This is a genomic window from Collinsella sp. AF20-14LB, assembly GCF_003459505.1.
Lineage (GTDB): Bacteria > Actinomycetota > Coriobacteriia > Coriobacteriales > Coriobacteriaceae > Collinsella.
In genome coordinates, this window is sequence record NZ_QRWD01000002.1 from 57672 (window position 1) to 115342 (window position 57671).

The following is a 57671-nucleotide window of genomic DNA, read 5'->3' on the forward strand; positions in this document are numbered from 1 at the left end:
ACATCACCGGCGTGTTCGCCCACTTTGTGCTGGGCTTCGACTGGATCGGCGGCCTGCTGCTGGGCTCGGTCGTGGCGTCGACCGACGCGGCGAGCGTCTTTAGCGTGCTGCGCGAGCACAACCTGTCGCTAAAGGGCGGCACCGACTCGCTGCTCGAGGTCGAATCGGGCTCCAACGACCCCGTCGCCTACATGCTCACCGCGGTACTCGCCACCCTCGCGGCGGGTGGCAACATCGACATTCCCGTGCTGCTGGCCAAGCAGATCATCCTGGGCGTGGGGCTGGGCCTTGCCATCGGCTGGATATCCAGCCGCCTGATTGAGCGCGCACACGCAACGGCCGAGGGCGCGCAGACTATCTTTTTGTTCGCCGTGGCGATCGTCGCCTACGCACTGCCGAGCTACCTGGGCGGCAACGGCTTTTTGGCCGTATACCTGGCAGGCATTGTGCTGGGCGCGAGCGACATCACCGGCAAGGTCGAGATGGCGCACTTCTTTGACACCCTTACCGAGATGGCCGAGATGACGATCTTCTTCTTGCTCGGCCTGCTCGTCACGCCCGCGCGCCTGCCGCAAATGCTGCTACCCGGCCTTGCGCTCATGGCGTTTATGCTCTTTGCGAGCCGCCCCATCGCCGTCGGTCTGCTGCTGGCGCCCTTTAAGACGAACCCTCGCCAGGTAGCGCTCATAAGCTGGGCGGGTCTGCGCGGCGCGGCTTCGGTCGTATTTAGCCTCTTTGCCGTGGTGGCCGGCGTTCCCGGCGGTCACGACCTGTTTGACCTGGTGTTTGTGATTGCCGTGTCGAGCATTGTGGTGCAGGGCTCGTTGCTGCCGGCGGTGGCAAAGAAGCTCGACATGATCGATGCGGCCGGCGACGTGCGCCGCACCTTTAATGACTACCGCGACGAGGACGGCATGTCGTTCGTCAAGCTCAAGGTGGGAGCGGGACACCCGTTTGCCGGTCGCTCACTCGCCGATATTGGCAGCGCAACGGACATGCTTGTGGTCCTGGTGCTGCGCAATGGCGCACGCCCCGTGCTGCCCAACGGCGATACCGTCATTGAGGAAGGCGACCTTCTGGTAATGGCCGCGCATACGTTTGAAGATCGTGCCGAGGTTACGCTACGTGCGGTCACCGTGACTCCCCACGGTCGCCTGGCCGGCCAGCGTCTGCGCGACGTGCCGCAGGGCAAGCACCCGTTCATTGTGGTGATGCTCAAGCGCGAAGGCCAAACAATCATCCCCGATGGCAACACCCTAATATACGCCGGCGACGAAGCCGTCATCGCCACACTGGCGTCGCAGCTGCCAGGGGTTAGCTAATTTGAAAGCCGTCCGATCTCATGCTAAAAATAAGTCGGCACCCTCAAGTGGAGGGACCTCCAAGAGCCGGGGGCTTACCCCCGGCATTTTTATGCATAAAGTCGCCGTAAGCCCTACTTAGTTTCTTTAGGAGCGTTTGCGATTACGTCGGCAATAGCCTCTATTCCCCCTCCTTGACCCAATATGAAGCACTTCCAGTCGATGTCCTGGGTGTGGGCAAACTCATCGGCGCGCGAGTTGTTAAACAGCATCACGCGGCTTTTCTTCCACAGCAAGGCGGGATGAAGCTTAAAGTCGGTGCTCTCGATACAGACCACCGCGTCTTTGCAAGGCATCTCTAGCTTGCTGCTCTTGACCAACTCTTTCAGCTTTTGGATGTCGGTGATCTCCTGACCCACAGAACAGCTGTTGAGCAGGTCCTTCCACACGCGGAAGTACGGCTTGCCCTCATAGGAAGCCCCTTCAGCCACGACGGATGTCGATAGACCGGTAGGCCGCTTAGCAACCGCATGTCTAACCTTGGGAGCCGCCTTGGCAGACTCGTCCACCGGCTTCTCATCGATGCCCAGAACCTGAGCAACGTAGTCGTCATTGCCCAGGAAATACTCCTCGACCACATCCCATCGCTCGGAATCACTCATCGTGGAGCAGAAGAAGCCCCTAATAACCTTGGACGAATACTCGTGGCGATCGTTAAGCTCGCGCAGCACGCCGTTGGAATATCTGCCGTCCGAAGCCAACGCTTTGACCTTCGAGGCATCGTTGAGACGAATGAAGATCTCCGGATTGTCGCCACCCTTTACCGTGTACGTGGCAATCTTGAGAATCTCCAGGATCTCGGCCAGCGCATAGCGAGCGTCGAGCGCCTTGTTGTCCAGATAACGCCTGCAATGCTTGCTACCCTCGGGAGACTGCAACCTTCCAAGCGTCTGGGTCAGATTGCTCATGGCCGCCTGAAGCTCGCGCCCGATTACGCCATAGCGAACATCCTGCACGCGGCTATAGGTATTCCTCGAAGACTTTTTGAATCGTTTGATGCACTTAAAGGACCGGTCGGATCCAAAGTGCCCGCCGCTATCGACCGGGCGGACAAACGCATTCAACAGCGCAGACGGCTTCTTAACCTCCAGAGACGTCCCCTCAAGCTGATGGGCAAGCTCTTTCGTAAACTCCTTCTCCGAAAAATCGCCCTCACGTGCCAAGCTCATAAACGTCTTGTGCAGCGCCTCGGCAAATGCAGACAGCGTCGACGTCGCCTCATCAAACGGCATGGAGTAATTGACGTCGAGCGCCAGGCGGTTCGAAAGCGCGGGCTCCCCCGTCGGCGAGCAAATCTTGCCTGTGAACAGTTGGCGCTTAAAATCGGCAAAGGTCAGCTCGCTAAACTCGTTGGCCCACATGTCGCCAACGTTGAGCTCATAGATTGCACCCATGTCCGAGATCTTGACGGCATGCTGCCCCGCGCGATTCTCGTAGCGCGTATGGGCCTCGCTGATCTTTCGCAAATACTTGCCGTAGGACGTGGTAAAGCTACGCTCGGCAGCCTGCTCAATGCAAACAAACTGCTTGGTATACGACACCTTGGGGCGCACGACGATAACCGGGAAGTTGAACTTATCCTCAAGGTCGCGAGAGATCATCATCAGGGCCGATTTAACGCGATTGGTCTTGCGGTCCTCATCCTTCTCGTTCGTAAACAGGTAGGAGAACGTATTGGGCGATACCAGGAAGTTCTGGCTGCGGTCTTTTTGCGGCGCAGAAGCATAGACCTCGTACAGCTTGGCCATGATCTCTTTAAGCTTCCACTGGCTAAACTTAGAGAGCGCATACAGCGTCTCGGAATAGCGAACATCCTGCATAAAGAAGTCGATGCAGGCCTTGGCCCCCAAGCCGCGCTTGCGACCGCCACGGCCAATTTCCTGAATATAGTCGGACAGATTGCCCGTCGGCGCATAGTGGTACACGGCATCGATGTCATCGATATCGATACCCATGCCAAACGCCTTGGTGCTCACAAGCACCCTGCAGCTACCCGACGCAAACGCGTCCTGAACGATCTTCTTGTACGCGGCATCTTTGCCGCCGTGATAGCCCAAGACCTTAGAATTAGAAACGCTACGTTGATCGATGATCGCATTGACATGACTCTGATAGGGGCAATAGGCAATGGCATGGCGGTCGCCGCGCACGGCCTTATCAATCCACTGCTCGGCGAGGTCGGTTTTTACCTCCTCGATGGGACCGGGCAGCTCGCTTTTGCTTCTCCAGACAATGTCGAAGGAGATGTCGTTACGACGAGGGTTGCCCAGGAACGTCTTGCAGTTGCCAAGCTCCAGGTCGGCAACCGTATGCGAAACAACATCATCGCGCCCGCCGTAGACAGCCGTGGCGGTAAGGCAGAAGATCGGAAAGCTCATACCGTTTTTGCGGAGCTTAGACAGATACGGTCCCAGATACCAGTAGTCTGGGCGGAAATCTTTACCCCAAGAGGTAACGGTATGGACCTCGTCAATGACGACAAGACCGAGCTCGCGGCCGTTGAGAATTGCCTGGATCGAGGACTCCAGCAAGAGTTCCGGAGACAGGTAGATGATGGAGGCCTCGCCGCTTTTAACACGGTCGAGGGATTCAAGCCGCTCACCATAGGGAATGTCCGAATTGATTGCAACGACGTTCTTAACGCCGCGCTTACGCAAGTTAGCGACCTGGTCGATCATTAGGGCCTTCAGCGGCTCAATAACCAGCGTGACCAGCTGATATTTCCGAGCAAGATACAGCGCCGGAATCTGGAACAGAATGGACTTGCCCGCACCCGTGGGCGCCGTTACAAATACATTCCTGTAATCGACGGAGCCCGCATGGGCAGCCTCAGCCTGCTTTACGACAAACTCGGAGATAGCACCCTGAGACACCGTTTCCATCTCGTTGTCAAAGTCGGGGTTCTTGTAAAAACGAAGATTCCTAAACGAGGCGTCCTTGCCCCAGTAACGCTGAAGCACCGAAAGCAGGCGGCCCGACTCCTCGACCTTTTCCTCTTGGTCTTGCTGTGCCACAAAGGAAACGGATAGACCCAGCGCATGGGCAACAGAAGTGACCGCCTCCAGAGCGGGCCTATAGCTCTCAAGTTCCCGAGCGTTCACCAAAACAGAAGCAGGACCAGCCGTACCACCTAGCAAGCCCAGACGATATTCCAAAAACGCAGCCGACGAAACAGGGACGATGCCCTCAGAAATTGACGAAGCATTACCCAGCGCAAAAGAAGCGCAATCAAACAGATCGATGACTTCCCACTCGGAAAACTCATCCGGAATAATCGGCGTTACAAGGTGCGCACTTCCAACCTTTACCGACTTGGCATAGTACTTAGAAAGTCCCGTCGTATCGGGTGTCATATCGTCAAAAGATGACTCAAAGCCATCGAGCAGATCTGGATCAACGGGAGAAGGAACGCCCTCGCCATCAAGGAACAAGTTGTTCTGCACAACAACGATCTTGCCATCGAACAGCTCGTTAATCGTCCCGCGCAGCTCTAGAAGCTGCTCAAATAACATCAAGACTGGGCCATCTGCCGAAAGAATCTGAGCCACGGCCATCCTCTTTTGCCGAGCAAATTCGGACGGAGAAAAGAACGGGGTCGATTCGCCAGCAGCAACGCCCGGGATCGAGCGCTCATTGCATGTCAGAGTTTTGGCAAGACGAGAGGTCAGTCCGCAAAAAGCAAAAATGGTTGGTTGCGAACAGCCCTCCAGAAGCTCGTCGATTTTATTACCAATGGCAAACCCATTACCGTTATAGCGCTCTGCCATTATCTCCTCCTCCAACCAAATACTGCTTCAACTTAGCCCACTGACCGCTCGCGTTTGTTGAGCAACAAATGCGAGCGGTCAGTATTAGACTGTGACCGTAAAATTGAAGGATTGTTGCCCCCGACGAGCGCCTGTTCGCCGTGATCAAACGCTTCCTGGCGCTTGGCGAGCCGGTAGACGCACCAGCGAAAAAAGAACCGCAAACGAAGGCGCCCTCGGCTGTGCCGAAGACGCCTGAAGCCGGCGCCGATGGCGACACCAGCATCTTCGGGATGGGGCGCGGTTAGCGACTAGAGGCCCAGCTCGACGATGACCCGCCTCATAGTGAGTGCCCATTCAAGTTGTTGGTCGATGAAGCTGGGCCAAGCGGCCTCGTTGCCCTTGATCTTGCAGCCGTCTTTGTAGAAGCGAAGCCCCGACGCCTTCTTGGCGTCAAAAGGCGTGGCCACAAGGCCGAGACGCTCTTCAAACAAACAGGTGTTGTCGATGGCCTTGTGGCCGATCTCCTTGTCGTCGGGCGCGTAAAACTCGATGCCGATTCTGCCGTGTTGTGTGTCTATAAGCAGCGCGATGTGGTAGGCAGACGTACCGCAGCGCAACGTGGTCCAATGGTCTTTCGAGGGCTTCTGCGGGTTGAACGCTTTCAGAAACTCAGGCGTCGCCTGGGCAACCTCGCGATACTTGGTCCAGTACGATAGCTTGACGCGCTCGGTCTCGGAGAGGCCCTCGCTGAGTCTGATGGCCTTCGTCCACTCGTTCGGCTGCTCGACCACGTTGAAACGCGGAGCGGGCAGGGAGTCTCCGATGGACCAAAGCTCTATCTCCACTAGAAAGAACCCGAAATCGTTATCGGTGTGCTGGTTGAGCCACTCAATGGCCTGACGGTGCTCGTCGCGTGCGCGTGCCACAACCCACACAACAACCTCGGCGCCCTTGCCGGCGGCGTAAGTGATTACTTTGCCTAGGTGGTCGTGGTTGGTGTCCTCGAGCTGGTTCTCGATGATCACCTTGCGTCCGGTGCCGGCTTCCTGAGCATAGATGTCGACGTTGAACGAACCCACCGACGACTCAGTCTCTATAAGCTCGAGCTCAATGCCGACTGCGGAGCTCAATATGGCAAGATTGGGCTCCTCGGAGAGCCATTTGGTGAAATCGAGAGCCTCATGGGGCCATACATCGCGCAGCTCTACTTTCTTGAGTTTATCGAGGTTGTATTTCATCGAGACCCCCATCGGATTACGATTAACCAATATTTTGCCCTAGAGTCAAAGCGACTTACGCGTTGCCGATACTCCAGCGCTTCCCCCATTGCTCAGTGCGAAGGTTCCTCTCGGATGGATCCATTTTAAGGAGAATTTCGAGGACATCGCTTGGCTCAACCCGACTCCTTTTATGTTTCAAGATGTCCTTCACTGAATCGTAGGTAAGTTGAACTGGCGTCGTCGCAGCAAAGGGTTTTGCCTTCCGCGCCAGATTGAGCGCTTCGGCGGCTCCGCAAATCGCGTTGTTGAACAACTCGAAGGGGTCCATCAGCTCGGACGTGTTTTCGACCAGATAATCAACGCTGTCGTTTCCGGCACCGAACTCAACCTCTCCTTGTCTATCCTGCTTGCCGAAAGGCGTTTCTTTTCCAAGGCCTAAATATGGTGTCTGGATAATGCCTTGTCGAGCAGCGCTCGTTTCGAACATGCCGTTGTAGCATCTGATAATCGCAGCGTCTCTTACTTCGTCGCCGTAAAGCGGGCAAAACGCAAGCAAGATCCAATCAACGTGAGCCGAGGCTTTCTTGAGAAGCTCATAGGCTTCGCAACTTATTGGAAACTGGCCTGGAGATACCCTGGTCTCCTTAAATCCATCATTAAGGAACCATTGGCGCAAATCCGTATGGATCTCGATCAGGAATCCAAGCCGGATATCGGCATTGGCGTCAATCTGCGTTATGTTCTCGCGATACGCATCGAGCTTGAACGCATGCCCGCGACCGTTCTTACCGAACAGTCCCGCGTCAAGCGAAGCTCTGATCTCGTCAACGCAGGCGCTTGATTGCTCCCGTATCGCCCGGCTGATCAAATCGCCAAACCCTCGGTAAGCCTCTCCTTCCAAAGCGCCCCTACGAGCTGCATCCTCATGGCGTCTTCGAAACCGCTCTGCATCTGAAGAGAACCTTGCGGACTTAGATTCAACCTTCTTGCCCCTCCCAATATGGTGATCAACTCGGAAGTGCTCTATGCCGACTATTCTTTTTCCGTCTTCGGCTGTGATAAGAATATCGGGCCTGTCGAATAAGCGGATGTCGCCCGACAGTCGGGCGACATTCCGTCTCGCTTCTCCGCCTTTTGCCCTCGCAACTTCCAGCGACTGCTCATAAATCGATAGTTCTGCGTTTTCCTGGTTTTCCTTATGACTCATAAGCGTGGCCTAGCTCATCCTACCCATCACCTCGAGCAGATCCTCATACGTCGCCACGTTGTGGTGGCGCACGTCGTTGGTGCTCATCTCGTTGAAGAGCTTCTTCGCGCAAGCGATCTCGGCGTTTTCCACGCCGGAGAGCTCCATCGTGTCCATGGTGCCCTTGGTCTCGGCGACGAAGAACACGTGGCGCACGCTGCCTTCCTTGAAGGCGATTGTCCAGTCGGGGGCGTGGATTCCGCCGCCTCCAGCAGCCAATGCGTCTCCGCCGAGCCAGGCCATCGCCGCATTCGTCGCGGCAGCGCCTGACAGCGTGGAGATCGTGGCGCCCGTGGAGGCGGTGTCAAAAGTTGCAGCAGCCCACATGGCGGCAGATGGAGCGATGCTTGCAACGGCCATGCCCGCCGCGACGCCGGCACCGGCGCTGGCCGCCGATTTCCGCGCCGAGTCCAGCTCTTCGCGGGCGAAGGCCTCCGACTCCCTGAAGCTTCGCTTCTTGTGGGACACCTCCTCGATACCCTCCACGAATGACTTCGGCGCGTTCGCGATTGAGTTCACCAAGTCGGTAACGAGGTCCAGCAGGTCGATGCTCCTCAACCTAGACTGGTAGAGCTCGATTCCTCCCGATTCCAGATCGGTATAGGTTTGGTTGTAGTCGATAACGGCGAGCTCGTACTCATCCGGTTCTTTTGCCCTTGCGTTCTCGACGCCCCGCTTGACTCCATCTGCGTTTTCCCCTGCTTTGTCTGCAACGGCAGCGACGGCGCCTTGAGCACAGGTGGCCTCAGCCTTCTGTGCTTCTCTAATTGGGTCGAAGCTTTTATCGAAAAAGCCCATCGCCCCTGCCTTTCTCCATTTGCAAACTAAGGACATTATTCCACCAATGGATTTGGTCTTGAACAGCGATCTAGCCACTGATCATTATCTATGCGGAACGCGTTGCCACCCCACGCGGGTTTGGAAACTTAATTCAGTTGCCAATTGAGCCCGTGGCGTTGACGACGGTGCGGGAGCTACTCGTCTGGTAGCTGCAGGTCACAAAGACCCAAGCCTGGGCAAGATTCGCCGGCTCGTCAAAGACGACCTCGCATCGGGACAATTTGTCCCCGAGGTGGGCGTCGAGCTCTGCCACATCAACGAAGTCAGTCCGCTCACCCTCGGCGCTCGCGCCCACCACGTCCACGACGAAGAGCTCAGGCTTGATCGCTTTCTCACGGGTGAAGACCAGAATGGCGCAGTGGCCCTCGGCGAAGCCGCGCAACGAATACCGTGCGAGCGGCGCGAACAAGGTGCCGTCGGACATGTGGTACCCGTAGACGATGACGGGCGGACATTATGTGCCCTACGCGTTCCCAACATCAACGTTAGAAACCCCATCCTCCGCTATAATCAACATAGAGTTATACATATGATTCTATGTAAGGACTTTCATATGCCTGTCGTAAAGCCTATTTCAGATCTGCAACGCAACTTTGGTTCCATAGCAGATAGCTGCCATCAAACCAAAGAGCCCGTCTACCTAACCAAAAACGGGTCGGCGTCGCTTGTCGTCATGGATGCCGAGGCCTATGACGAGCAGACGCGCGCGCTATCCGCCATTCAGGAGCGAGAGGATCGCATTCAGCGTGCTATCACGCGTGGCTACGACGACTTAGTGAACGGTCGTGTGCGGCCTTGGAAACAGGCCAAGGCAGATGCGGATCGCATCAGGGCAGCTCGCCATGAAATTGGATAACGCAGACGTCGAGTTCTACTCGGAGCTCGACGAACTTGATGAGCCTTTTGATGTTGTCATGACTGACGAGGCACTCTATGCCTATGCCGAGATTCCTTCGGAGCGAATCTACGCCAGAATCGGCAACCTCATCGACTTTCTAGCCGAGCATCCTTATTTTGGCGAAGAATACGACCCCTACTATCAGGCGGCCTTTCCGCCCATTGACTGCAGGGTCTTCTTTTGCGCGCACTACGGCGTGTACTACCACGTGGATGTTGAGCAGCGAAACATCAGCATCCTGGCAATCGAGGACCATCGAAAGAACCCTTTGAGCAGATTCAAACTACTCAAGTAGCCTCCCCCATGTAACCATCCTGTAAATCATAGCGGCGCACTCGGGTTTTGCTGTGATTCGGTCGCGCCTGACGCTCCACTGTGCTAAAGTATCCCGAACGTTCAAACGACTACGAGGGGAACTAGAAGATGGCACGTGTGCACAACTTCTCAGCTGGCCCGGCCGCGCTGCCTACAAGCGTGCTCGCCGAGATCGCCGACGAGATGATGGACTACCGCGGTTGCGGCATGTCCGTACTCGAGATGAGCCATCGATCTAGCATGTACCAGCAGATTATCAACGACGCCGAGGCAACCCTGCGCCGTCTGCTGAGCATCCCCGACAACTACCGCGTCCTGTTTTTGCAGGGCGGCGCCACGCTGCAGTTTGCGGGCATCCCCATGAACCTCATGCGCCGCGGCCGCGCCGGCTACGTCGTGACCGGCAACTTTGCCAACAAGGCGTACAAGGAGGCCGCCAAGTACGGCGAGGCCGTGCTGCTCGCGAGCTCCGAAGACACCAACTTCGACCGCATCCCCGACATGGCCGACATCAACGCGCGTATTGCCGCCGAGGCCACGGGCGACGGGCTCGACTACGTCTACATCTGCCAGAACAACACCATCTTCGGCACCATGTACCACGAGCTGCCCAACTGTGGCGATGTGCCGCTGGTCGCCGATGTCTCGAGCTGCTTTCTGTCGCAGCCGCTCGACGTTGAGCGCTACGGGCTCATTTACGCCGGTGCGCAGAAAAACGCCGGCGCCGCGGGCGTGACCGTGGTCATCGTGCGCGACAACCTGATCGCCGACGACCCGGCCTTTGCGCAGACGCCGCAGTACCTGAACCTTAAGACCCAAGCCGCCAAGGGCTCCATGCTCAACACGCCCAACACCTTTGGCATCTACGTGTGCGGCAAGGTGTTCCATTGGGTTGAACAGACCGGCGGACTTGCCGCCATGGCCGAGCGCAACTGGGCCAAGGCCAACCTGCTCTACGACCTGCTCGAGAACAGCAAACTATTCCACGGCACCGCACAGACAGACAGTCGCTCCATCGCCAACGTCACGTTCCGTACCGGCGATGCCGACCTCGACGCCGCCTTTGTCGCAGGCGCGGCCGAGCACCAGATTCAAAACGTCAAGGGCCATCGCCTCGTCGGCGGCATGCGCGCCAGCGTGTACAACGCCGTCACCATGGAAGACGTGCAGGCACTGGCCTCGTATGTGAAGGACTTCGAAGCGCAGCATAGTTTGAGTCCGCGATCTAACTAGCCCGCAACGAGCGGGCCGACCAGCCACTTCAAACCACCCTGCTTAGATCAAAACCTGCTAAGGAGTTTTTCCATGCGTAAGATTAAGACCATCGACGACATCACTAAAGACGGCAAAGTCGAGTTTGGCGAGGGCTACGAGTTTGTAAGCACCGCCGAGGAGGCCGACGCCATCCTGATGCGCTCGACCGACCTGCACGGCTACGAGCTGCCCGAGGGCATTCGCGCCATCGCCCGCTGCGGCGCCGGCGTCAACAACATTCCCGTCGAGGAGTACGCCAAGAAGGGCGTCGTTGTCTTTAACTCCCCCGGCGCCAACAGCAACGCCGTCAAGGAGCTCGTCCTGGGCATGCTGGTGCTTTCGAGCCGCGGCGTGGTGCAGTCGATGAACTGGGTGCGCGACAACGCCGACGACCCCGATATCCAAGTCGACGCCGAGAAGGCCAAGAAGGCCTTTGTGGGTCGCGAGCTCAAGGGCAAGCGCATTGGCGTCATCGGCCTGGGCAACGTGGGCTCCAAGGTCGCCAACGCCTGTGTCGATCTGGGCATGGACGTCTACGGCTACGACCCGTTCATTTCCGTCGAGCACGCGTGGGTGCTGAGCCGCGAGGTGCAGCGCGTGGGCACGCTCGAGGATCTGTGCCGCGGCTGCGACTACCTCACCGTGCACGTGCCCAGCAAGGCCGACACCATCGGTATGATCAGCACCGAGCAGATTAACCTGCTGGCGCCCGACGCCGTGCTCATCAACTACGCGCGCGAGACCATCATTGACGAGGACGCCGTCGACGCCGCCCTGCGCGCGGGCAAGCTCAGCTGGTTTAGCTGCGACTTTGCCACGCCCAAGACCGTCAAGATGCCCAACACGTTTATCACCACGCATTCGGGCGCCGGCACCGGCGAGGCCGAGGCCAACTGCGCCGACATGGCCATCAGCGAGCTCAAGGATTACCTGGAAAACGGCAACATCGCGCACAGCGTCAACTACCCCGCCTGCAGCATGGGCAAGGCGCGCGCCGCAAGCCGCATTGCCTGCCTGCATGCCAACGTGCCCAACATGATCGGCCAGATCACGGCCATTCTCGCCAAGGACAACGCCAACGTGCAGCGCATGACCAACGAGTCCGCTGGCGAGAACGCCTACACCATGTTCGACACCGATGAGCACCTGGACGGCAGCACGATCGAGGCACTTAAGCAAATTCCGTCGATGTATCGTGTGCGCGTGATTAAATAGCGCCGGCGCCAATCCTGCCAGACAGACCACGAAGCCCATTCGGCCCCCGTTTTCACGAAACGGGGGCCGATTTTGTTGCTCCGGACGACTTTAAAATGATACCCAGAACAAGTTTTTTCAGATAATCGATAGTGAGGCTCAAGTCGCTAAGCACACCCGCTTTGATAAACAGCTTTATCAGGGACTTTAGTAGGTAAAAATCGATCTCTATGTGCCGAATGTAAGTTGACTGTCCATTTTCCGAAACAACTTATTCTAGATAGCATTTTTAAGGCCCCTCCAAGGCGAAATATAAGTCTTTTTGTGACCAAAACTCTAGTCCGCGCGACCGTTTTCCACCCGCGCGGCTACATTCCTGCCCAATCGATAAAAATCTCCTCACGAAGCCGCCGTTCGAGCTCCTGCTGTCGCGGCGTCTTGTCTTTCAGCGGCACATCGAGATAGGACATGATGAGCTCCATCACCACGCGGAAGGCATCGGAGTCGGCCAGCTGACCATAGGTCATCAGAATGACGGGATATCCCATCGCTTGCAGCGCCGTCGTTCGATCGGAGTCCGAAATCTTGGATTCAATGGATCCGTGAATGGCTTTACCTTGGCATTCAACCAGACACTCTCGACTGCCGTCCTTATTTGCCAGCAGGATATCGGCATAGCGCCTATCAAGCCCCGAAATCAGGCGGGCGCTGCGCGTCATACGAATCTCAACGTTATTGGTAAGGCGCAGCCCTTCGCCGCCGCGCAACCTCGTAAGGCCAAACAGCATCGAAGCCTGGACCTCAAGCGGCGATGCCGCCACCCCCGTAATGCATTTCGCGGCACGTGTAAACGATTTAGCGCCGCGGAGCCCCCGGATCTTATCGGCGAACTCTGTAAGTTCAGAGAACTCGATCAAGGGCGGTCGTTTCCACAGGTCCGTTGGATTCCCCGAGACATCCTTTACATTTTCCCAACCCAACCGTGCGTCACCCCACCGGTCCCCATATGCCTGCACAAGTGCCGACTTTACCTGAGGCGCAATCTTGCACACGGCAAAGGTGCCGCACATCTCATACATGCACATGATTAAACGCTCGTTTGAGACCGAGGAAGCCAGGGTCAGCAGGGTAAAGAGCGGGGACGCGACATCGAGGCCAAACTCTGTCTGTCGCATGGAATCAAACGGCCTCTCCCCGTTCCAAACATGCCTGACAATGCGATCGCCCTTACGTCCGCAGCTGCCCTGCGCCAACACGTGTAACGGGGTGCCCAGGAAATGCGTGACGAGCGGATGCTCACATAGGTGCTCCCTGCGCGGATCGTCTACAGAATCAGGCAGGTCCGGCATTATTGCCAAGACCTGTGGGGGTATCCGGTGATACCGAAAGGCAGATATGTCGCACAGCATGTCGTCCATGAAGGGTACGTACCCGCTGCGTCGCTTGTGAACCCGCTCGGACGGCAAACGCACTGGCTCGGCCTGCGAACGGTAAATACTGCCACGCCCACGTCGCGGATCTCTCAGGAGGCTTACAATCGGTTTGGAAAGCAAACTGATTGTGAGGTTGCATATGGTTGATGAGGACTTTGCCTGGCGGCTTGCGCAGGAGCTTGTGCGGATCGAAAGCTCAGACCCGGGCGCGTATGAGGACGAGATCGAGCGCTTCATTAAGAGGCTCATTGAGCAGCAGCTGGCACAACTTGATAGTTCTGCGCTCGATGCCGTGCAGATTGAGGAGCTCGAAGTGCTGCCCGGGCGCCGCAACCTTAAAGTCACCGTGCCGGGCCAAAGCGACGAGCCGCGGCTGATCTATATCTGCCACATGGATACCGTCACCTTGGGCGATGGCTGGGACGCAGACATCGCACCGCTTGGGGCGGTTGTGCGCGACGATAAACTCTATGGCCGCGGTGCCTGCGATATGAAGGGTGGCCTGGCCTGCGCCATTGCCGCACTGGTCCATACGCTCGAACGCGTGGCGGCGGATGGCGCGCTGCCACGCCGCGGCTTTTCGCTCATCTGCTCGGTCGACGAGGAAGACTTCATGCGCGGCTCAGAGGCCGCGATCGATGCTGGCTGGGTCGGCTCGCGCGAATGGGTGCTGGACACCGAACCCACCGACGGACAGATCCAGGTGGCGCACAAGGGTCGCACGTGGTTCGAGATTGAAATGGCTGGCGTGACGGCGCATGCGAGCCAGCCTTGGAAGGGCGCGGATGCCGTCGCCGCCATGGCCGAGGTCGTGTGTTCGCTTCGTCGCGCGTTTGCGGCGCTGCCCGCGCACGATGAGCTGGGGCCTTCGACCATCACGTTTGGCCAAATCGAGGGCGGATATCGCCCCTACGTCGTACCCGACCGCGCCAAAGTTTGGGTCGACATGCGCCTGACCCCGCCGACCGATACGGCCGCCGCAATCAATATGGTCGAGCATGCCATCGCCGTCGCCGAAGCCGCGGTCCCAGGCTGCCATGGCAGCTACACCGTGACGGGCGACCGCCCCGCCATCGAGCGCGATCCGGTCTCTCCCCTTCTAGCTGCACTCAAGTGCGCAGCAGACGATGTAACGGGCACGGATACGACCGTCGGCTTCTTTACCGGCTACACCGACACTGCCGTCATTGCCGGCAAGACGGGTAACCGTAACTGCATGAGCTATGGCCCAGGCTCGCTCGCGCTCGCCCACAAGCCCAACGAATATGTGCCCCACGCCGACATCGTTCGTTGTCAGCAGGTGCTAATCGCGCTCGCCGATAACGTGCTCTGGGACGCGAGCGGCCAAGTTGGGGCATAATAAGCCGCGAACAAACCGACTCGTGCGTTAGGACCGCCCCATGAAAGCACTTCCGTTTCCCTGCATCCGCCCGGCTCAGGACCGCGTGCTCGAGGCACTGCCTGCAATGGGCAGCATCCTGAGCGGCAACGATGCTCTGCGCGGAGCCATTGCCGATGGTCTGATGCTCAAGGATCCAGGCGCGGCGTATTACGTGTACGAATGCTCGGGTGAGCCGGGACGCGTGACGGGTGTCGTGGCGATTTGCCCGGTTAACGTGCTGACGGGCGGCGACGAGGCTGCCGCCGAGAGCATCGACGCACTCGCCACCGCGCGCGCGATCGCCGAGCTCAAGGTGCAGCCGCGCCCCGTGTCGCTCGCCTACGAGGCGTCGCCCGTCATGGATATCATTTTGAGCGCTGCCAAAGAGGGCGCATCGCTCTACGCCGTCACCGATCCCGCGGGCGTCACACATCGCGTGTGGGAGGTCAAGCGCGAGGACGCCGTTGCCGCCATCCGTGCCATGCTCGATCAGGCGCCCGACCCGGTGTTCGCCGGTGACTCCGCCTATGTCGCCGCACTGGCTGGGGCATCGCAGATTCTGGCCGACGAGGCCCGCGCTGCCGGCGCCTACTCTGGCAAAGAGCCGTTCAACTTTGCTGTAGCCGTGCTGTTCCCCGCCGCGCAGGTCAGCGGCAGCGCGCCGCAGGTTCCGACGGGTCTGCTCACTCACCAGGTCTCACGGTTCTAGCGAACTCAAACGCTAAGCTGGAAAACCCAGCATCCAAACAAACAAGGGGCGGAGATGCAGCAAACGCATGCACCTCCGCCCTTTTCGCATCAAACAATTACGCCGGTAAACCGGGCCGCAACGTCAGCGTTATCCACGCTGCGGACCTGCCGCCGCCACGAGCGGCTCTAGCCCCAGCTCGCGCGCGTAGTCTTCCTGCGTAAAGACTTCGACCAGTTCAAACGTATCGGCCGCATCGTCAAACGCAAAATGCAGCACTGAGCAGTTGCCCGGCACGCGTTCGCGCTCGTCAGCCGCCGCGCCCCGCACGTGGTCCAAAAACTCCTTGATAGCTGAGCCATGACTTACCGCGAGCACGCACGTATGGTCCGGACGCTGCATAAGATCGGTCAGCGTCGCCACCATGCGCGTGCGCACCTGGATCTGGCCCTCGCCGCCAAACTGCCGATAGAAGTCGCGCCACGGGCGCTCGGGCATAAGCATCACGCGCTCGGCCTCAAAGTCGCCAAAGAACCACTCACGCAGGCCGTCCAGGCGCTCGTACGCCAAGCCCGGCCACAAGTTGGCGATAGTCTGCTCGGTGCGATGAAGCGTAGAGGTGTAGGCATGATCGGGCTCAATGCCGCGCGCACGTAAAAACATGCCGGCGCGCGCCGCCTGGTCGCAACCCAACTGCGTAAGCGGCGAGTCACTCCACCCCTGAATGATACGCTTAAGGTTGAATATCGTCTGTCCATGACGGACCAGATACAGATCTTTATTCATAGGGGTCCTTTCGTTCGTTACCAACCCAAGAGCGAAAACGCCCCGTCGCAATAGCCAAAATGAAGCACGGCACCGTTGTCGGGCAGCTCTCCCCCGCCAGTCACATACTCAAGAAACTCCTGGCAGGCTGAGCCGTGGGAAACCGCCAGCACGCAGTCGTGCTGCGGCCGGGCCATAATACGGGACAGCGCCGCGACCATGCGCGACTGAAGCTGCACTTCCGACTCGCCGCCAAAGGCCACCGGATAATCGCCCCAGGGCTGCGGCGGCATCTCGCGATTTGATGTGCCCTCCAGCGAGCCAAAATGCCACTCACGCAGGTCATCGACCAGCTCAATGGAACGGCCCTCGCCAACGATAAGCTCGGCCGTATGCCGCGCCCGGCCCAACGGCGAGGAATACACATGATCAAAGGCCACGCCACGCGCCGCAAACGCCGTACGCGCCGTCAGCGCCTGCTCGCGCCCGCGCGCCGTAAGCGGCGAATCGTGCCAGCCCTGCAAAATGCTCTGCACATTGAGCTCAGTCTGCCCATGCCGCACCAAATACAGATCTGCCACACGCCCTCCCCTCGTACCACCACAAAGGGGACAGGCACCTTTGTGGTGGTTTACCGTCTGATCACGCCGCGGTGACGCTCAGCTACACCAGCACGTCGGCGAGCGAACGCTTGGGTACGTGGTGCACCTGTGCCTCGTCGCGCCAATAATTGATGGAGCCATCGGGGTTGGAATCGATCGCATCGATCACCTGTATCTCGGCCGGAACGCCAAAGGCCATGATCAGCTTGAGCTCATACTTGTCGTTATCGAGCCCCATGGCATCGATCGCATGGGGCGTAAAGGCCTTGAACATGCAGGCTGCCACCTCGGGCGTAGCGCTGCGGGCGGCGAGCATCATCGTCTGCGCGGCAATGCCCGTGTCGACCTCGGTAATGGGAGCGGCAGGCTTGCCCGGAACGGCGCGCTCAGCCAGAATCGCGATGTAGCCGGTCGGGCGCTCGCCCTCGGCAGGACCCGGCCAATCCTTGAGCGCACCGGCCCATGCAAGCTCGTCAAATACACGCGCGCAGTCCTCTGCACCGCTTACCGCATGAAAACGCAGACGCTGAGCATTGGCACCGCAGGGAGCCAGGTGCGCCAGTTCCGCCAGCTCGAGCAAAAACTCGCGCGGCACGCGCATGGACTCGTCAAAGCGACGGCACGTACGGGCACGACGGACCAGCGCATCAAACGCTTCCAGACCGAGCTTTTCGCAGCCCTGCTTTGCCATCGATTCTGCGCTTACCGGCGCTGCGGGAACTGCTTCGTTCATAGGGACCCCCAATTCAAGCCAATTGTCTTTAGGAAAATCTAACCTAAAACGTAGGCAATAACGAACAGGGCTGCAATGTTCTACACCTGTTGAATAGAAAATCGCGACGTGGGGAACAACGGAAACAATTCGGGACCTTTGGGTTACGTTTCGCCCTCCCCGACCCATACGCCAGCGCCTTTAAGCGATACTGGTTGTAACGATCAAGGCTTACGCCGCACGGAAAGGAGACATTATGGGCATCTTTAAGAACGATGACCAAAAATCGAGCCAGTTTGGATTTGACGAGAAAAGCATGGCGGGCAAAGCCGTCAAGGCCGTACGCTGGATCTACGCCATCACGGGCGTCTTAGCACTCATTGCTGGTATCGCGCTGCTTTTTGCACCCGCCAAGTCCCTCGTCTTTTTGACGACCGTCCTGGGTTTTTACTTTGTAATCACTGCTGCCATCAGACTGTTCACTGCCATTTTTGAGCCGCTGCTGCCCACCGGCTGGCGCGTGACGAGCATCATCTCCAACCTACTCATTATCTTGGGCGGCGTCATAATCCTGCGCAACCAGGCCTTCTCGACCGCGACGCTCACCACGATGGTGGTTATCGTGGCCGGCTTTGGCTGGATTGTCGAAGGTGTCATGTCCATTCTGGAGTCCGAGCTTTCGTCCAACCGCGCCCTCGCCATCCTGAGCGGCGCACTTTCCATCATCGCCGGCATGTTCGTGTTTATCTATCCGCTGTGGTCGGCCAAGATGCTCGTCATCTTTAGCGGCGCCGCGCTGCTGGTGTTTGGCGTAACGCTGATAGTTCGCGCTATTCAATTTGGCAAACTGGTGCACTAGATGCCGCGAACGCTCTTTATTGATGCCGACGCCTGCCCGGTCACGCGCGAGTCGATTGACTGCGCGCGGCGGGCGGGCGTCGCCGTTGTTATCGCCGGCAACAGCACGCAAAACCTGGAACGGCACATTCGCCGCGACGACCCGCGCGATGCCGAGCACGCGCGACGCGGCTTTTGGGTCACGACGCTCGACGTGAGCGTGGGCGCCGACAGCGCCGACTTTGCCATTGTCGAACGCCTGCAGGCGGGCGACGTGGTCGTGACGCAGGACATTGGCTTGGCGAGCATGGTGCTCGGGCGCGATGCCGCCGCTATCGGTGTGCGCGGGCGCGTCTACGACAAAGCAACCATCGACATGCAGCTGTTTATTCGCCACGAGGAAAAGAAGGTACGCCGCGCCGGCGGACGCACTCGCGGTCCGGCAGCATTTACCAGCGAAGACCGCGCCCGCTTTAAACGCAACCTCACCGAGTTGCTGCACTAACCAAGGTAGATTTTTGAGACATGCCTAATAATCTACCTTTTTGTTTTGCCGATTGACGCGCATCCAACGCCCAGGTCATGGCGGTGGAATTTATGGCATGTCCTAGTTTTACGGCATGCCCCAAACATCCACTTAGAACCCAAAGGCGGAAAGGATAAGGCCCCAGCCAGCGCCGATGACGTACATCATGATCAGGAACACGACATTTTCGCGGGCGCTGCGGTTGGTGCGGAACAGCACCAGATAACCCACGCCGGCGGAAATGAGCGTGCCGGCGAGCATCGGCGCCAGTTGCAGCGCGCCTTCCAGATACAGCTGTGTAATGACCACGCTCGCCGAGCAATTGGGAATCAGCCCGACAAGCGCCGAACCCAGGACAGCGAGTATCTCGTTGCCGCGCAGGAACTGCTCGATCGCGGACTCGCCGAACGTCTCGAGCACGGCAACCAGAATCAGCGTCACCAGAAAAATGAATACCGAGACCTGCACGGTGTGCGAGATCGCGCTGCGGATGATCGACAGGACAGGCGTCCCTTCGTGGGAGTGGGAGTGACCGTGACCATCATGGTGTTCATGTTCGCCCTCATGACCGTGATCGTGGCCATGTCCGTATTCGTGCTCGTCCTCGTCTTCATCGCAACCGCAATGGTCGCGCTCGCACAACTCGTGGATGTGGTCGGCGCTCACGCCCGCCTCGGCCACCTCGTCGATGATGTCACCGCCAGTGTGGTCGTCGTGCGCGCAATTCACGTGGGCCGGGTTGGCCGCGGTTCCCAGCACGGTGCGGCGAATCGCCGCATGCGCGCGAGCGTTACGACGCAGGCCGCGAATGGCGGCGTCCACGATAAAGCCCGTGACCAGCGCGATCAGTGCCTTCGAAGCCAAAAGCATCGCCATGGTCTGCACGGGCACCTGCTCGGCGAGCAACAGCGGCAGCATCTCATCGGAGGTCGAAAGGAACACCGCCACCAACGTGCCCAAGGTCACGACACGACCGGCGTACAGTGTGGCCGCCATTGCCGAAAAGCCGCACTGCGGCACCATGCCCAGCAGCGAGCCAACCACGGGACCCGTGGCGCCGGCGCGCTTGATGGCCCCGTTAACGCGGTCGCCCGCGACGTGCTCCAAGGTCTCGAGGGCCAGATACGTCACCAACAAAAACGGCACCAGCGACAGCGTGTCCTTGCCGGCGTCGAGCAAAATATCAATCAGCAAATCCATGAAGGATGGAACCTTTCGTGTCTTTCGGCAGCATTGTAAAAGTCCTAGCGGTCAACTAGGGTATTGTAGTTGTCCCGGGCGCGGTGCCAATAGTTGCCCATGGTAAACTATCATCTCGCCACAACTCAGTAACCCCGAGCCGCGCGACGCGGCCCGTCCAAGGAGCAGCCTATGAACGTTTCGCAAGCACTCGAATACGAACGCCAACCGTTTATCCCTATGTTTATCTATGGCGATCACGGCGCCATGGAGTCCGAGCGCCAGAAGGGCGAAGAGGCCCTCAAGGTGCTCGAGACCGAGTACTTTACCGCCGAGGGCGACCCCGGCTTCGACTTTGCCACCGTGCGCGACCTGGCCGACCGCAACCGCGACCTGTGCGACCAGATTGGCGAGGCACGCCTGCGCAACGTGACGCCCGCGACGCTTTCGCGCGGCCTGTCCGATGCTGACACCTGCGCCGCCATCGGCAAGATGCAAAAGCGCACTGCCGCGTCCGTTATGCGCGAAATCCGCGGCGACCGCGACGCGCTCGGCGTGGCCTACGCCCGCAAGCCCATCCAGGGCACCGTGCTCGGTATCGACATCGAGACCACCGGCCGTGCACCCGAGCGCGGCTATATCATCAACGTGGGCTGGGAGATCATGGAGCTCACCAGCGACGCCGTCCCGCATGACGCCGAGGCACACTACTGCGGCCTGCCCGACATCTACCGCGGCGAAGATGTGCCGCTGTCGAATATCCACCACATTACCTGGGACGACATCGACGGCAAAACGCCCTTCCGCGAGAACAAGGAGCTGCAAAAGCAGCTGCTCAAGCTTATGAAGAAGTACCCGTACATGGCGCATAACGCCGCCTTTGAGGACAGCTGGTTCAAGATTCACCTGGACGGTTATGCCGAGGCACGCCGCGCGGGTAAGATCATCGTCATCGACTCGCGCCAGATCTGCCGCAGCCTGGACGCCGACGTGCGCTCGCTCCCCCGCGAGTCCGCCCCCGCCGCGCTCGAGAACTGGGCACGCCGTCGCGGCACCCTCGCGCCCGACGCCAACGAGCAGCATCTGGGTCTGGACGACACCGACCTCATGCTCCGCACGGTACAGGCCGAGTTCAACCTCAAGAACCTATTCGCGAAATAGCAACGCCTGCGACAAACACTACTTGCTCACGAGCGGCCTCGCAGCGGGAAACACCGCAGCGGGGCCGCCCTACGTTCCACAGATAGATCTGCCATCACAAATTCTGAACCCTCATTTTGAACGATTTCGGCCAATTCCCGACACGTAATTCGTTGTCGGATGGTGATGCATCGATATCAAATGTGCAGCAATTGAGTTTTTATATGCTATAGCTAAGCTGCGATAACATTGATTTTAGGCGTGCCCACCCATAATTGCGTCAAGCTTTTGGACAGCATTTGGTTAGGCCCCTAAAACGACTTTCCCACTCAGCGCCATCAATACGGCATTAGCTGACACGATATATACCATGAGTATCGTATTGTCACATACCACTGCAAAAGCGGTCTACCAGGCCGCGCATTCGGCGTCTGCGAAAGACACCGAGCCCTGTAACCCTGCCGCGATTTATGGATCATGTCCCACCGGAACGCTCCTTGACGCAGCCGCAGAATGGCTCACCAAACACGATGTTTCTCTCGACACAAATGATTGCCTCGAGGTAATGGTGTTTGATCGCAGGAATGCGCGCTATGCACTGAACTGTCAATGCCACGTTTCGTCAAAACGATTCTCGAACTCACGCTTTATAGAGCTCAAAGATGGCATCTTTATTGTTGGCGTTGAGCTTTGCGCACTTCAGGCCGCCACCTATCTCCCTTTTCGCGAACTGGTGGAGTACTACTTTGAATTGTGCGGCGTTTACTCCCTTGGAACCGACTCTTCCACCTCCTATATCGAGCGTTTCGCGCTCACCTCGACCGAGAGGTTAAAACAGTTCTTTAATTCCATTACCAGATGCGACGGTCTGGCCCTTGCCCGAAAGGCGATCCAATATGTGCGCGACGGATGCCGGTCTCCTATGGAAACGGCCTTTGTCATGATGCTAACGCTGCCCAAAAGCGAAGGAGGGCTTGGTATTAAGGGAATTGAGACCGATTACGAGGTGCAGGTCACCGCTGCCGCAAAGAATCTCACGAGACGCAATAAGTTCTTTATGGATGCGTATCTAAAGAAATCTCGCGCAGACATTGAATACAACGGGTTTTATCATGACGCGGAAGAAGACCGCGCCATCGATGAGGAGCGCAAGAATGCGCTTGCGTCCATGGGATACGGAATCATCACCGTCAGTCGTTATTCCTTTATGCATGCCAGCGCTTTCGTTAGGGTCATGGAGGCGATCCAACGGAAAGAGGGTATACGCCCCTCGCGTCTGCCAAAAGACTTTCAAATCATGCAAGAGGACCTGAGACAGTTTGTGCTCAGAAGGTTTATAGAAGAGAAAAAGCGAATTCAGAAGCAGCTTCGCCAGGATTCCGAAGATCGTCAACGAATCGACCTCGAAAAAGCAACACTCGAAGGTATCGCGCTGGATGACCCGACAATAAATGAAGTTCCGGCAATCGATGACATGCAGACTGTCGAATCCGACAGCCCATCATTTGCCCAAATAAGCAGCCTCGCGCCCGAGGGCAGAATCTTCGGGGCCGGAAGCTAGACTGACTAACAAGGTGGGTACCCTAGCGATGTGCAAAATTGCGAGTATTCAGCAGGGTCGGCCCTCCAGCACCCACAAGTTAATCCAAATGAGAAACAAAAACGCTATCGAACGGGAACGTTAGGCAACATTTGAGGAAGACCTTGTCTGTTTACCGCCCTTGGATAACTCTTGAGCGGCTTTATTTGGCCTGGAATAGATTAACGGACCCCCTATAGTTGCAGAATACTCCAATTTTTGCACGGCGCGGGGGCACCCACCCCGGCATCGACTATCAAAACCGCTCAGTCCGGAATCTCGTCCACTATTCCCCATCATTTTGTGCGACGAATTACCTGAACGTCATTGACATATGAACATGCGCTCATATAATCGGAAGTAAGTTATATGAGCGCATGTTCATATGAAAGGATATTGCAATGAGCAGCCACGCTGATGAAACAAAGACTGGCATCGAGGCCACCGAGCCGATCGTCCCCACCACCTGCTCGCCCGAGGACCTTCCCGACGAGGAGCTTCTCTACGACCTTGCCGACCTGTTCAAGGTCTTCAGCGACACCACGCGCATCAAGATTCTCTATGCCCTCATGGGTCGCGAGCTCTGCGTGGCTGACATCGCCGAAGCGACCGCGACCTCGCAGTCTGCGGTGTCGCACCAGCTGCGCACGCTTAAGCAGTCGCACCTGGTCAAGTTCCGCCGCGACGGCCGCAACATTCTCTACTCGCTTGCCGACGATCACGTCTACACCATGCTTAACCAGGGCATGAGCCATATCTGCGAATAGCAATCAACCACGGTATCAGCGCGGCCGGCACCCAGACCGCTAACACAGGGAAAGGAACCCACCATGAAAAAGCAGTTCAAGCTCGACGAGATCGATTGCGCCAACTGCGCGCGTGAACTTCAGGACGAGCTGGCTAAGCTCGATGGCGTCAAGTCCGTTTCGGTCAACTTTATGACCCAGAAGCTGACGCTCGAGGCTGACGACGCCGAGTTCGACGAGGTCCTGGACCGCGTCGTTGAGTTCACCGCCGACGCCGAGCCGGACTGCGAAATCATTCTCTAACCCGCGCATACGTTGACCTGTAAGGCCGCGCTTGCCGCGGCCTTTGCTCGCGAAATTATATGAGCAAGTGTTCATACACTCAAATGGGAGGTTTGAATCATGGCAGCCGCCGATCCCAAAAAGAAAAAGAAGAAGCGCAAGAAGAAAGAGTCCCTTGAGCACAAGCGCAACCGCATCCTGGTAGCACTGGGCATTTTTGCCGTTGTTTATGCCCTCGACGAGCTCGGCGCCCTCACTATCGCATTTGGGGAGCCTGGCAACATCTACGCCAGCTTCGCGCTGTTCCTCGTGCCGTTTTTGATTGCCGGATACGACGTACTGCAAAAGGCATTCAATAACATCCGCCGCGGCAAGGCCTTCGACGAGAGTTTCCTTATGGCAGTCGCGACCATCGGCGCGTTTGCCATGGTGCTCTTCCCCGATACCGACCCGCACATGGCCGAAGGCGCCGCCGTCATGCTGTTCTACCAGGTCGGCGAGCTGTTCCAGGCATACGCTGTGGGCAAGAGCCGCAAGTCGATCAGTGCCATGATGGACATCGCGCCCGACTACGCTAACGTCGAGCAGCCCGACGGCACGCTCGAGCAAGTCTTCCCCGATGACATCGCCGTCGGCACCGTCATCGTCGTCAAGCCTGGCGAGCGCGTGCCCATCGACGGCATCATCGTCGAAGGCGAGACACAGCTCGATACCGCCGCCCTTACTGGCGAGTCAGTCCCCCGTCCGGCCAAAACCGGAGACGATATCATCAGCGGTTGCATCAACATGACGGGCCTCATCCACGTGCGCACCACCAAGCCCTTTGGCGAGTCCACCGTCGCGCGCGTCCTGGAACTCGTGGAGAATGCCAGCGAAAAGAAGGCGCGCACCGAGAACTTCATCACGCGCTTCGCCCGCGTCTACACGCCCGCCGTCACCGGCGCGGCCGCGGTACTCGCGCTCGGCGGCGGTTTGGTCACCGGCGCCTGGTCCGACTGGATCCTGCGCGGCCTGACCTTCCTGGTCGTCAGCTGCCCGTGTGCGCTCGTGATCAGCGTGCCGCTCAGTTTCTTTGGCGGCATCGGCGGCGCGTCCAAGCTGGGCGTTCTCATCAAGGGTTCCAACTACCTCGAGACGCTCGCCGATGTGGACACCGTCGTCTTTGACAAGACGGGCACCCTCACCAACGGCACGTTCTCGGTCGTCGCGGTGCACCCCGAGGCAGGCTATACCGAGCAGTCGCTACTCGAGGTCGCAGCCCTCGCCGAGTCGTTCTCCGACCATCCCATCGCGCAGTCGGTGCGCACCGCCTTCCAGGGCGAGCTCGATCCCAAGCGCGTAAGCGACTCCGCCAACAACGCGGGCCATGGCGTGACGGCGACTATCGACAGCAAACATGTCGTCGTCGGCAACGCCAAGATGCTTGCTGCGGCCGGTATCGACGCTCCCAATTGCGAGGTCGTCGGTACGATCCTCCACGTGCTCGTCGACGGCACCTATGCCGGCCACATCGTAATTGCCGACACCATCAAGGTCGATGCGGAGCAAACGATTCGCGACCTGCACGCCGCCGGCGTCAAGCGCACCGTCATGCTCACGGGCGACCGCGAGGAGGTTGCAGCGTCTGTGGCCAAGCAGCTCGGCCTCGACGAGTTCCACGCGCAGCTGCTGCCGGGCGACAAGGTCGAGCGTGTTGAAGCGCTGCTCGCGGCCGAAAGTGGCAAGGGCAAGCTCGCCTTTGTCGGCGACGGTATCAACGACGCGCCTGTGCTTACGCGCGCTGATGTGGGCATTGCCATGGGCGCCATGGGTTCCGACGCCGCGATCGAGGCCGCCGACGTGGTGCTGATGGACGACAAGCCGTCCGACATTTCCCGCGCTATTCGCGTGGCGCGCAAGACCATGTCGAATGTTTGGCAGAACATCATCTTTGCGCTGGGCATTAAGCTGCTCATCCTTGTGCTGGCAGCGCTGGGCATCGCCAATATGTGGCTTGCCGTCTTTGGCGACGTGGGCGTGGCGATCATCGCTATCCTGAACGCCATGCGCGCGATGGGTGTCAAGAACCTGTAGCGCCTGTGGTCCCTCCGGCCGGGACCGGGCTTGGTTTTGAAAACGTCCTCGACCAATGAAGCGCCCCCGTTCTGCTCCTTCGGAGCTACGAACGGGGGCGCTTCTGGTCTGCGGAGTGTTTTCAAAAACCAAGCCCGGTCCCGGCCTGCGGTAACGTTGCTGGCGGTTCTTGGGCATCGCTTGCTGGCGGGGTTCCTTGTCTGAGTTGGACTTGGTTGGCGGGGCTACTGGTCCCGGTCGCTGTCCCGTCCCAGCATCGCCCTCAGCTTCTCAAAGCTTTCCTCGCTCAGGCAGTGCTCCATGTGGCAGCCCTCTTGCGACGCGACCTCAGCCGAAACACCCGCATCCTCCAGCAGCCCCACGAAAAAGCAGTGGCGCTCCCACATTTGACGGGCAACCTCAAGACCGCGTTCCGTCAGATGCACGTCGCGTTTGCCCATTTCGACATAGCCGTTGCTTTCCAGCGTCGCCATGGCCTTGGAAACGCTCGCCTTGGTTACGCCGAGGTACTCCGCAACGTCGATCGAGCGCACGGTGCCCTGACGTTCCGACAGAACGTAGATCGATTCGAGATAGTCTTCTCCGGATTCACGCAGGGCCATGGGCCGCCTTTCGCGATGGCTTCTAGTTAGCCTTTGGATACTTTTGCTTGATTTACTTTACCGCAAAAGTTGCCTATGTCTTACTACGTTGTCTAAAAAGTTAACCGTGTTTCACAAAACGCACGGGACGAAAACAAAGCGGGGACACGCCCCGCAAGGAGTGCCTCCGACTGCCGGCGCAAAAGGAACGTCCCCAAGTGCCGAATCCGTAGCTATAGCAGGCCAAAGTGCTCGGCGGCGTTGTAGACGCCGTCGTCGTCTACGGCGGTCGTCACGTAGGTCGCTGCGGCCTTCACGGTATCCTGCGCGTTGCCCATGGCCACACTTGTGCCCACGGCCGAGAACATCGACAGGTCGTTCTCGCCGTCGCCAAAGGCGATCGCCTCGCTCGCGTCGACACCCAGGCGCTCCAGCGTCGCTGCCACACCCAGGTCCTTGCCGCCGTTAGCGGGAATAATGTCGCAGAACAGGTCGCACCAGCGCGTGGTGAGCGAATGCGACACGGCGTCGGTCACGATATGCTCGTCGGCCGGATCCACAAAGGCGCAAAACTGGTAGACCGGCGCGTCAAAGGCGTGCTCAAACGGCTCCTCGTGGTAGACAATTCCCGCGTTGCTGCCGGCCGTCACCACGCGCTCGGACAGGCGGTTCACAAACGAGTTCTCGCCCTGCATGCACAGCGAGTCGTAGCGCCCCTCGGCCACCTGGTCCACAATCACCGCAACGTCGTCCGGATCGATCGGGCAGCTACGGTAAACGCCCTCGGCATCAAAACAGTGCTGGCCCGAAAGCGTAATGTACGCATCCCAACCAAGATCGAACAGCCAATCGGGCATCTGGTAGGTCGGGCGACCCGTGGCAATGACGCACGCAATCCCCTGCTCGTGAAAGCTGTCGAGCACCTGCTGCGCCGACGCCGGAATCCGGTGCGTCTCAAAGCTCAGCAGCGTGCCGTCGATATCAAAAAACGCGGCCTTGATCATCCTCGCCTACTCCTCGCCCTCGAGCTTCTCGCTCGCCTCGAGCCACGCCATCTCCAGCTCGTCCATGGCGGCGTGGGCCTCGTCGATCTTTGCCTGCTGCTCGCCCAGCGCCGTGTAGTTGGTGGGATCGACCTGGGCCATGGCGGCCTCGGCCTCCTCCACGCGAGCGCGCTGCGTTTCCATCTTGCGCTCGAGCGAGCTCACCTCACGACGGAGCTTTTGGCGCTCGGCATTGGAAAGGCCGTTGGGCTGACCGCTCGACTTGGGCTTTTCGGCCGCAGCCGCCGCGGCACCGGTGTCGAACGTACCGGTCTTGGCGCTCGGTGCACCCACGGGCTCGCCCTCGGCGGTGGCGTTGCACAGGCGCAGGTACTGGTCGACGCCGCCGGGCATATGCGTCAGGTGGCCGTCGAGCAGCGCCCACTGCTGGTCGGTCACGCGCTCCATCAAAAAGCGGTCGTGCGTCACCAGAATCAGCGTGCCGGGCCAGCCGTCCAGCAAGTCCTCGACAATCGCCAGCATGTCGGTATCCAGGTCGTTGCCGGGCTCGTCCAGGATGAGCACGTTGGGCTCGTCCAGGATCGTCAGCAGCAGCGACAGGCGACGGCGCTGGCCGCCCGAAAGATCGCCGATGCGGCTCCAGAGCTGCTGCGTCGTAAAGCCCAGACGCTCGCAGAGCTTCTCGGGTGAAGTCTCCTTGCCGTCAATGACGTAGTACTTCTTATAGTGGCTGAGCACCTCGCGGATCGTGTCGCCCATGTAGGGTTCGAGCTCCTCGAGCTGCTGCGACAGCACGCCAAAGCGCACCGTCTGGCCGATCTTCACGCGGCCGCGCAGGGGCGCGATCTTGCCCTGGATCACGTCGAGCAAAGTCGACTTGCCGGCGCCGTTCTCGCCCAAAAGACCATAGCGGTCGCCCGCACCAATGAGCCAGGTCACGTCGTTGAGCACCTGCTTGGGCGCGCCATCGGTATCCGCATAGCCGGCGTCCACGTCGACCACATCGATAACCTGCTTGCCCAGGCGGCTCACGGCCAGGCGCTTGAGCTCCAGCTCGTCACGCACGGGCGGCACGTCGGCGATCAGCTCGCGAGCGGCATCCACGCGAAACTTGGGCTTGGTGGAGCGCGCCTGGGCACCGCGGCTCAGCCACGCGAGCTCCTTACGTGCCATGTTGCGACGGCGTTCCTCGGTAACCGCGGCCATGCGGTCGCGTTCCACGCGCTGCAGGATATATGCCGAATAGCCGCCCTCGAAGGGATCGACCTGGCCGTCGTGAACCTCCCACATGCTGGTGCAGACCTCGTCCAAGAACCAGCGATCGTGCGTGACCACGAGCATCGCGCCCTGACCGCGCTGCCAGCGGGCCTTTAAGTGACGCGCAAGCCAGTTGATGGTGCGCATGTCCAGATGGTTGGTGGGCTCATCGAGCATGAGCACGTCATAGTCGCCGATCAGCAGGCGCGCGAGGTCCACGCGGCGGCGCTGACCGCCCGAGAGCTCGCCTACCATGCCCTCCCAGGGTACATCGCTAATGAGGCCGGCGAGGATCTGGCGCGTACGGGGGCTCGACGCCCACTCATACTCGGGCGTGTCGCCCACGACGGCATGATGCACGGTGTCGGTATCGACCAGGTTGTCCTTTTGGCCGAGCAATCCGATCGTGGTGTCGCGGCGGTGCGTCACGCGGCCGTCGTCGGGCTCCAGCGCGCCGGCGAGCACGCTCAGCAGCGTCGACTTGCCGTCGCCGTTTTTGCCGACAATACCAATACGGTCGCCCTCGTCCACGCCGAGCGTCACGCTATCGAAAATATGCTTGGTGGGAAACTCTAGGCTGACGGAATCGCATCCCAAAAGAATCGCCATATGCCCTGCTCCTTCGTAGAAATTCAACGTTCTCCATGATAGCGAAAACCACCACAAAGGGGACGGGCGCCTTCGTGGTGGTTTTGGGCAAGCGCACCAGCACACGACACAAAAAGGCGGGCCATCTCCCGCAAGAGATGACCCGCCTCTCCAATCAGTCCCGCGGCAACCATGGCCGCCGCGGGCCTCAAGCATGTCCCGGACTAGGAGAACATGCCGGTGAGGTAATCATTCAGCCGCTTATCCTTGGGCCGTTGGAAAATCTCGTCGGTTTCGTCGTACTCGACCATATCGCCCATGTAGAAAAACGCCGTGCGGTTGGACACGCGCGACGCCTGCTCCATGTTGTGCGTCACGATGACGATGGCGCGGTCGGCCACGATCGACGACATCAAATCCTCGATCGCCAGCGTCGAGATGGGGTCGAGCGCCGAACAGGGCTCGTCAAACAGGATCACGTCGGGGTTGAGCGCCAGCGTGCGCGCAATGCACAGACGCTGCTGCTGGCCGCCCGAAAGCGCGTAGGCGCTCTTGTCGAGCTTGTCCTTGACCTCGTCCCACAACGCCGCACCGCGCAGGCTTTCCTCGACCATGCGGTCGAGCTCGTCGCGGTCGGTGATGCCGTGGCGCTTGGGCGCAAACGTAATGTTGTCGCGAATGGACTTGCGGAACGGGTTTGGCTGCTGGAACACCATGCCAATGGACCGGCGCAGCTCGTAGGTATTCTCGGTCTTGGTGTTCACGTTGCGTCCGCGGTAGCTGATCTCGCCCTCCACGCGGCAGCCGCGAATCTCGCGATTCATCAGGTTGAGGCTGCGCAAGAAGGTCGACTTGCCGCAGCCCGAAGGCCCGATGAGCGCCGTGATCTCACCCTTGTGGAAGTCGAGCGACGTATTGTGCAGCGCATGGTGGTCGCCATAGTACACGTTGACGTCCTTGGTGGAGAGCACGACCTCGTCGCTCACGGCCTTGCCGCTCACGCGAACACGTTTCTCGCTCTCCCCCACGCTCGACAAAAAGTCCTGGGTGTCGGACGATGCCGCCTCGGTTGCGGGCGTCGCATTCGTCTCGCTCATTCGGCCGTCATCCTCCTTGCCAGTTGCTTGCCCACGATACGGGCGACTACGTTAAACAGCAGCACGCAAATCATCAGCAGTGCCGCAGTGCCCCAGACGATCTGCTGGGCCTCGGGGCTGCCCTCGCCATAGATCTTGTAGATGTGCACGGCCAGCGACTCGCCGGGACGGAACACGTTCCAGGCGCAGGTGGGGCTCGACAGGTTAAAGCTCAAGAAGTTCAGGCGAACCGGCGAGCTCATGCCCGAGGTAAAGAGCAGCGCCGCGGCCTCGCCAAACACGCGGCCGGCCGAAAGCACGATGCCGGTCACGATGGCGGGCATGGCCTCGGGAATCAGGATGTGCAGTGTGGCCTCCCAGCGAGTGAGGCCCATGGCCAGGCATGCATCGCGCTGGGCCTGCGGCGCGTCCTCGAGCGCCTGCTGAATCACGCGCACCAGGATGGGGATGTTGAACATGGTGAGCGCGACGGCGCCGGAGATGATGGAGTACTTCCAGCCCAGCTGCACCGAGAACACCAGAAAGCCGAACATGCCTACGACAATGGAGGGCAGCGAGGACAGCGTCTCGATGGCGGTCGACGCGATGTCGCGAATAGGCCCATCGGGCGCGTACTCAACCAAAAAGACCGCGCCGCCCAGGCTGATGGGCACCGAGATGATCAGGGTGATCAGCAGCAGATAGAACGAGTCGAACAGCTGGTAGAGCACGCCGCCCTGCGTTCCGTTGGCGCGTGCGGGCTGCGTGAGAAAGCCCGGCTGGAACAGCGTCGAGATACCCTCGAACAGGATGTAGGCCACCATGGAGACGACGATAAGCATGACGATGGCGACAATCGCCGTCAGCACGCCCGTGGCGATGCGGTCCTGCTTTTGGACAAGCCCGAGTCTCGCCTCGTCGATGTGGATGCGCGTGCTAGCCACGAGCCTTCGCCCCCTTGCGGCCAATGAGATGGATGATCAGGATAAAGATGAGGCTCATGCCCATCAGCAGCAGACCGAGCGCCCACAGGACGTCGTCCTGCGCCGAGCCCTCGGCATAGACCGCCATGGACGTGGTGAGCGTGGTGGTGATGGTAGACGCCGGCGACAGCAGCGACGTCGGCATGGCCTCGATGCCGCCAATGACCATGCGCACGGCGAGCGTCTCGCCAAAGGCGCGGGTCATGCCAAGGATGACTGCGGTCATGAGCGAGGGCATGGCGGACTTGAGCACCACGTGCCAGATGGTCTGCCAGCGGGTGTAGCCCAGCGCGAGCGAACCCTGGCGGTAGCTATCGGGCACGGCGCGCAGGCCATCGACCGAAAGCGTGGTCATCGTCGGCAGAATCATGACTGCCAGCACGATAGCGCCGGGCAAGATACCCAGACCCGTGCTCACATGGAAAACGCTCTTCATAAGGCCGACGACCACGTGAAAACCGATCAGGCCAAAGACGACCGAGGGAATGCCGGTCAAAAGCTCAATAAGCGGCTGAAAGACCTTGGAGCCAAACTTAGGCTGGATCTCGACCGCAAAGATGGCAGAGCCGATGGCGATGGGCAGCGCGATGAGCGTGGAGAGCACCATGACCGCAAACGAGGTGACGATCAGGGGCAGGGCGCCGGTGTAGGGCAGGCCGTTTTCGGCTGTGTTGGCCAGGTCCCACTTGGTGCCGGTGAAGAACTCGACGACCGAAACGCCGTCCTTGAGAAAAGCCGAGAGGCCCTTTTGGGCGACCATAAAGATGAGCGCGGCAACGACAAGCGTCACGAGCGCTACGCACGCGCCCGTGACGCCCAGGCCCACGTTCTCAAGGTCGCGCTTTGGCAGCTGTTTTGCCATTGCAAACCTTTCCGGGGCGATTACTTATTTAGCGGAGACCTTGCCGCTGACGTCCTTGACGACCTTCATAGCAGAGACGGGGATAAAGCCCTGCTCCTCGACGAGCTTGCCCTGGACGTCGTCGGAAAGCATGAACTCCAGGAAGGCCTTGGTGGCCTCGTCGGCGTCCTTGGAGCAGTACATGTGCTCGGTCGCCCAGATCTTGAAGGAGTCGTCGGTGACGTTTGCGCTCTTGGGCTCCACGCCCTCGACCTTGATGGCGTTGAACTTGGAGTCGTCGAAGTGCGAGAAGTCGAGGTAGGAGATGGCATTGTCGGTGCTGCCCATCTGAGTCTGGACATCGCCGGACTTGTCGAGCTCGGCGTCGCCCTTAAAGTCGACGGCCTCGTCGCCAAAGACGGCGGCCTCGAAGGTGGCGCGGGTGCCGGAGCCGGCCTTGCGGTTGAGAACGACGATCTTGGCGTCGTCGCCGCCGACCTCCTTCCAGTTGGTGATCTGGCCGGAGAAGATACCCTTGAGCTGCTCGAGGGACAGGTCGTCGACCTTGACGTTCTTGGAGACGACGGGGCCCATGCCCACGACGGCGACCTCGTGGTCGACGAGGTTCTTGACCTGGTCGGCCTCGAGCTTGGTCTCGGCGAAGACGTCGGAGTTACCGATAGCGACGGTGCCGGCGGCGACAGCGGTCAGGCCCTTGCCCGAACCGTTACCCGAGCCAGAGACGGAGACGTCCGGGTTGGCATCCATGAACTTCTCGGCAGCAGTCTCGACGAGAGCCTGGAACGAGGAAGCGCCGTCGTAGGTCACCTCGCCCGAGACGGACTCGGCAGCAGCGGCGCTGCCCTCAGCAGCGGTGTTGGCGGCGTTGGAGCCGCCGCAACCAACGAGACCGAGACCGACGATGCTGGCAAGACCACCAGCGAGGCCGAGGAACTGACGACGAGAATAAGCCTGATCGAGCATGATCTTCCTTTCATACATGCGACTCGCGGGCACCCTGCCCGCTTTGCTGTTTGGAAAGATACGGTCTCGATCGGGCGACGACCGCCTTATCTGCGGTTTCTTACGGACATTTGATAGACCCTTACCGCAAGCTCTGCCCAGCCTTTACAAACGGATAACAAACCCGCCACCAAGCATGACCCGCCTTTTACACCAATAAAAACAAAGTTGCGGTGAAATAGTTCCTGCTTGGCCATCAAATGGCCCATTCTAGGAACTATTCCACCGCAACTTAAAAAGCCCGGACGAAAGGGGTGCTAAGTTGTTAAAACGCCGCAGCCTTAAAGCTCAAGCTCGTTCAAACGTAAGATCGCCACGATATAAATCTTGAGCGCCTGCTTGAGCTGTTCCTCGTTGGCGCACTCATTGGGGCCGTGCATCTGGCCGCCCCATGCGGGCAGCTCCAGGCCGGTCTCCTCGGGGCCAAACGAGACGGCGCGGGCAAAGTTGCGTGCGTACGTGCCGCCGCCCATGGCAAAGGGCTCAGCATGCTTGCCCGTAAACTCGTTATAGGTATCAATAAGCGCCTTCACGGCCGGATCGTCGGCAGAGACCGAGAACGGCACCTTCACACGACCCACACGGCACGTCACGCCAAAACGGCCCACGAGCGGATCGAGCTGCTCGCGGATGGTATCGGCACTCGTGCTGTCGGGGAAGCGCACGTCGATGACCTGCTCAATATGGCCATCCGCCACGCGGATGACGCCAGCGTTGCAGGTAAGCGGGCCAAACGCCGGACTCGTCGCATCGATACCTAGGCCGCGGCCATAGGCATCCGCATGCACAAAGGCCAGGAACTTGACGAACTCGTGCTCGGCAGGCGTCAGCAGGCGCTCGTCGCGTGCACCAAACGCGTCTTCGGCCTCGCGCAGATACGACACGATCAGGCCGACGGCGTTGATGGTGCCCTCAGGCATCGAAGCGTGGCCGCCAATACCGTGGGCGAAAATCTGCGCATGCCCGTTATCAAGCGCCGTGATCTCCAGGCGGTCGGCGTTCTCAACGGGCGCCGGCAGTTCATCGGCGGCAATCGCGAGCTCGCAGATGGACTGCGACGGAATGGCATTGCTCGCCTCGGAGCCGCTCCACGACACGATGCGCCCGCCGTCGATCTTGGGACTCACGAACGTCGCCCCAAACTGGCCCTTCTCGGCATTGCAGACCGGAAACTCGGCATCGGGCGTAAACAAAAAGTCGGGGTCTGCGTGGTTCTCCAGATAATGGTGAACGTCGGACATGCCCACTTCCTCATCGCAGCCCAGCAGCGCGCGGAAAGTATAGCGCGGGGTAATGCCGTGCTTGAGCAGATAGGCGCCGGCGTAGAGTGACAGCACCGCCGGACCCTTGTCGTCGATAACGCCGCGGCCGAGCAGCCAGCCCTCGCGACGCTCCAGCGCAAACGGGTCGGTGTTCCAGCCCGGGCCGGCGGGCACCACGTCCACGTGGCAGATGGTCGCGAGCTGCTTGTCGCCGCGGCCAGGGATATCGGCAATGCCCACATAGCCCTCGTCGTCGCTCGTCTGATAGCCAAGCTTCTGCGCGATGCCGAGCGCACAGTCGAGCGCGTCACGGACCGGGCGGCCAAACGGCGCGCCGGGCTCTGCATCGGCAGAAACTGCCACGGACGGATAGCTCACCAGCTGCTCGATATCGGCGACGACATCTTCCCAGACCTCGTCGACATACTCAGCGACGCTCTGCTCCACCTGATTCATAGACTGCCTCCTTACCAATGAGCGGCAAGCGTACCCGCCCCTCACATTTAGTTCCTAGATAGAGAAAAGTTTAGCAAGCTCGGCCACCGAGTGCACCACTGCATCGGCACCCGCCGCCTCATGCTCACCCGGCGCCGCCGCGCCCGAATAGATGCCGATGCACGGCACGCCCATTGCGTGCGCGCCCTCCACATCGTTAAAGCGATCGCCGATCATCACGGCATCGTCCGCCGTCGCGCCGAGCGCCGCCAGGGCATCGCGAACCGAATCGGCCTTGGTCTCGCGCCCCTGCGGCGGATTCATGCCAACCACGGCTTCGAACTGAGAAAGACCAAGCTCATGCACCATGTCGATGCATTTGGCCTCCATGCGCGACGTCGCCACGGCCATACGTTTGCCTTGGGCGACCAACCCATCCAGCAGCTCGGGGACCCCATTGAACACGGGATACTCCTCCGGTCCCAGTTCATCAAAAAAGGCGCGGTACTCATCGGCCACCACAAGCGACTCCTCGCGGGAAAAGCCGTAAAAGTCGTGAAAGCTCTTCCACAGGGGCGGCCCGATCATGCGGCGCAGATCACCCATCTGCGTCTCCGAAAACCCGCGCGCAGCCAGCGTCTTGCGCGTCGAGGTCATCACTGCCCGACCCGTATCGGCCACCGTGCCGTCAAAATCGAACAGCACAACCGGCCGCTCGCAAAGTTGCAATGCCGCCATCGGCACCCTTCTTCCCCAGTTGATGATTTCCACACCACCGCTTCAAACTGTTGACTATTCAACAATTGAACCTAGCAATGTAGAGCAACTCCACTATACTTGTCGCACTTTGCTTTCAGAAGGCGGCGCTGCCGCGCCCCAACGAAAGGTGCAATTATGTCTTTTGCCATCATAACCGACTCCACGTCGGACATCTCCCCCGCCCGTGCCCAAGAGCTCGGCATTTACGTGATTCCGCTGCATGTGATTATCGAGGGCGAGGACCTGCTCGACCAGGTGCAGATTACCGCCGAGGAATACGTCGCCCGCATGGCCGGCTCCGAGCAGCTGCCGCACACCTCGCAGCCGAGCGCCGGCGAGTTCAAGGCGCTGTTTGACCGCGTACGCGCCGATGGCCACGACAGCGCGATCTTTATCTCGCTGTGCAGCGAGTGGTCCGCCTGCTATTCCAACGCATGCCTGATCGCCGAGACCCACGAGCTCGACGTGCGCTGCATCGATTCGCGCACCGGCTCGGGCGCCGAGGGCCTGCTGGTGGAGTACGCGCTTGCCATGCGCGAGGACGGCCGCAGCTTGGACGAGACCGAGGCGCAGATCCGCGCGACGCTGCCCGAAGCCCACCTGCTGCTGATTCCCCGCACGCTCGAGAACCTGGTCAAAAACGGCCGCGCCCCCAAGCTCGCCGGCCAGCTGACGCAGATGCTCAACATTCGCCTGGCCGTTTCGCCGGAGTGGAAATCGGGCGAGATCAAGGCAATCAAAAAGGGCCGCGGCGCCAAGCGCATCGTCGCCAACACCATGGCAGATTGCCTCGCGTTTTTGGACGAGCACCCGGGCTCAAGCGTGCGCGTGCTCACGACCGGCGCCGCCGAGGAGCAGGAACTTGTCAACGAGGCGCTCGCGGGCCAGGACTACGTAGACGCCGGCACTGGCCCCATCGGCTGCACCATCGCCACCCACGTAGGCGTCGATGCCATCGCCATCAGCTACTGCCCCCGCTACCAGCCCATCCACTAGGGGCACCTTTACCTCTTGCGGTGGAATAGGGACTGTTTTTGGCTTATTAGCCGCCAATCAATCCCTATTCCACCGCAACTTGGAAGCACTTCATTTGGGACGGGGCTAAAAAGACTGGCATGTAACGTTACGCACCGGTCTTTTTAGCCCCGTCCCATTTTAGCTACTCTACATCAGCCCGCTCAGGGCAATGTCAACGGCCTCGTTGAGGTCGTCGGTAATGTGTACCAGATCCGGATCGAGCGGACTGATCATGCCGGCGTCCATCACCGGACCGTTGAGCCAGTCGAACAGGCCCTGCCAGTACTCGCTGCCCACCAACACGAGCGGCATGCGCTTGACCTTGTGCGTTTGCACCAGCGTGAGAACCTCGAACATCTCGTCGAGCGTGCCAAAGCCGCCGGGAAATACGATTGCGCCCGAGCTGTACTTAACGAACATGGTTTTGCGCACAAAGAAGTAGCGGAAGTCCATGCCAAGGTTCACGTATTTATTGAGCCCCTGCTCGTGCGGCAATTCAATGCCTAGGCCAACTGACTTGCCGTTGACACTCGCCGCTCCCCTGTTGGCCGCCTCCATGATGCCGGGGCCGCCACCGGTGATGACCGCCACGCCACGTTGCGCGATCTTGCGCCCGACGGTGCGCGCCGCCTTGTAGAGCGGATCGGTCTTGGGCGTGCGGGCGCTACCGAAGATAGTCACCGCAGGTCCAAGCTCGGCAAGTGCGCCAAAGCCATCGACAAACTCTGCCTGAATTCGCAGCACGCGCCAGGGGTCGGCGTGCAGCCAGTCAGTCGACTCCTCGGGCGCCAGCAGGTTGGCGTAGGTGTTGTCCTTAGGAATCATGGGGCCGCGCATGACCACGGGGCCGCGGCGGTACGTCTCGTCGTAGGCAGGCTCGCCCTCGACGTTCTCATTCTTAATCATGGGTACTCCTATCGAGAAAAAGAAAAACGGGCGGGGTCGACGCTATGCGTCAAACACCCGCCCGAGCATCAACTATTCGGTATGGTACCCACGATGCATCAAGCACTTGCAAGCTATCGGTCAGCGGTCGCGCAGCCGGTGTCAACGAATGTGACGACCGGCTGGCGCCCGACCATTGCCGTTGCCCACGCTCTGCAAGCGTGTCTGTCGCCCTTAGTAATCCACCGCGGCAGGACTATTCATCCAATCGCTCACGAATGCGCCGTAGCGGCCCTCGATAATGGCCTGGCGGGCACGCTGCATAAGGTTGAGCAGGTAGTAGATATTGTGCATCGAAAGCAAAATGCCGCCGAGCATCTCCTTCTGCGTGACCATGTGGCGAATGAGCGCGCGGCTGTAGCCGCCCGTGCACACCGGGCAGGTGCAGGTGGGGTCGATGGGGCCGTCGTCGTGCGCAAAGCGCGCGTTACGGAAGTTAAGGCGACCTTCACTGGAGAACGCCGTACCCATGCGACCGGTGCGCGTCGGCAGCACACAGTCGAACATGTCGATGCCCACGCCCACGCCGCGTACGAGCGTGGTGGGGTTGCCGACACCCATCAGGTAGCGCGGCTTATGCTTGGGCATGTACTCGCTCACGAGCGGCGCCAGGGTCTCGAACATGGTCTCGTGATCCTCGCCCACCGAATAGCCACCGATACCATAGCCCGGGAAGTCGCCGCACTCCTCCAGATGGCGCAGCGAACGCAGGCGCAGATCCAGGTGCATGCCGCCCTGAACGATGCCAAAGAGCGCCTGGTCATCGCGGGTATGCGCCTTATAGCAGCGCTCGGCCCACATGCTCGACAGCTCAACGGCGCGCTCAACGTAGGCGCGCGTGGCGGGATAGCCCGGGCACTGGTCGAGCTGCATGCAGATATCGGAGCCGAGTTTCATGGCGATTTCCATGTTGTCCTCGGGCGTCCAAAACACGTGGCGGCCGTCGTAATCGTTGACGATAAAGCGCACGCCCTCATCGGTGAGCTTGACGGCGTCGTTATGGCTAAAGACCTGGAAACCGCCCGAGTCGGTGAGGATGGGGCCGTGCCAGTTCATGAACTTGTGCAGGCCGCCCAGCTCGGCGATGGTATCCTCGCCGGGACGCATGGACAGATGATAGGTATTGGCGAGCACGATCTGGGCGCCGAGCTTCTTGACAGTCTCGGTAGGAATGCCCTTGACGTTTGCCTTGGTGCCCACGGGCATAAAGATCGGCGTCTCGATGTCGCCGTGCGGGGTGTGCAGTACGCCGGCGCGCGCGTGCGTCGTCGGATCCTCGGCAATCAGGTCGAATTTAAAAAGGTTCTGGTCCATAAACTGGAACTCCTTGGTTGCGGTTCATACGCAAACCATTATACGGGCAACCCGCAAGAAGCACCGACTCGACAGAAACTGGCGCGAGGAGGATACGGCAGGGACACGGCAAATGAGCGTGGATTTTTGGACGCTTACCGGATGAGCGTGGATAATCTCCCACTTTTGCCCAAAGCACAGCCCAAAAACGGGAGATTATCCACTTTCATTCTGCGGGCACTCATTTAAGTACGTCCCCGATGAGTGGAGCTATTTACCAGCCACGGCAACGCCGATATTTTGGCAACGCCGATGTCTTGGCAACGCCGATGTCTTGGAAATGTCAGCGAGCGGTCGCCAGAGCGAACAAATTGGCATGAAAAGAGGACGGCATTGACCTTCTGGTCATGCCGCCCTCTTTGAATGACAAGTTGTCGCCCTGGTGACCGCGCAGCGTCGGCCCGTTACGGCGTTTGGTAAAACGCCGTAACAATTACGGACGCTGGCCCATACCACCCTCGAGGGTGACGGTCTCGCCGTTCATATACTTAAAGTCGGGACCGCAGAGCTGAACGACGACGCGGCCGATTTCCTTCTCGACGTCGCCGTAGTGACCCGCCGGCGGCATGTGGACGTTGGCCTTGAACGCCTCGGGATAGGCATCCTGGAAGTTCTCGAGCGCGGCGGTCCAAGCAAGCGGGCAAACGATATTGACGTTGATGCCGTCCTTGCCCCACTCGTTGGCGGCAACGCGAGTCAGACCACGGATGCCCTCCTTGGCGGCGGCATAGCTGCACTGACCATAGTTGCCAAACAGGCCGGCGCCCGAAGCAAAGTTGACCACGGAGCCCTTGGTCTCCTTCAGGTGCGGGTAGGCCTTCTGCATGTACAGGTAGGTGGCATACAGACCGGAGTAAATGGCGAGGTTGAACTGGTCCATGGTGTGATCGGCGATCGTCACGCCCGAAGCGCTGGCCTGAGCATTGTTGACGACGGCGTCGATGCGACCGAACTCCTCAATGGCCTTGTCGATGACGTTCTGGACGACAGCCTCGTTGTCCTGACCAGCAGAAACATCGGCCTGAACAGGCAGAACCTTGACACCGTACTCGGCCTCGAGGGATTCCTTGGCGGCCTCGAGCTTGGCGACGTTGCGGCCGGTGATGACGAGGTTTGCGCCCTCCTTGGCAAAAGCGATATCGATGCCGTAGCCGATGGAACCAGCGGAGCCGTCCTTAAGCGTGGCCTTGCCGCCGCCGGTAACGATCACGGTCTTACCAGTGAAAAGTCCCATACAAAGTCCTTTCAAATCGCGACGGGCCTGCCCGTCGACTGCGCGCATCCAACTTCACGCGCCAAAAGCTGAAATGCAACTTTAGCGGGTTCAAGCGAAAAATAAAGCCCATGGCAGGCGAACGGCGCAACGTCTTTCGGCGAAGGGAATGTCAAGTACAAACTGGATAAAGTGGCCGAGTTTTTGCTATCGACGCGAGCCATCGAACACGTTTTGAAACTTTGCTGCAGCGCGCGGGATGTCGGCGCGAGACTTTATCATAGGGTGACAAACAACGATGAGGAGCACATGCCTATGACAGACGAGCTGGACCCCCAGACTCAACAGCATATTGATGATTCCGCAGACGTCACTGCAGATGCCGACGCTGTGACCTGCGATGATATTGACCTCGACGGCCCATTCTTGGACGAAAGCGCTACGGCGGAAACCCCTGGCGCCGAAGATGCAGACGAGCAAAACGACGATGCGCCCGCTCAGGACGACCGCCCCGTACAGGATGCTGCTCCGCAAGCTGCGGGCCCTATCGAGGTTTCTTCGGAAGAAGAGCTCGACGCCGTCATGGACTCCATGATGGATGCCGTCAAAGCGATGAAAGACGCCGTGGCCGACGCTGACGTTGACGCCGAGGAAGAGGAGGCCGCCGAGGCAGCCTCGACCTTCGTACCCGGCGAGACTCCGGTTGCCGACCAGGGCAGCACCATGCCCTCGTTTCTGCAGCTCGAGCATCCCACGATTGGCACCGATGCGGTCGACCCGCACGCAGCAGGCTTTTCTGTGATCGAAGGCGGTACCGGCAATATCGCCGTGCCGCAGACTGCCGATGCGGACGCTGCCGACACCGCTCGCCCGACCGCCCCGCACTCCTCCGCCGCGAGCCGCGATCTGGGGACCGCTGTCTCGAACACTGCGAACGCCGTGGGCACCTTTATCGCCCAGGGTGCCTCGGCCATGCGCGAGATGAACGCCGCGAAAAAGGCACTTGCCGATGCCCGCGCCCACCTGGCCGAACTTGAGCAGCGCATTGCCGATCAGGCCGAGGAACTCGAGACGCGCCAGGATATCGCAGGCCGCTACGACCAGATCGTCGCCGACCAGCGCCAGGCGATTGCCACGGCCCAAAAGACTGCAGCGGCCGCCGAGATTGATCGTGATGCCCACGCCTCCAAAGCGACAGAGCTCAAGGGTCAGCTCGAACAAATGAAGACAGAGGATGACGCGACTGAGCTCCGTCTGAAGGCCGCGCTCGACGCCGTGGAGGCCCGCGAGGCGAGCTCACGCGAGACCGGCAACCGCCTCGTTCGACGTCTTGAGGATTCCAAGCGCATCCGCGACAAGGTGAAGGCAGAGCGAGACGCCGGCATTGCCGCCGCACAACAAACCGTCGACGCCACGCGCGCCCAGCTCGAGACGCTGCGTCATGAGTATGCCGAGCTGCAACGCAATCCCTCGGCAAATCCCGCCAACTATACGGTGCGCACCAGCGAGCTCTCGATGCAGATTTCCGACACGGCAGATGCCCTGCGTAAAGCCGAAGAAGATGTCCCGCGCATCACCGCCGACCTTGAGCACTCGCTTGCCGCAGCCGAGCAGGCCGTCGAGCAGGCTCAAGCCCCTATCGCCGACGCAAAACGCGCGCACCAAGCCGTGACGACCGAAGCCGATGCCGCGCGCGACGAGCTGCAGACGGCGAAGACCGCCGCCGCGACTCGTCAGCGCGAACTGCGCGAGAAGATCGCCGCGGAGGACAAGGCACGCCGCGAGCAGGAGCAGACCATCGCCAACGCCCAAGCAGATGCCGCACATGCACAGTCGATCATCGAACAGGCGACCGAGGTGCACGACCACCCAGAAATCACTGAGTCGCTTGCAGGATCCTTGGCCCGAGACAAAGCCGAACACGCCGAGACCGAGCAAGAAGTCGACCAGCTCGAGGCCGCCGAAGACGACGTACGAGAGCGCACCCGCGACTCACGCATCAAATTCACCGGCGCCATCGTCTGCATCGTCGCCGCAATCCTGGTGATCATCCTAGTCTGGCTGTTCGCGAGCAAGTAGTCATTGGGGACGTTCTTAAACGACTAGTCAAACAAGAACGTCCCCAACGACTAGCCCAATGACGAGAGTGGATAATCTCCCACTTTGAGCCCCCAAGCAGGCCAAAAACGGGAGATTATCCACTCTCATTCTGCAGGCACTCATTTAAGCACGTCCCCAATGAGTACCTGCCGATGCTTTGGCAAAGTCAGCGAAAACACCCCTAAGCGAGCAAGGTGACGTGAAAGAGGAGGGCATTGACCTTCTGGTCATGCCCGACGATTGAACGTCAGATTGCCGCTCTGGCGGGTTTGCAGCGTCGGCCGGTTACGTCGTTTGTAAAACGCCGTAACCTACTGAATGAGCATTGCGTCGCCGAAGCTGAAGAAGCGGTAGCGCTCCTCGATGGCGGCGGCATAGGCATCCATGATCTGGTCGCGGGTGGCAAGCGCGCTTACGAGCATCATGAGCGTGGAGCGCGGCACGTGGAAGTTCGTGATCAGCGCGTCAACCACGTGATAGGTCGAGCCGGGCATGAGGTAGAGCTGCGTCGTGGCGTTCTCGCGCACCACGATGTCACCGCGGCCGAGCGTGTCAGCGCCGTCCTCGCGGCCTTCAAAATAGCGCGCTGTCACGGCCGGATTGGACACCGGAGCATCGGCGTCAAAGGCGCTCTCGAGCGAGCGTACTGCGGTGGTGCCGACGGCGATCACGCGGTGCCCCTCGGCCTTCGCCTTATGCACGGCGTCGACAACCTCCTGTGACACGTGGTAGCGCTCGGTGTGCATGACGTGCTGCGTGGGGTCGTCCTCCTCCACCAGACGGAAGGTATCAATACCCACCTCGAGCTCGACGGCGGCAAACTTCGCGCCCTTGGCCTCGATAGCGGCCATGAGCTCGGGAGTAAAGTGCAGACCCGCCGTAGGAGCGGCAGCCGAGTGCTCCTCCTTCATGGCGTAGACGGTCTGGTACTTCTCGGGGTCGCCCTCGTAATCGGTAATGTAGGGCGGCAGCGGCACGTGGCCGGCCGCATGGATGGCCTCGTCGAGCGTGCGCGGGTCGCCGGCGGCATTGCAACCGGCCGGCTCAAAGCGCACCAGACGGCCACCACGGCTATCGGTGACAAAGTCGATGACCTCGGCCGTCAGCACCACGGGAGCCCCCTCGGGCGCATGGGCGCCACCGGCGCGATACTCAATCTGGGCACCGGGCTTCAGGCGCTTGCCCGGCTTGACCAAGCACTCCCAAACATGGCCCAGCGGGTCAACATCCTCGCGGCGCTTGAGCAGCAGCGTCTCGACCACGCCACCCGAGCCCGATTTGCGACCGATCAGGCGGGCCGGCATCACGCGCGTCTTGTTGATGACGAGCACGTCGCCCGGCTCGATATAGTCGATGATGTCGCGGAAGATGCGGTGCTCAACGGTGCCGCCATGCTCCAGCGGCGTTCCCGCCTGGGAGCCCTTGCGATCCACCACCAACAGGCGGCAGGAGTCGCGCGGCTCGGCGGGAGCCTGGGCGATCAGTTCCTCGGGAAGGTTGTAGTCAAAATCATCGGTACGCATAGACACGTCGGATTCTCCTTATATAGCTAAAGTCCGCCCTACATCCTAGCAGGCTGACGTCCCAAATGAACTACTTTTTGGCAGCCTTGCGCTCGTCGCGAATGCGAGCGCGGTCCATGGCCGCCTCGACGGCAGAAAAGCGGCAGCCGCAGTAGTTCTGTCGATACATGCCCAGTTCGCGCGAACGGCGCGTAGCCTCGGGATAATACGGGCGAAAATCGCGGATCACCGGGGTGAGCCCACGTGCCGCCGCCAGGCGCTCGAGTACGTCATTGCAGGTGTCGAACAGCTGGTACGGCGAGACGGCGAGCGTCGTACCCACATATTCAAACCCGCGCTCCTGGGCAACGCGGCATGCCTCGGCCAAGCGCAAGGCATAGCACACGCGACAGCGACGGGGACGATCGGCACCCAACGGGGCCACGCCGGTCTCCCAGCGTTCGCGGTCCTCCCCGGCCTCGATGAGCTCGATGTCGCCGTCGGCACACCACCGGCGCAGCTCGTCCAAACGACGCTGCCATTCATCGCGCGGTTGAATATTGGGATTGGTCCAGCAAATCGTGGGCTCAAACCCCTCCTCGCGCAGCAGGCGAACCGGCTCAAGCGAGCATGGTGCACAGCACGCATGCAGCAACAACGACTTCATCGACATCTCCTCACCCAAAAAAGCGCACGCCAAAGGACGTATCCTCGCAGGCGACAATGCGGCGGTCGCGCAAAATGGTCCACACGTAATACCAGTCGCCTACACAGCCCGACAAATGCAAGCCGGCCGCCAGATAGCACAGCAGCGGATAGCCCGAAAACGCAAACCCCAGAGCAAACGCTGTCGTCACAACAATCGTCGGCGCCAGGCAAACTGCCACGTACCGCCGGCGCGAATACACCACGCCCTCGGCGCAGGCATAGATCATCGCCGTCTCGCGATTCGCCCCAAAAGTCACGTGCGCACCCGTGGGCGCCAGCAGCTTAAAAAACACACCGTGCACCAGCTCGTGCACGGCGAACGACGCCATTGAGATTGCAGCCAAGCCGACTATCCAGCCCACGACAGCCATCCAGCCGCCCGCGTCAGCCGCATCCAAGTCTGCAGGCCCGCCCAGCAGCATAAACACCGGCACCAGGCACACGGCAAACACGCCGACGACGACCATCCCCCACACGAAGCAAGCGTGCAGAAAAACCTCGTCCTCAAACGCATGTATGTTGGAAATCTCATTCATAGCATCTTAGGATAGCGCCCCTGCCACGCACCCGCCCGCATGTGCGATAATGTCGAACGATATGCACGAATTGACCACCGCGCCGCCGAACCCCGTGCCCGGCCGCGCTCTTACCTATATGCGAAGGAGTCCCATGGCATCCAAATACTCCATGAACGACCGTCCCAGCTGGCCGCGCCGCGCCATCGTTACCGCCGGCGAGCCCTACGGCAACAAGGGTCTGCACTTTGGCCACGTCGGCGGCGTCTTTGTCCCGGCCGACTTCTTCGCCCGCTTCCTGCGCGACCGCCTGGGCCGCGAAAACGTCATCTTCACCTCGGGCACCGACTGCTACGGTTCGCCCATCATGGAGAGCTACCGCAAGCTCAAGGAGAACGAGGGCTACGACAAGTCCATCGGCGAGTATGTCGAGTCCAATCACTCCCGCCAGGCCGCGACCCTCAACAACTACAACATCAGCTGCGACATCTACGGCGGCTCGGGCCTTGAGCCGGCGGCCCAGATCCACAACGAGGTGACTGCCGAGATTATCGAGCGCCTGCACGAGCAGGGCACCATCTCCAAGCGCTCCACGCTGCAGTTCTACGATGCCAAGGCCGGCACGTTCCTCAACGGCCGCCAGGTCATCGGCCGCTGCCCCATCCAGGGCTGCAAGTCCGAGAAGGCTTATGCCGACGAGTGCGATCTGGGCCACCAGTTTGAGCCCGAGGAGCTCATCGCGCCCAAGAGCCAGCTCACCGGCGAGGTGCCCGAGCTGCGCCCGGTCGACAATCTCTACTTTGACCTGCCGGCCTACCTCGACTTTATGAAGACCTACACCGCCAAGCTCGCCCAGAACCCGCAGGTTCGCTCCGTGGTCTCCAAGACCATGGAGGAGTGGCTGCTGCCGGCTCAGCTCTACATCCAGAACAAGTTCCGCGAGGCCTTCGATGCCGTCGAGGACCAGCTCCCCGAGCACACCGTGCTGGAGCCCGAGGGCAACAAGAGCAGCTTTACCGTCACCTTCCCCAGCTGGAAGGAGCGCGACGACGCCCACGCGGTGCTCGCCAACGGTGGCGTGCGCTTCCGCAGCGGCAAGGCGCTCGTGCCCTTCCGCATCACCGGCAACATCGACTGGGGCGTTCCGGTGCCCGAGGTCGATGGCGTCTCCGACGTCACCTGCTGGTGCTGGCCCGAGAGCCTGTGGGCGCCCATCAGCTATACGCGTACCGTGCTCGCGCGCGATGCCAAGGCCGCCGGCGTGACCGAGGGCGTCGCCGCCCAGGATGCCGCCCTCATGGGCGAGCCCGCCGCCGACTCCACGCAGGTGCCCGCACCCACCTACCAGCACAGCTCGCTCGACTGGCGCGACTGGTGGTGCTCTGACGACGCTCAGATTTACCAGTTCATCGGTCAGGACAACATCTATTTCTACTGCATCGCGCAGACCGCCATGTGGGAGGCCCTGGGCTGGGACCTCACGCAGAGCACCGTCAGCGCCTGCTACCACCTGCTCTACATGGGCAAAAAGGCCAGCTCGTCCTCGCAGACGCCTCCCCCGCCGGCAGACGACCTGCTCAACCACTACACCTGCGAGCAGATGCGCGCGCACTGGCTGTCGCTCGGCCTGTCCGAGAAGCCGGTAAGCTTTAGCCCCAAGGCATACGACACGCGTGTGACCGGCAAGGACAAGGACGGCAACGAGGTACGCGCCTGCGACGACAAGCGCGTTATCGACCCAGCCCTTAAGGAGAGCGCCCTTTTGACCGGCGTGTTCAACCGTCTGGCCCGCAGCTGCTTCTACGGCGTCGCCGTCAAGGAAGGCGACGAGAGCCCCTACCGCAACGGCTGCATCCCCGCCGGTGCAGCTTCTGACACCGTGGTCGAGGCCGCCGAGCAGGCAGCCCTCGCCTTTGAGCAGGCCATGTACAAGTTCGAGACGCACCGCGCGCTCGCCGTGTGCGACGACTACCTGCGCGCCGCCAACAAGCGCTGGAGCGACGCTTCCAAGGCCGCCAACAAGCTCGAAGGCAAGCCAGCAAACGCCGCGATGACGCAGGCCCTTGTCGACGCCTTTACCGAGCTGCGCGTGGCGACCGTCCTGATGCACGGTATTGTGCCGGCCGGCTGCGAGCTCATCTGCGAGTACTTCGACATCGACCCGGTCGCCTTCTTTAGCTGGGATAACATCTTCGCCTCCACGGATGAGTTTGTGGAGAGCCTGGGCGAGAAGCCCGGCGAGCACCGCGTAAAGCCGCTACCCCCGCGCTTCGACTTCTTTAGCAAGCACGAGAGCCAGTACTAAAACACTCGACATGTAATGGAATGGGAAGGAAAGACGGATGTCCAAGCCGCGTCGTCGTAAGCAGAAAAAGCAGGTCAAGGCCGAGCTCAAGCTCAGGCAGTTTGCCGCCACCGAGCTTTCCGACCAGCTTGCCGCCCTTCCCTGCGCCGCCGATCTGCCGCGCTTTATAGTCGACACGGTCGCCGGCGCCTATGCGCCCGCCGAGGCCGAGCTCATGATCAAGGGCTTCGGCGCCGCGGTCACACGCCCGGTCACGCTGCGCGCCAACACGCTCAAGGCGACCGCCGAGGACATCGCCGCCGCGCTCGACGCAGCCGGCATCGCCCACCAAACCGTCGCCTGGTACCCGGACGCTTTCATCCTGCCCGAGGCCCAGGTTTCCGACCTGTGGGACCTCGACATCTACCGCGACGGCAAGATCTACTTGCAAAGTCTGTCGTCCATGATGCCGCCGTTGGTCTTGGGCGCCCAGGCCGGCGAGGACATCCTGGACATGTGCGCGGCCCCCGGCGGCAAGACGACGCAGATCGCCGCCCTCACGCAGGGGCAGGCGCACCTTACCGCCTGCGAGATGAGCATTCCCCGCGCCGAGAAGCTCGAAGCCAACCTCCACCGCCAAGGCGCAAAAAACGTGCCCGTCATGCGCATCGACGCACGCGAGCTCGACGAGTTCTTCCGCTTTGACCGTATCCTGCTCGACGCTCCCTGCACCGGCACGGGCACCGTCGTCAGCGGCAACGAGAAGAGCCTGCGCGGCCTCACCGAGCAGTTGCTGAGCAAGTGCGCCCGCTCGCAGCGAGCACTTCTGGACCGCGCCATGGGAGCCCTCAAACCGGGCGGCACGCTCGTCTATTCGACTTGTTCGATCTTGCCGCAGGAAAACGAGGACGCCCTGCAAGAGGCCCTCGACAAGCATATGGACTGCGAGCTCATCCCCCTCGACGGCACGCCAAGCGAAAGTGAGGCACGCCGCGCCCAGGAAGCTGGCGAGAAGCCGCGCATCGAGTCCAACGCCCTGACCGAGGCCATTGCCGCGGGTCAGGTATCGGCCATCGCCAACGGCCTGCCCGGCACGCTCACCATTCCGCCCAGCCGCGAATTTGAGGGCTTCTACATTGCCCTGATCCGAAAACGCAGCTAGCGTACGGATCCAAAACTCAACAAGCTATCTCCGTGCGCGTTTGTCCTGCTGGTCGCGATGCTGTTTAAGCATCGCGCGCTCCTTGCGTTCGGCCCTTTTGCCCTTAATGGCCGTGACCACAAAGTAGATGACCGCGGCGGCAACGATTGCGCCCACGCATAGGCCAATCGAGCCCAACATTGCCGAAAATTCCATACCGCGTCACCTCTCTTTTAAACGGGACTTTCAAGATAGCACCTCGATCCCCGCCACCACAGCTCCTTCACGTTCGCCGCCCTTCGGTCTAACGGAGGACGCGGCGGGGAAAAATCAACTCGTCAAACGATTTAGCAAGCACAACGCTGCCGGCACCCTGCCGGCCGTCATCACATAGAATCGAGCCTCCATGGATACCCTCAACGATCTAAATGAGCGCGTCGACGCCTTCGTCGGCACCAGCTCCTTCGACACGCCTGCCGCGGCAAACGACCAAGCCCCCATCGATGTGCCCGCCGAGGTTCACGAGGACATTGTCGCCTCGATCGATTTCTCCGAGGTCGAGCTCGCAGACGAGTTCACCGAACCCCAGGTAGCCGTGACCCCCAACGGACTGCTTCCCATGGAGCCGCTGCCCATCGACGGGCGCCTGCGCAAGGCGGCCCTTCGCATGCCTGACGAGATTGAGGAGGCCAGCGGCTTCACGCTCTTCGGCCGTCGTATCAAATCGCTCATCTACACCACCGACGTCGCGGTCATCCGCAACTCCAATGCCGATGCCGTCTTTGCCGTTTACCCCTTCACGCCGCAGCCGGCCATTACGCAGGCGCTGCTGACCGTCGCCGAGTGCCCGGTCTTCGTAGGCGTGGGCGGTGGCACCACCACCGGTAAGCGCTCCGTGCAGATGGCAGCCGTCTCCGAGATGCAGGGCGCGGCGGGATGCGTGGTCAACTCCCCCGCCACCGCCGAGATGGTCGAGCACATCACCAACATCGCCGACATCCCCGTCATCGCCACGGTCGTTCGTTGCGACGACGATGCTCACGCCAAAGTGCGCGCCGGCGCCAAGATCCTCAACATCGCCGCCGGCAAGAACACGCCGCAGGTCCTGCGTGAACTGCGCGAGCACTATCCCAACCTGCCGCTCATCGCGCCGGGCGGCAAGACGCCCGAGAGCATCCGTGAAACCATCGCCGCCGGAGCCAACGCCATCATCTGGACGCCGCCTTCGGCACAGCAGCTACAGACCGACATGATGCAGCGTTATCGCAAGATGAAGGAAGACGCCACACCTGTCATCTCGCGCGACGATGTACCCATTATCGACCAGGTCGCCGCCGCCGAGGTCAGCCAGGTCGAGAACATGAATCCCGATGTGCCGATTCCCGACGAAGTCATCGAGCGCGTCGCTTCGATCCACGAGCGCGTCGAGGAGCATCGCGCCAACCGCGGCCTCAAGCCGTCACTGCACGGCTTCTTCTTCCGCGGAAAGAAACGCTAGCAAAACATCTTGGCCCGCCCCACAAACGTGAGGCGGGCCGTTTTCGTTTGAGCAATCATGCAGCGATGTGATGGGGCAAATTAATCCACGCGCTTGTCGCCCATAAAGAAGAGCGCCACCGTGCCAGGTCCGGTATGCGAGCCAATCAGAGTACCGATGTTATTGATCTCAATCTTGCCTTTAAGCTGCGGAATCTGTTCCTCGATCAGCGCCGCAACTGCCTCGGCATCCTCGCGGCACGCCGAGTGCGACATGACGCACTTACCCGAATAATCCGCACCGTCCTGCACGTGTGCCATCATGGTCTTAGCCATCTCGGAAATCGCGCGCTTCTTAGTGCGAATCTTCTCACGTGGCGACAGCCCACCTTCGCAATCGACCGTCATAAGCGGGCAAATCTTAAGCGCCGTGCCGATGATCGCGCTCGCGGCCGAAATGCGACCGCCGCGCAGGTAGCTCGACAGATCGGTCGAGAAGAACCAGTGGTGCAGGTTGAGCTTGTGCTCCTCGATCCAAGCGGCCGTCTCGTCGAGTGACGCCCCGCTATCGCGCACGTCGGCGGCATATTCCAGCAACAGGCCAAAGCCCGAAGACGCCGCCAACGAATCGATGACGCGCACCTTGCCGCCCTGAGGATAGCGATCCGCGAGCATCTGTGCCGCAACGCAGGCCGATCCATACGTGCCCGAAATACCCGACGACAACGTCAGGTGCAGCACGTCTTTACCCTCGGCAACAAACGGCTCCCAAAACTCCTCGTACTCACCCACGCTCACCTGAGACGTCTTGGGCATGGCGCCCGCGGCAATCTGGGCAAAAAACTCGTCCGGCGTAATCGACTGATACAGATCGTCCGTATAGACAACATCGTCGATCTCGTAATGAAAACACACGACAGGGATATTGCGCGACGCAAAGAACTCACGGGTTCGATCGGCGGCGGATTCACAGGTCAGGACAAAATCACTCATATGAGGCTCCTTAAGTATTGCTGTGCAAATTATCGCACAGCAAGCCTAAATACGATACAAATGTCCACTATTTACCAATGCGAACCATTTGTATTGATTATCTTTATCATGAACATCCCCATCCCCGCCATGGGCCAACATGGGCAAAATCACCCGCTTTGCCTCCACTCAACCGCCATATCTACCTCAACTAAATCGATTTACCAAACCGTTCAGCCGACAATTCAGCCGCCGGCGCAAAATCGAAACAAAGCCGGCGCATACTGGTAAACGCTTGACACTGTTTTATCAGTTTTACCAACCATATCGGAAGGTGTTTCATGGTCGCATTCGATCGCAATCCGCAAGACTTCAAGTATCTGCGCCTGCTGTCGAGACAGTTTCCCACCGAGCAATCCGCGTTTACCGAGATCATCAATCTCTCGGCCATCCTCAACCTGCCCAAGGGCACCGAGCACTTTATGAGCGACCTGCATGGCGAATACGAAGCCTTCATGCACATCCTCAACAACTGCTCGGGCGTCGTACGCGAGCATGTCGACGAGATCTTTGGCGACATGCTCACCTTTTATGAAAAGGGCGAGCTGTGCACGCTCATCTACTACCCGCGCGAGAAGATCGAGCTGGTCCGCAGCCAGCACGAGGACTCACCTACCTGGTATAAAACCATGCTCGACCAGCTTATTGTGGTTGCCCGCTCGCTTTCGAGCCGCTATACCCGCTCCAAGGTGCGTAAGGCCATCCCGCGCGATTACGCCTACATCATCGACGAGCTGCTGCACACGCATCCGGACGAGAACAACTATCGCGTGCGCTATCACGAGCGCATCGTGGAGTCCATTCTGGAGACCGCCAGCGCCGACGACTTTATCGAGTCGCTTGCCTCGCTCATCAAGCGCCTGGCCGTCGACCACCTGCACCTGGTGGGCGACATCTTCGACCGCGGCGGCGGCGCGGCCAAGATTATGGACCGCCTGCTCACCTACCATTCGCTCGACATCCAGTGGGGCAATCACGACCTGCTGTGGATGGGCGCCGCTGCCGGCGAGCCCGCCTGCATCGCCACGGTGCTGCGCAACAACCTGCGCTACGACAACTACGAGATTCTCGAAAACGACTATGGCATCTCGCTGCGCGAGCTTGTCGCCTTCGCCGACGCCGCCTATATCGCCGGCGAGCCCATCAGCCCGCTGATCAAAGCCATCAACGTCCTGCTCTTTAAGCTCGAGGGCCAGATTATCCAGCGTCACCCGGAGTTCGACATGGCCGACCGCCTGCTGCTCGACAAGGTCGATCACGACGCCGGCACGGTCACCCTCGCCGACGGCAGCGTATGGCCGCTCACGACCAACGACTTCCCCACCGTCGATCCGACGGACCCCTACACGCTCACACCCGAGGAGCAGCACATCATCGACAAGCTCGTGTCCGAGTTTGTCACCGCCGATCACCTACATCGCCACATCGATTTCCTCTATACCCACGGCTCCATGTATAAGGTCGCCAACGGCAACCTGCTGTTCCATGGCTGCGTGCCGCTCAACGAGGATGGTACCTTTAGCAGCATGAACTGCCTGGGCACCTGGCACGCAGGCCGCGATTATCTCGATTTTTGCGACCGCATCGCCCGCCGCGCCTGGCGCGTGGGCGACCGCGACGCCCTCGACTGGATGTGGTACCTGTGGATCGGCTTTAACTCACCCGCCAGCGGACGCCTGGTGCGTACCTTTGAGCGCGCCTATATCGCCGATAAGAGCACCTGGGTCGAGCCGATGGACCCGTACTTTACGCTAACCAAGTCGCCCTCGGTCTGCGACGACATCATGCGCGAGTTCGGCGTTGCCCCCATGGCATGTTCGCCGACCGGTCACATCATCAATGGCCATACGCCCGTCAAGACTACCAAGGGCGAGCAGCCCATCCGCGCCAACGGCAAGCTGCTGGTCATCGATGGCGGTTTCTGCCGCGCCTACCACCCCAAGACGGGCATCGCCGGCTACACGCTCATCTCGAGCTCGCGCGGATGCCGCCTCAAGTCGCACCAGGCCTTTACCACCGTTGCCGAGGCGCTCACCCGCAACATCGACATCGAAAGCGAGACCAACCGCTTTGATGAGGCCGACCGGCGCCGCATGGTGAGCGACACCGATACCGGCGTCAAGATTCGCAGCCAGATCCAGGACCTACGCCAACTGCTCGATGCATATAGAAACGGTGCTATCGAGGAGCGCGTCTAGCTCCACCCGTGGGGATTGGCTAAACTTGCTGAGTTCATCATCCCCGCGGCGCCCCGGCGCAATCCTAAGGCAGGTACCATGCAAAAGCTCCTTGCGCAGATCATGAAGTTTGGCGTCGTCGGCGTCGTCGCCACGGTCATCGACTTTGGCATCATGAATCTGCTCCACTACGGTCTGGGCCTTAACATCCTGATCGCCAACACCAGCGGCTTTATCGTCTCGCTCATCTTTAACTACGTCGCGAGCATGAAGTACGTGTTTGCACACAAGGAGGGCATGAGTCGCCGCCGCGAGTTCATTATCTTTGTCGTGCTGTCCGTGATCGGCTTGGCGCTCAACGACGGTATCGTGCTGGCGCTCAACGCCGGTCTGGGGCTCGAGGCCAATATCGCCAAGATTTGCGCCACCGCACTGGTCATGGTCTACAACTTTGTGACCCGAAAGATCTTCCTGGAGGGCGAGGAGACCAAATAGCTCGGCCTCCTCGTTGCACTACGGGGCCCACGAACGACGTGCGTCGAGCGCTGCGTTGTTCGTGGGCCTTGCTCGTTTACGGGCAAATTTGGCACGTTTGCGGATTGTCTCTTGCAAATTTGGCGAGTTCGTATAGTTCTTGGCAAAGACCTTACGTTTCCCATGCAAAAGCTCTAAAGTATCCTCTGCTCGATTCGTCAACGCATTGGATGTGATTACGTGCGCAAGGCACTGGCACAACCTCATACTAAGCAATTCCTCAAGTTCGCTGTCGTGGGCCTTATCTCCTTTGGCATCGACTGGGGCATGCTGATTGCGCTCGTCGAGCTGTTCCATCTCGACTTTTTGATGAGCACCACAGTCTCGTTTACCACCTCCGTCGTAGTTAACTACTGGCTCAGCATGAAGTACGTGTTCGACCATCGCGAGGGCATGAGCCGCAAGCGCGAGTTTACGATCTTCACCATCCTGTCGGTAATTGGTCTGGGTCTCAACGACCTGTACATGTTTGTGGGCGTCACGTTTTTGAGCATCGGCTACCAGGCCATGAAGGCAATCGCAACGTTCTTGGTCACCTGGTACAACTACTTTAGCCGTCGCTTATTCCTCGAGGGCGCGCAGTCGTAGACGGCCCAACATAATCTCGCTTCGCAGCCGGTTGGAATTCACGTTCCAACCGGCTTTTTGTTTGCCGAGAGACCCGGCGACCCAGTCCTCTACGCATGAAAAACGGGCGGCTCGGATGTTGGTCCGAACCGCCCGTTTGGCGCGCCATGTCGAGGCCTCTAGCCCGTTACGTAATACCACACGACGGTGTCGCCATTCTTGAGAATGTAATTGCTGCAGGCGGTATTGGGCGTTTTGCCGTTAACGGAGTACATCCAGCCGCTCGTGCCGCCGTGTTCCTTCTCGGCCAAACCGCCAATCGCGGCAACATAGGTACCATACGACGAAGGGCGCGCATTGATAGAAAGTCCCAACGCACACAGCGCGTCGTAAGGAGTTGCGCCCTCATTGAAGGTGAACGTGCCGCCAGAAGAGACAGGGTTACCCACGGCGCTCGATGTGACCGAGACCGTCACCGTGACGACGTGGCTAGGCTGCTGCGAGCCGCCCTGATCGCCCGTAGAGGCGCCGCCGCCGTTGGATGCAGAACCACCGCCGGTCGTCGAGCCAGCGCTCGAAGATGAGCCGTCAGAAGCGCTTGATCCGCCAGTGGACCCAGAATTCTGCGAACCCGATTTATCCCCGGACTTCTTGCCGCCTTTGCCTTCGGACTTCTTCTCCTTCGAATCCTTGTCAGACTTCTTGTCCGAAGATTCAGACTTGTCCTTGGAATCAGATTCATCCGAGTCCTTGGACTCGGAGTCCACAGCGTCAGAAGACGAGGAGCCCGCTGCCTCCGTCTTGCGAGAGGCGGTAGAGCCAGAGCCGGCAACGCTTTTCCCCGCCACGGCCCGAGCGATCCAATCGATGGACCAAGCACCGCTGGAAGAAGGTTGGACAAAACCCAGCGACACAACGATCAAGACGATGCAGACGGCCGTCAGGGCGCCAAAAAGCGCCTTGCGCCGAGGGGCGGACGCCGCCGAAGCGGCGTCCTTTTTCTTTGCATCGTCAAGCTGGATGAACGACGAGTCGGGCTGCTTGGACTCGGCGTCCTGAGGCTTATTGGACACAGCCCTCACCTACCGACGCTTGGTAAACACGAACACACCGATGACTGCGAGACCGATCACGCCGGCCGCCACGCCAACAATGGCGAGCGGGTTGAAGCCAGACTCCTGTGCCGGAGCAGCAGCGGACTTCTTAGCAGCGGTCGTAGCAGACGAGCCCGTATCGGACTTGCCATCCTTCTTGCCGGACTTATCGGAATCCTTCTTGGAATCCTTATCGTCCTTGGTCTCGGTCGTGGTGGTCGTGGAGACCGGCTTCTGACCCGGCGAGACAGCACCGCCGGACTGCTGCCCGTTCGTACCGTTGCCAGAACCGGAGCCGCCATTGCCGCCAGAACCGCCGTTGTTGTCAGCGGCCTTCTTGATCCACTTGGCATACAGCGTCATATCAGCCGTCACCGCAACGCTAAAGTCATACGCCTTTGTACAAGCTTCATCGGTGTACCAACCAGCGAAGGTATAGCCCTCGCGCGTCGGATCGGTCGGCTTGCTGACAGTCGAGCCCGAAGCGGGGGTCTGACCATTGACCGACGAGCCGCCCTGAGCATCAAACTTGACGCGATGTGCCTGAGATTTCACACAGAAGAGATGGCCCGAATCGTTGGTGTAATACAGATTGCCGAACTGATCGCAGACAACCGAGGCCATGCAATAGTTGGCATATCCAGAACCGGGAACGAACACCTCGGTTGCCTCGGCATCGCCCAGCTTGTACATGTACACGCCACCGCCGGTAGTGTAGTTAGGCCAATTGCCCTTGGCGCCGTTCAAGGTGAAATATACGTACGTCTCGCCATCATGCGTTGAGACGAGCGGCGTGCCCTTGGACTCAAAGCCAAGCTCTTCGCCATCGGCCTTCGTAATCTGCTTCACACTCATATCGGAGAGGTCAATGATCGAAAGCAGGCCCTTAGCCTTAGCCTTAGCCTTAGCCTTGGCCTTAGCCTTCCAATTGTTCACGGTTGTCCCGCCAATAAAAGCATACTTACCACTGAAAACGGGCGTCGAAGTCGAATAAGCGGCAAACTGAACTTTCGCGGCCTCAGTAATGGAACCATCGGAACCAATGGTCAGCTTGTGCAACGTACCATCGTCGCGCGTAACAGCATATATATAACCGTCATGAACGGTAAGCGCCGAACGGATGTTGCCACCAGACAGCTTAATCGAACCAACAAGCTTTGACAGATCGGCAGAATACACGCGCACCTGGCCATAGTCGCCGCCAACGACATAGTAGCCATTTACCATCAGGCCGCCAGACCAGTAGTAACCTCCGTCAGCGACGGAGGCGCTACCGGCGATGGCGCCCGTGTGAATATTGATGCGCCTGACCGTACCGTTTTGCACGTCATTGCCATTGCCAGACCAATAATCAAGGGTGTTGATATAGACGTAGTCGCCGTCAACGGTCAACGAAGACAGGTTCTGCTTCGTAAATGCATCGGAATACCAAAGCGTCTCAAACGTTTTCGCCGAAACAGCCTGCAGATAGCCGCCGGAAAGCGGAATCAAAATAATGCCTTGCGCAATAACAGGACGGCAGGTGGTATCCATGGAAGAGCCAAGCTCAAGAGATCGCAGAACGGAACCCGTCTCGGGATCAATCTCATTCAGGACAGCATTCCACGTCTTTCCACCCCATACCGAAGCGCCCGTGACAAGGTATACCTTTCCGTTCGCGACAATGGGGTCAGACGCAGAGGCGCTTGCACCTGCCTTCTGCTGCTCTTCGGTCAGAAGATTAAGTGCCCAAGAAGGCGTATCGGTCTTTGTTGTAGGCGTAAGGGCGTCCGTCGAGGATCCCGAGCCGCCGTTCGCAAAACCATTCCATGCCGCATCGACATCGGGATGCTCCGTTCCGGGATTGGTAGCAGGAGCCGTCGAGGGCTTCTGCGTGCCGTCACCCTTAACATAACGGAACTCGACGCAATCGCCGTTCTTGAGGTAGTAGCTCGGAGCACCGACGCTCGCATACCCATTGTTTACAAAGAACGACCAGTAGCTGTACGGCGCGGCGCTCGTTGTGCTCAGCACGCGGCCATCGGGCATCGTCGCACTCGTAAGACCCCATGCATTTGCTTCGAGGTTCGTGCAACCGGCAGCCGTCATAAGCTGCTCGAGCACCGACTCGGCCGTCGTGTCTTCGTCGGCAGGAAGCGTGAGCTCGGTCAAGGGCGCCACCGATTGCTCGGTATAATTGCCGTC

General features: G+C 60.0%; 52 protein-coding genes (2 of these 52 cut by a window edge). 23 read left to right on the top strand and 29 right to left on the bottom strand.

Going from position 1 to position 57671, the window contains the following annotated elements:
* Positions 1-1322: the 3' portion of a potassium/proton antiporter gene (locus DWX63_RS01550; RefSeq protein ID WP_117842598.1), read on the top strand. The gene continues 298 nt to the left of window position 1, outside the view; the window shows 1322 of its 1620 coding nt (coding positions 299-1620); its start codon lies off the left edge, out of view; its stop codon occupies positions 1320-1322.
* Between the two features lie 113 nt (positions 1323-1435).
* Here the strand turns inward: DWX63_RS01550 and DWX63_RS01555 are convergent, their stop codons facing one another.
* The gene (locus tag DWX63_RS01555) at positions 1436-5128 is read right to left on the bottom strand and encodes a DEAD/DEAH box helicase (RefSeq protein WP_117842599.1); all 3693 of its coding nucleotides are present in this window, start codon (positions 5126-5128) and stop codon (positions 1436-1438) included.
* A 140-nt stretch (positions 5129-5268) separates the two neighbouring features.
* Between DWX63_RS01555 and DWX63_RS11190 the strand changes: the two genes are divergently transcribed.
* Complete coding sequence (locus DWX63_RS11190; protein WP_158559584.1) at positions 5269-5415, top strand: hypothetical protein; 147 nt, start codon at positions 5269-5271, stop codon at positions 5413-5415.
* 3 nt (positions 5416-5418) lie between these two features.
* On the opposite strand, the gene DWX63_RS01560 is transcribed toward DWX63_RS11190, so the two are convergent.
* From DWX63_RS01560 to DWX63_RS01575, 4 genes are all read right to left on the bottom strand, one after another.
* The gene (locus DWX63_RS01560) at positions 5419-6348 is read right to left on the bottom strand and encodes a DUF4268 domain-containing protein (protein WP_117842600.1); all 930 of its coding nucleotides are present in this window, start codon (positions 6346-6348) and stop codon (positions 5419-5421) included.
* A 55-nt stretch (positions 6349-6403) separates the two neighbouring features.
* Positions 6404-7537, bottom strand: coding sequence for a hypothetical protein (locus tag DWX63_RS01565; protein ID WP_117842601.1), 1134 nt, complete (start codon positions 7535-7537; stop codon positions 6404-6406).
* A 9-nt stretch (positions 7538-7546) separates the two neighbouring features.
* A complete protein-coding gene (locus DWX63_RS11365; protein WP_199411061.1) occupies positions 7547-8374 on the bottom strand; it encodes a hypothetical protein in 828 nt (275 codons plus the stop codon).
* Positions 8375-8507: 133 nt separating this feature from the next.
* Positions 8508-8840: a hypothetical protein gene (locus DWX63_RS01575; protein ID WP_117842602.1), complete on the bottom strand. Its 333-nt coding sequence runs from the start codon at positions 8838-8840 to the stop codon at positions 8508-8510.
* Between the two features lie 129 nt (positions 8841-8969).
* On the opposite strand from DWX63_RS01575, the gene DWX63_RS01580 reads away from it, so the two are divergent.
* The 4 genes from DWX63_RS01580 to DWX63_RS01595 all read left to right on the top strand — a co-directional run bounded on the left by DWX63_RS01580 (position 8970) and on the right by DWX63_RS01595 (position 12098).
* Positions 8970-9272 (top strand): type II toxin-antitoxin system Phd/YefM family antitoxin, encoded by a 303-nt coding sequence (locus tag DWX63_RS01580; protein ID WP_158559585.1) that lies wholly within the window; start codon positions 8970-8972, stop codon positions 9270-9272.
* A complete protein-coding gene (locus DWX63_RS01585) occupies positions 9259-9609 on the top strand; it encodes a type II toxin-antitoxin system RelE/ParE family toxin (RefSeq protein WP_158559586.1) in 351 nt (116 codons plus the stop codon). The genes DWX63_RS01580 and DWX63_RS01585 overlap by 14 nt, the downstream gene beginning before the upstream one ends.
* A 128-nt stretch (positions 9610-9737) precedes the next feature.
* Positions 9738-10862 carry a 3-phosphoserine/phosphohydroxythreonine transaminase gene (serC, locus tag DWX63_RS01590; RefSeq protein WP_117842605.1) on the top strand — a complete coding sequence of 375 codons (1125 nt, stop codon included), beginning with the start codon at positions 9738-9740 and terminating at the stop codon, positions 10860-10862.
* 72 nt (positions 10863-10934) lie between these two features.
* Positions 10935-12098, top strand: coding sequence for a phosphoglycerate dehydrogenase (locus DWX63_RS01595; protein ID WP_117842606.1), 1164 nt, complete (start codon positions 10935-10937; stop codon positions 12096-12098).
* A 347-nt stretch (positions 12099-12445) separates the two neighbouring features.
* Here the strand turns inward: DWX63_RS01595 and DWX63_RS01600 are convergent, their stop codons facing one another.
* Entirely contained in the window at positions 12446-13495 is a 1050-nt protein-coding gene (locus tag DWX63_RS01600) for a hypothetical protein (protein ID WP_117842607.1), read from the bottom strand.
* A 154-nt stretch (positions 13496-13649) separates the two neighbouring features.
* On the opposite strand from DWX63_RS01600, the gene DWX63_RS01605 reads away from it, so the two are divergent.
* Positions 13650-14870 (top strand): M20 family metallopeptidase, encoded by a 1221-nt coding sequence (locus tag DWX63_RS01605; protein WP_117842608.1) that lies wholly within the window; start codon positions 13650-13652, stop codon positions 14868-14870.
* A gap of 40 nt (positions 14871-14910) precedes the next feature.
* On the top strand, positions 14911-15600 hold the full coding sequence (locus DWX63_RS01610; RefSeq protein ID WP_117637782.1) for a DUF1015 family protein: 690 nt from the start codon (positions 14911-14913) through the stop codon (positions 15598-15600).
* A gap of 129 nt (positions 15601-15729) precedes the next feature.
* On the opposite strand, the gene DWX63_RS01615 is transcribed toward DWX63_RS01610, so the two are convergent.
* The 3 genes from DWX63_RS01615 to DWX63_RS01625 all read right to left on the bottom strand — a co-directional run bounded on the left by DWX63_RS01615 (position 15730) and on the right by DWX63_RS01625 (position 17679).
* Positions 15730-16365 carry a histidine phosphatase family protein gene (locus DWX63_RS01615; protein WP_117563979.1) on the bottom strand — a complete coding sequence of 212 codons (636 nt, stop codon included), beginning with the start codon at positions 16363-16365 and terminating at the stop codon, positions 15730-15732.
* A gap of 17 nt (positions 16366-16382) precedes the next feature.
* Entirely contained in the window at positions 16383-16925 is a 543-nt protein-coding gene (locus DWX63_RS01620; RefSeq protein WP_055252053.1) for a histidine phosphatase family protein, read from the bottom strand.
* A gap of 82 nt (positions 16926-17007) precedes the next feature.
* Entirely contained in the window at positions 17008-17679 is a 672-nt protein-coding gene (locus DWX63_RS01625; RefSeq protein WP_158559587.1) for a nitroreductase family protein, read from the bottom strand.
* 235 nt (positions 17680-17914) lie between these two features.
* On the opposite strand from DWX63_RS01625, the gene DWX63_RS01630 reads away from it, so the two are divergent.
* The gene (locus DWX63_RS01630; protein ID WP_117797862.1) at positions 17915-18517 is read left to right on the top strand and encodes an HdeD family acid-resistance protein; all 603 of its coding nucleotides are present in this window, start codon (positions 17915-17917) and stop codon (positions 18515-18517) included.
* A complete protein-coding gene (locus DWX63_RS01635; protein ID WP_055252057.1) occupies positions 18518-19000 on the top strand; it encodes a DUF188 domain-containing protein in 483 nt (160 codons plus the stop codon).
* A gap of 132 nt (positions 19001-19132) precedes the next feature.
* Here DWX63_RS01635 and DWX63_RS01640 read toward each other — a convergent pair whose 3' ends face one another.
* Positions 19133-20221 carry a putative manganese transporter gene (locus tag DWX63_RS01640; RefSeq protein WP_117842610.1) on the bottom strand — a complete coding sequence of 363 codons (1089 nt, stop codon included), beginning with the start codon at positions 20219-20221 and terminating at the stop codon, positions 19133-19135.
* A gap of 171 nt (positions 20222-20392) precedes the next feature.
* On the opposite strand from DWX63_RS01640, the gene DWX63_RS01645 reads away from it, so the two are divergent.
* From DWX63_RS01645 to DWX63_RS01665, 5 genes are all read left to right on the top strand, one after another.
* Positions 20393-21361, top strand: coding sequence for a 3'-5' exonuclease (locus tag DWX63_RS01645; RefSeq protein WP_117766893.1), 969 nt, complete (start codon positions 20393-20395; stop codon positions 21359-21361).
* Positions 21362-21710: 349 nt separating this feature from the next.
* Complete coding sequence (locus DWX63_RS01650) at positions 21711-22901, top strand: hypothetical protein (protein WP_117842611.1); 1191 nt, start codon at positions 21711-21713, stop codon at positions 22899-22901.
* Positions 22902-23320: 419 nt separating this feature from the next.
* Positions 23321-23686 carry a helix-turn-helix transcriptional regulator gene (locus tag DWX63_RS01655; RefSeq protein ID WP_055252065.1) on the top strand — a complete coding sequence of 122 codons (366 nt, stop codon included), beginning with the start codon at positions 23321-23323 and terminating at the stop codon, positions 23684-23686.
* A 63-nt stretch (positions 23687-23749) separates the two neighbouring features.
* On the top strand, positions 23750-23968 hold the full coding sequence (locus DWX63_RS01660; protein WP_006235433.1) for a cation transporter: 219 nt from the start codon (positions 23750-23752) through the stop codon (positions 23966-23968).
* Positions 23969-24067: 99 nt separating this feature from the next.
* Positions 24068-26020, top strand: coding sequence for a heavy metal translocating P-type ATPase (locus DWX63_RS01665; protein WP_199411062.1), 1953 nt, complete (start codon positions 24068-24070; stop codon positions 26018-26020).
* Positions 26021-26244: 224 nt separating this feature from the next.
* Here DWX63_RS01665 and DWX63_RS01670 read toward each other — a convergent pair whose 3' ends face one another.
* The 9 genes from DWX63_RS01670 to DWX63_RS01710 all read right to left on the bottom strand — a co-directional run bounded on the left by DWX63_RS01670 (position 26245) and on the right by DWX63_RS01710 (position 35841).
* Complete coding sequence (locus DWX63_RS01670) at positions 26245-26622, bottom strand: metal-dependent transcriptional regulator (RefSeq protein ID WP_117776889.1); 378 nt, start codon at positions 26620-26622, stop codon at positions 26245-26247.
* A 212-nt stretch (positions 26623-26834) separates the two neighbouring features.
* On the bottom strand, positions 26835-27605 hold the full coding sequence (locus tag DWX63_RS01675; RefSeq protein ID WP_117842612.1) for a Cof-type HAD-IIB family hydrolase: 771 nt from the start codon (positions 27603-27605) through the stop codon (positions 26835-26837).
* Between the two features lie 6 nt (positions 27606-27611).
* Positions 27612-29471, bottom strand: coding sequence for an ABC-F family ATP-binding cassette domain-containing protein (locus DWX63_RS01680; protein ID WP_117842613.1), 1860 nt, complete (start codon positions 29469-29471; stop codon positions 27612-27614).
* Positions 29472-29674: 203 nt separating this feature from the next.
* Positions 29675-30547 carry a phosphate ABC transporter ATP-binding protein PstB gene (gene pstB / locus DWX63_RS01685; RefSeq protein WP_192934525.1) on the bottom strand — a complete coding sequence of 291 codons (873 nt, stop codon included), beginning with the start codon at positions 30545-30547 and terminating at the stop codon, positions 29675-29677.
* Positions 30544-31470 carry a phosphate ABC transporter permease PstA gene (gene pstA / locus DWX63_RS01690; protein ID WP_233514433.1) on the bottom strand — a complete coding sequence of 309 codons (927 nt, stop codon included), beginning with the start codon at positions 31468-31470 and terminating at the stop codon, positions 30544-30546. Before pstA ends, pstB begins: the two co-directional genes overlap by 4 nt.
* Positions 31463-32371, bottom strand: a complete 909-nt coding sequence (pstC, locus tag DWX63_RS01695) for a phosphate ABC transporter permease subunit PstC (RefSeq protein WP_117735919.1) — start codon at positions 32369-32371, stop codon at positions 31463-31465. Before pstC ends, pstA begins: the two co-directional genes overlap by 8 nt.
* A gap of 24 nt (positions 32372-32395) precedes the next feature.
* Positions 32396-33334, bottom strand: coding sequence for a phosphate ABC transporter substrate-binding protein (locus DWX63_RS01700; protein ID WP_117842614.1), 939 nt, complete (start codon positions 33332-33334; stop codon positions 32396-32398).
* A gap of 320 nt (positions 33335-33654) precedes the next feature.
* A complete protein-coding gene (locus DWX63_RS01705; protein WP_117842615.1) occupies positions 33655-35091 on the bottom strand; it encodes a M20 family metallopeptidase in 1437 nt (478 codons plus the stop codon).
* A 54-nt stretch (positions 35092-35145) separates the two neighbouring features.
* Positions 35146-35841, bottom strand: coding sequence for an HAD hydrolase-like protein (locus tag DWX63_RS01710; RefSeq protein ID WP_233514434.1), 696 nt, complete (start codon positions 35839-35841; stop codon positions 35146-35148).
* 123 nt (positions 35842-35964) lie between these two features.
* On the opposite strand from DWX63_RS01710, the gene DWX63_RS01715 reads away from it, so the two are divergent.
* Positions 35965-36825: a DegV family protein gene (locus DWX63_RS01715; RefSeq protein ID WP_117842617.1), complete on the top strand. Its 861-nt coding sequence runs from the start codon at positions 35965-35967 to the stop codon at positions 36823-36825.
* A 168-nt stretch (positions 36826-36993) separates the two neighbouring features.
* On the opposite strand, the gene DWX63_RS01720 is transcribed toward DWX63_RS01715, so the two are convergent.
* The 3 genes from DWX63_RS01720 to DWX63_RS01730 all read right to left on the bottom strand — a co-directional run bounded on the left by DWX63_RS01720 (position 36994) and on the right by DWX63_RS01730 (position 40378).
* Entirely contained in the window at positions 36994-37752 is a 759-nt protein-coding gene (locus DWX63_RS01720) for a TIGR00730 family Rossman fold protein (protein WP_117842618.1), read from the bottom strand.
* A gap of 213 nt (positions 37753-37965) precedes the next feature.
* Complete coding sequence (tgt, locus tag DWX63_RS01725) at positions 37966-39105, bottom strand: tRNA guanosine(34) transglycosylase Tgt (protein WP_055250876.1); 1140 nt, start codon at positions 39103-39105, stop codon at positions 37966-37968.
* A gap of 472 nt (positions 39106-39577) precedes the next feature.
* Positions 39578-40378: an SDR family NAD(P)-dependent oxidoreductase gene (locus tag DWX63_RS01730; RefSeq protein WP_006235414.1), complete on the bottom strand. Its 801-nt coding sequence runs from the start codon at positions 40376-40378 to the stop codon at positions 39578-39580.
* 294 nt (positions 40379-40672) lie between these two features.
* Here DWX63_RS01730 and DWX63_RS01735 point away from each other — a divergent pair, with 294 nt between their 5' ends.
* The gene (locus DWX63_RS01735; RefSeq protein WP_089572104.1) at positions 40673-42436 is read left to right on the top strand and encodes a hypothetical protein; all 1764 of its coding nucleotides are present in this window, start codon (positions 40673-40675) and stop codon (positions 42434-42436) included.
* Between the two features lie 332 nt (positions 42437-42768).
* Here DWX63_RS01735 and queA read toward each other — a convergent pair whose 3' ends face one another.
* The 3 genes from queA to DWX63_RS01750 form a co-directional block, all read right to left on the bottom strand.
* On the bottom strand, positions 42769-43980 hold the full coding sequence (gene queA / locus DWX63_RS01740) for a tRNA preQ1(34) S-adenosylmethionine ribosyltransferase-isomerase QueA (protein WP_117842619.1): 1212 nt from the start codon (positions 43978-43980) through the stop codon (positions 42769-42771).
* 70 nt (positions 43981-44050) lie between these two features.
* Positions 44051-44626, bottom strand: a complete 576-nt coding sequence (locus DWX63_RS01745; RefSeq protein ID WP_117842620.1) for an epoxyqueuosine reductase QueH — start codon at positions 44624-44626, stop codon at positions 44051-44053.
* Positions 44627-44636: 10 nt separating this feature from the next.
* Positions 44637-45203 (bottom strand): DUF3267 domain-containing protein, encoded by a 567-nt coding sequence (locus tag DWX63_RS01750; RefSeq protein WP_117842621.1) that lies wholly within the window; start codon positions 45201-45203, stop codon positions 44637-44639.
* Between the two features lie 133 nt (positions 45204-45336).
* On the opposite strand from DWX63_RS01750, the gene DWX63_RS01755 reads away from it, so the two are divergent.
* Both DWX63_RS01755 and DWX63_RS01760 read left to right on the top strand, forming a co-directional pair.
* A complete protein-coding gene (locus DWX63_RS01755) occupies positions 45337-47487 on the top strand; it encodes a methionine--tRNA ligase (protein ID WP_117842622.1) in 2151 nt (716 codons plus the stop codon).
* 37 nt (positions 47488-47524) lie between these two features.
* A complete protein-coding gene (locus DWX63_RS01760) occupies positions 47525-48628 on the top strand; it encodes an RsmB/NOP family class I SAM-dependent RNA methyltransferase (protein WP_117842623.1) in 1104 nt (367 codons plus the stop codon).
* A 24-nt stretch (positions 48629-48652) separates the two neighbouring features.
* Here DWX63_RS01760 and DWX63_RS11195 read toward each other — a convergent pair whose 3' ends face one another.
* Positions 48653-48823, bottom strand: coding sequence for a hypothetical protein (locus DWX63_RS11195; RefSeq protein ID WP_158550943.1), 171 nt, complete (start codon positions 48821-48823; stop codon positions 48653-48655).
* Between the two features lie 190 nt (positions 48824-49013).
* On the opposite strand from DWX63_RS11195, the gene DWX63_RS01765 reads away from it, so the two are divergent.
* Positions 49014-50105 (top strand): hypothetical protein, encoded by a 1092-nt coding sequence (locus DWX63_RS01765; RefSeq protein ID WP_117842624.1) that lies wholly within the window; start codon positions 49014-49016, stop codon positions 50103-50105.
* Positions 50106-50185: 80 nt separating this feature from the next.
* Here DWX63_RS01765 and DWX63_RS01770 read toward each other — a convergent pair whose 3' ends face one another.
* Positions 50186-51076, bottom strand: a complete 891-nt coding sequence (locus DWX63_RS01770; RefSeq protein ID WP_117735931.1) for a DegV family protein — start codon at positions 51074-51076, stop codon at positions 50186-50188.
* Between the two features lie 320 nt (positions 51077-51396).
* Between DWX63_RS01770 and DWX63_RS01775 the strand changes: the two genes are divergently transcribed.
* From DWX63_RS01775 to DWX63_RS01785, 3 genes are all read left to right on the top strand, one after another.
* On the top strand, positions 51397-53313 hold the full coding sequence (locus DWX63_RS01775; RefSeq protein ID WP_117842625.1) for a fructose-1,6-bisphosphatase: 1917 nt from the start codon (positions 51397-51399) through the stop codon (positions 53311-53313).
* A gap of 15 nt (positions 53314-53328) precedes the next feature.
* On the top strand, positions 53329-53787 hold the full coding sequence (locus DWX63_RS01780) for a GtrA family protein (RefSeq protein ID WP_370445865.1): 459 nt from the start codon (positions 53329-53331) through the stop codon (positions 53785-53787).
* 219 nt (positions 53788-54006) lie between these two features.
* Positions 54007-54414 (top strand): GtrA family protein, encoded by a 408-nt coding sequence (locus DWX63_RS01785; RefSeq protein WP_117842626.1) that lies wholly within the window; start codon positions 54007-54009, stop codon positions 54412-54414.
* Positions 54415-54572: 158 nt separating this feature from the next.
* Here the strand turns inward: DWX63_RS01785 and DWX63_RS01790 are convergent, their stop codons facing one another.
* The gene (locus DWX63_RS01790) at positions 54573-55466 is read right to left on the bottom strand and encodes a DUF4430 domain-containing protein (protein WP_158559588.1); all 894 of its coding nucleotides are present in this window, start codon (positions 55464-55466) and stop codon (positions 54573-54575) included.
* A 9-nt stretch (positions 55467-55475) separates the two neighbouring features.
* A protein-coding gene (locus DWX63_RS01795; protein ID WP_158559589.1) for an InlB B-repeat-containing protein crosses the window boundary here: on the bottom strand, positions 55476-57671 show its 3' portion. It continues 4284 nt past the right edge of the window; only the last 2196 of its 6480 coding nucleotides appear in the window; the start codon falls outside the window, past its right edge — the gene reads right to left on this strand; it ends in the stop codon at positions 55476-55478.

Excerpts from the sequence above, each read along its gene's own strand:
- DWX63_RS01640 (WP_117842610.1), bottom strand. The coding sequence starts at position 20,221 with ATGGATTTGCTGATTGATATTTTGCTCGACGCCGGCAAGGACACGCTG.
- DWX63_RS01675 (WP_117842612.1), bottom strand. The coding sequence starts at position 27,605 with ATGATCAAGGCCGCGTTTTTTGATATCGACGGCACGCTGCTGAGCTTT.
- DWX63_RS01745 (WP_117842620.1), bottom strand. The coding sequence starts at position 44,626 with ATGAAGTCGTTGTTGCTGCATGCGTGCTGTGCACCATGCTCGCTTGAG.
- DWX63_RS01595 (WP_117842606.1), top strand. The coding sequence starts at position 10,935 with ATGCGTAAGATTAAGACCATCGACGACATCACTAAAGACGGCAAAGTC.
- DWX63_RS11365 (WP_199411061.1), bottom strand. The coding sequence starts at position 8,374 with ATGGGCTTTTTCGATAAAAGCTTCGACCCAATTAGAGAAGCACAGAAG.
- DWX63_RS01600 (WP_117842607.1), bottom strand. The coding sequence starts at position 13,495 with ATGGACGACATGCTGTGCGACATATCTGCCTTTCGGTATCACCGGATA.
- DWX63_RS01585 (WP_158559586.1), top strand. The coding sequence starts at position 9,259 with ATGAAATTGGATAACGCAGACGTCGAGTTCTACTCGGAGCTCGACGAA.
- DWX63_RS01775 (WP_117842625.1), top strand. The coding sequence starts at position 51,397 with ATGGTCGCATTCGATCGCAATCCGCAAGACTTCAAGTATCTGCGCCTG.
- DWX63_RS01655 (WP_055252065.1), top strand. The coding sequence starts at position 23,321 with ATGAGCAGCCACGCTGATGAAACAAAGACTGGCATCGAGGCCACCGAG.
- DWX63_RS01765 (WP_117842624.1), top strand. The coding sequence starts at position 49,014 with ATGGATACCCTCAACGATCTAAATGAGCGCGTCGACGCCTTCGTCGGC.
- DWX63_RS01605 (WP_117842608.1), top strand. The coding sequence starts at position 13,650 with ATGGTTGATGAGGACTTTGCCTGGCGGCTTGCGCAGGAGCTTGTGCGG.
- DWX63_RS01750 (WP_117842621.1), bottom strand. The coding sequence starts at position 45,203 with ATGAATGAGATTTCCAACATACATGCGTTTGAGGACGAGGTTTTTCTG.
- DWX63_RS01625 (WP_158559587.1), bottom strand. The coding sequence starts at position 17,679 with ATGAACGAAGCAGTTCCCGCAGCGCCGGTAAGCGCAGAATCGATGGCA.
- DWX63_RS01630 (WP_117797862.1), top strand. The coding sequence starts at position 17,915 with ATGGGCATCTTTAAGAACGATGACCAAAAATCGAGCCAGTTTGGATTT.
- DWX63_RS01735 (WP_089572104.1), top strand. The coding sequence starts at position 40,673 with ATGACAGACGAGCTGGACCCCCAGACTCAACAGCATATTGATGATTCC.
- pstC (WP_117735919.1), bottom strand. The coding sequence starts at position 32,371 with ATGGCAAAACAGCTGCCAAAGCGCGACCTTGAGAACGTGGGCCTGGGC.
- DWX63_RS01665 (WP_199411062.1), top strand. The coding sequence starts at position 24,068 with ATGGCAGCCGCCGATCCCAAAAAGAAAAAGAAGAAGCGCAAGAAGAAA.
- DWX63_RS01635 (WP_055252057.1), top strand. The coding sequence starts at position 18,518 with ATGCCGCGAACGCTCTTTATTGATGCCGACGCCTGCCCGGTCACGCGC.
- DWX63_RS01555 (WP_117842599.1), bottom strand. The coding sequence starts at position 5,128 with ATGGCAGAGCGCTATAACGGTAATGGGTTTGCCATTGGTAATAAAATC.
- DWX63_RS01670 (WP_117776889.1), bottom strand. The coding sequence starts at position 26,622 with ATGGCCCTGCGTGAATCCGGAGAAGACTATCTCGAATCGATCTACGTT.
- DWX63_RS01730 (WP_006235414.1), bottom strand. The coding sequence starts at position 40,378 with ATGGGACTTTTCACTGGTAAGACCGTGATCGTTACCGGCGGCGGCAAG.
- DWX63_RS01700 (WP_117842614.1), bottom strand. The coding sequence starts at position 33,334 with ATGCTCGATCAGGCTTATTCTCGTCGTCAGTTCCTCGGCCTCGCTGGT.
- DWX63_RS01680 (WP_117842613.1), bottom strand. The coding sequence starts at position 29,471 with ATGGCGATTCTTTTGGGATGCGATTCCGTCAGCCTAGAGTTTCCCACC.
- DWX63_RS01770 (WP_117735931.1), bottom strand. The coding sequence starts at position 51,076 with ATGAGTGATTTTGTCCTGACCTGTGAATCCGCCGCCGATCGAACCCGT.
- DWX63_RS01560 (WP_117842600.1), bottom strand. The coding sequence starts at position 6,348 with ATGAAATACAACCTCGATAAACTCAAGAAAGTAGAGCTGCGCGATGTA.
- DWX63_RS01760 (WP_117842623.1), top strand. The coding sequence starts at position 47,525 with ATGTCCAAGCCGCGTCGTCGTAAGCAGAAAAAGCAGGTCAAGGCCGAG.
- tgt (WP_055250876.1), bottom strand. The coding sequence starts at position 39,105 with ATGGACCAGAACCTTTTTAAATTCGACCTGATTGCCGAGGATCCGACG.
- DWX63_RS01755 (WP_117842622.1), top strand. The coding sequence starts at position 45,337 with ATGGCATCCAAATACTCCATGAACGACCGTCCCAGCTGGCCGCGCCGC.
- queA (WP_117842619.1), bottom strand. The coding sequence starts at position 43,980 with ATGCGTACCGATGATTTTGACTACAACCTTCCCGAGGAACTGATCGCC.
- DWX63_RS01610 (WP_117637782.1), top strand. The coding sequence starts at position 14,911 with ATGAAAGCACTTCCGTTTCCCTGCATCCGCCCGGCTCAGGACCGCGTG.
- DWX63_RS11195 (WP_158550943.1), bottom strand. The coding sequence starts at position 48,823 with ATGGAATTTTCGGCAATGTTGGGCTCGATTGGCCTATGCGTGGGCGCA.
- DWX63_RS01575 (WP_117842602.1), bottom strand. The coding sequence starts at position 8,840 with ATGTCCGACGGCACCTTGTTCGCGCCGCTCGCACGGTATTCGTTGCGC.
- DWX63_RS01660 (WP_006235433.1), top strand. The coding sequence starts at position 23,750 with ATGAAAAAGCAGTTCAAGCTCGACGAGATCGATTGCGCCAACTGCGCG.
- DWX63_RS01715 (WP_117842617.1), top strand. The coding sequence starts at position 35,965 with ATGTCTTTTGCCATCATAACCGACTCCACGTCGGACATCTCCCCCGCC.
- DWX63_RS01615 (WP_117563979.1), bottom strand. The coding sequence starts at position 16,365 with ATGAATAAAGATCTGTATCTGGTCCGTCATGGACAGACGATATTCAAC.
- DWX63_RS01565 (WP_117842601.1), bottom strand. The coding sequence starts at position 7,537 with ATGAGTCATAAGGAAAACCAGGAAAACGCAGAACTATCGATTTATGAG.
- pstB (WP_192934525.1), bottom strand. The coding sequence starts at position 30,547 with ATGAGCGAGACGAATGCGACGCCCGCAACCGAGGCGGCATCGTCCGAC.
- serC (WP_117842605.1), top strand. The coding sequence starts at position 9,738 with ATGGCACGTGTGCACAACTTCTCAGCTGGCCCGGCCGCGCTGCCTACA.
- DWX63_RS01645 (WP_117766893.1), top strand. The coding sequence starts at position 20,393 with ATGAACGTTTCGCAAGCACTCGAATACGAACGCCAACCGTTTATCCCT.
- DWX63_RS01650 (WP_117842611.1), top strand. The coding sequence starts at position 21,711 with ATGAGTATCGTATTGTCACATACCACTGCAAAAGCGGTCTACCAGGCC.
- DWX63_RS01705 (WP_117842615.1), bottom strand. The coding sequence starts at position 35,091 with ATGAATCAGGTGGAGCAGAGCGTCGCTGAGTATGTCGACGAGGTCTGG.
- DWX63_RS01580 (WP_158559585.1), top strand. The coding sequence starts at position 8,970 with ATGCCTGTCGTAAAGCCTATTTCAGATCTGCAACGCAACTTTGGTTCC.
- DWX63_RS01720 (WP_117842618.1), bottom strand. The coding sequence starts at position 37,752 with ATGATTAAGAATGAGAACGTCGAGGGCGAGCCTGCCTACGACGAGACG.